Source organism: Xenorhabdus eapokensis, assembly GCF_001908105.1.
Map to the genome: position 1 here is coordinate 1 of NZ_MKGQ01000014.1, position 54,578 is coordinate 54,578.

Consider the following 54,578-nt stretch of genomic DNA (forward strand, 5'->3'; position numbering starts at 1 on the left):
GGGGAGGAGCAAAAGCGATCAGGAGGCAAAAAAGATGTTCAGTTGATGAGCTATTTACGGAGCATATTGAATATGTCAAATTATGATGATTCTGCTATACATTAGTGATTGCTGAAGAATATAGTCACTTTGTTGGCTCTAATCGCCGTCTTGATTTACTTGGTATCGATAAGTCTGCCAATCTCGTCGTTATCGAGCTTAAACGGGATGACGATGGTGGTCATATGGAACTTCAGGCGATCCGGTACGCTGCTATGGTTTCGAATCTAACGTGGGAACAGGCTGTTAGTGCTTACAGGGAATTTTTGAGTCAAACAGGGCAAGATGTTGATGCTGAAAGTTCGCTGTTGGATTTTCTGGCATGGGACTCTCCACAGCATAGTGATTTTGCTAAAGAAACGCGTATCGTTTTAGCTGCTTCTAGCTTTTCTAAAGAGATTACAACATCAGTTTTGTGGATGAATGATATAGGCATGGATATAACTTGTGTTCGTCTTCAGCCTTTTCGAGTAAATGAAAAACTTTTATTAAATATTGAGCAAATTGTTCCTCTTCCCGAAGCGATGGATTACCAGATAGAGGTACGTCATAAAAAGCGTGAAAAGAGAGTTGCTAGCAATGAAAAAGATCACTCATCACTTAATCTGTATGTTAATGGGATACCTTACCAGCAAGGATTCCGTAAGTCAGACATTGGTTTTTATACAGTTAAGGCACTTGAGGAGCATCAATTAATTGATGAGTCTGGTTTTAGCTATCTTCGAAATAATAAAACTTGTTCGTTTCAGTTACTGAAAAAATATGAAGAAATTAAAGGCACTGAAGATAAATACAAAAAGTATCGTACTCAGTTAGAGCCTGAGTTTGATTATCAAGGTGAGGGGTATTACATCGCTCGAAATTGGAGTCTTTCTAATACAAGTCGATTTATTAATGAAATTCAGGAGAAATTCTCGTCACTACGCTATGAGTGGGGCTAATTCAAATATTCATTTTTGGTTGAGTTTGAAGCGATCCTTTTCGCTCTGTATAATCGCCCGCCTTGGATAATTTGGGGGAGTTGGTGCTCCCCTTTAATATCTCCTAATGGCTGAATAAAAGCCGAAATAAACCAGAATATAAAGCGGCGATATCGGCGCTATCTTTTTGATTTTTAAACGAGGTTTGTGATATGCACCTATCATCCCGCTTCTCCGTCGCCCCCATGTTGGACTGGACGAACTTATTAATAAAATCAATATATTATGTTGTTGTGGTGTACTATTGGTGTACCGCTTTATTTTTTGTTCGATTTTTGCGCGATACATAATCCATCGCATCTTTGGACTCTTTTCTTTTCGTGTCTATTAGGGTGGCCAAATCACTCACATGCACCATCCGTGGTGACTTTTGACTATCATTACATCGAAATGTCGGAAGTGGCAGCAGCCCCAACGACGCTTTTTGTTCGGCGGTGGCGGGTTTCATACCTAAATACCTCTCTGCAATGTCTGAGAGTGGAATTGTGGCAGTTTCAAACTCTGCCATTAATAAGAATACAGTATTCATCGCTTCATCGCCTCTAATAAAATGTCTTGTGTTTCCCGTTTTGAGTTTCGCCGTTCCATTACCAGTTCATCGACCGTACCTACGGCAATAATGTGATGGATAAAAACGGGGCGGTTGTACCCTGCCTGAGCCTGTCGCGTAGGGCCTATTCGTTCAATAATTTGCTGGTACTGTTCCAGATCCCACCAGTGAGAGAAAAACACCAGGATATTTCCGCCATCCTGTAGGTTCAGGCCGTGGCCTGCGCTGGCTGGATGAGCGAACATAACGGGTATTTTCCCCGCGTTCCAGTCGCGTAGGGTCTGTGGATCTGAATCAAGATGCTGGCCTTTTGGAAACGCTTTCAATAACCTTTCTAAATCATGCTTCCAGTGATAAGCCACCAGCACAGGCATTCCTCCTGACTCGTTAATGATGCTGTCCAGTGCCTGTAGTTTGGTGTCATGTAGTTCCTGCCAACCGCCGTTCTCGTCGGTATAGATAGCACCGCTGGCGATTTGCAGGCATTTAACGGTTTTGGCCGCAGCGTTCAGTGCCTCAACCCCAGTGCTACCTAATTCCATGAACATTTCTTTTTCCATCGCGCGGTATTGCTGGCGAACCTTGGACGGCAAATCGACACGAATAACGTTGTGGACAGGCTCCTGAATATCAAACCAGTCCGCCGCGTTTAGCGCGATGGTCACGTCATTTAACGCCGCTTGCATTTGCTCCTGAGCAAACGGCCACGGTTCCAGTTTCACCCATTGCTGCCCTGGAAAACGAATATTATTGAACCAACGCGAGGTGAACGCACTGTACGTTCGGCCTAGTCGCTCGCCCTGATCGATAAACCACGATTGCCCCCATAAATCGACCAGACCATTTGGGGACGGTGTACCAGTTAAGTTAACCCAACGACGTACATGTTTATGAGCAACCTTTGCCAGTGCGGCGGCTCTTTTGCCACCTTTCCGTAGCCGGAACGATTTTAGCCGTGTGCTCTCATCGGCGATGACGGTAGCGAACGGCCATTTATCACCTAACGTTTCCACCAGCCAGACGAGGTTATCGTAGTTGGTGGTAAAAACACTGGCATTGGTATTTTTGAGTGCGGCCATGCGTTCTTTTACACTGCCAACAATGGGCTGAACGTCGATATTGTGGAAATGATTCCATTTGTCCGCCTCGTCCGGCCATGTGGAGCGAGCCACTCGCAATGGCGCCAATACCAATGTTGGTTGGGTTTCCATACCCACCATGTATAAATCCTCCAGTGCGGTTAATGTTGCTACCGTTTTGCCCATACCCATACCCGCCCACACGTTGCAACGGGGTATATCCAGCTCGTGATTAATAATGAGATCTTGGTAGGGGCGGGGTGTGAATGGTTTCATACTTTGCCCTTACTTTGCACGAGCATTAATATTACCAGAGTTCGTTTCTTTGAGTGTTATTACCATTCCGTCCGTCTGAACGAAATAGAGGGTATTTATCTCTCTGTCATTCTTTTTTATAAAACCCTTAACTACATCCAGAATAACACTAACATTGACATCATTAGGGGTATCAATTGTTATTTTCATTTCGTTTCTCGTATTTTGTAAATGGAATTTTGAGTTATTATGTACCGACAGTCCTTATAAGTTTTAGCATTGCGAACCTGAGATGTTATTATCTCATCGCCATCGTTAAAACGTTTCTTACTATCATTAAATATTTTCCCAAATGCTAGTGCCCGCTCACCATTATCAATAAAATCAGTTATTTCTAATTCAGCGGTATAAGCTATTTCTCGTGGTGAGATTTTATTAATATATGCAGCGCATGATTCTTCATTAAATTCATTGTTCATTTTGATTTCCTCTAATTAATTTTTATCCGTCGTAACAACCACACGGCATATCATGATCAATATCGTCTATACCGTAACCATTAGGATTTAGTAAGAATTCGCCCCAGTTCCAGCGCCTGCCTAACCCTTTAATCTGTTTCAGGTCAGCCATTCGCTCCATTTCTAGGGCACGTTCTATGAGGTCGGGGTGGTCTTGTTGGAGGCGTAACAGTTCTGGCTTTTTGGTATAAGGACAGCACCAGCAAGAGCTTTTACCGGGACGTGGAAGACCTGCCCGTTGAATGGCTTCTATACATGCATCCCGATCCCACCCCCAATCATACAGTGGGTATTCATATTGAAACTTTTTAGACAGAACGGCATCGTTAGCTAAAGTGCGACGGGCATTCAGTACTCGCGTTTCTTCATCGAAATCATAACCGACAAGCATAGTGATCTTTTCACCCCGCGCCCATGCTGCTTTACAAAGCGGATGGTTATTCCATTCTTTTTCTTGCGGTTCGATTTTAAATTTCTGGCTGCAATTTTTAAAACCATATGCAACTGACGGTAACATATTCCGCTCGCGATAATAGGTGTATAAATCTTTCTCATGATATACCCATTCGGCCTTTGTTCTGCCAGCGCGAAATACTTTCTTGCAAACGGTTATTTGTGGTCCGCCATTTGCAATTAACCAATTATTTATTACAGAGAGGTACGAATAGGTATAGGGTTTTTCACAACCTGTATCAGCGAATGTAATTAAATCGGGAATTATACCTATTTCTAACAATCCAACTAATAATGCAACTGAATTCGTACCCCCCCCCATATGACATAGCGATCATGTATTACCCTCATTGCTATCAAACCACATTAAAAATAATAGACAGCACGCTGCGTGAGACAAATGCGATAATCCGCTCTCGGAATCTATTTTCTCGCCTGATCGATACTCCAATAAATGTCTCATGGCTGCATCAAAATATCGTGTTTCAGCGTTAGGAACATTTTTCCAATTATTGGATGCATATTTTTGTGCGCCGAATTCGAGAACATTAATTATTTCTATTAACGGTGATAATGGTATTAAACTGAACCTAGGTTTATTACCGTCGAATTTAACACCCGTCATAAAATACCCTCCAAATTTTTACTATCCAAAACCACGACCTCGTGCCCTAACGCCCTGAGCCGTTCGTGTTCCCGTAATTGCTCAGGGCGGGGCTTTTCGTCAGGGGCTTTGCACTCGACAAAAACGACCCGCCCGCTCGGTAATACAACAATACGGTCGGGTACACCACGGCGACCAGGGGAAATAAATTTATAGGCGATGCCACCTGTTTTTTTTACTTCATTAACTAAATACTTTTCTATTACATCCTCTCGTATTTTCATTTAATTTATCCCTGTGGTACTGCTTTAAACAAAAATCAGAACGATTTTCCGACCACTCAATATTTAACGCATTGCGAGAATGGCGGCCGGCTTTATTCCACGCTTTTGACGCCCGTAAATAATCACCCTCGCGTTCAATTTGCGCAGCCTCGCGTGCAGTACGAAAATATAACGGGCTGTCTCTATATTTAAATGACATAGGGTGAGCCTTATTTATTCCTTTCTATATCTATATGCTTCAAATCCGCCTGCACTTAGGGGTAAATCCGGTGCCCAATCGGGATTTGTTGCGAGTAACGAACTGAGATGTTCATGAGAATAATCGGGGGTGTCCGGTGCCTCAGTCAAAACCTCGTCATGCACGGTCAGCACAATGTCATAACCCGCATAGCTAATGCGTGGCATGTTACCCGCCAGTATGTCTCGTGCGGCTGCCTGCGTGGCGTTTTCTACCAGCTTTCCGCCGTAGGTCTTGAGTCGTTGCCATTTGCGGCTGTACGGATTCGTACCCATATAACTAATCTGCCCATCATCGAGGCGAGGTGAGGGATAGCACACCGCACGTCCAGATGGCAGAACAACACGGAGCCATGCGCCATCGCGTCTGACCCGCAATTTACGGCACGGAATTGTTACGTTGGGTGAGCTGATAGCGCGCTTGACTGCCTCTTCCAGTTCATACCAGAACGGCACGGTAGCAATGTGGGCATTACGCCACATGCGCTTGAGTGAGTCGCAGGTAATAAACACTCGTTCGCTCAATCCGTAGGTCTGTTTTTGTTCGACCGACTGTTTATACCAGCTCATCGCTGCCCGTTGGACTGACACAGGAATGTTGGGTAATGCAGCGGTTGCCAGTTCGTCCAGGTCGAGTGCATAGGTCAAGGCGAATGTAACAAACGCCGCGCCCCCGCCGCCATACCCTAAACCAAGTTCCATCACCTTACCTATCTGACGCTGGTCTTTTGTGACGTCATCGGGTTCAATGTTGAATGCACGGGCATAGGCCAGTTTGTAGAGGTCTGAGCCAGTGCCGTTGTCATATTCGCTGAACGCCCGCAATTTCCAGTCCTCACCCGCCAGCCATGCCAACATGCGCCCTTCAATATTGGACAGGTCACTGACAACCAGTTTTTTACCGTTCGGCGCGATGATAACGCCACGCAGTGCCGAACTGGTCAGTTCCATGATGTTATCAAACAGCAGATCCGCGCAATCCGCTTTCAGTGCCTCGATACCCGTATCTATAGTGCGTTGGTCTAATGTAGCTCTTGGTAAATTTTGCGGTTGGAATAGGCGTCCTGCCCAACGTCCGGTACGGGATGCACCACAAAATTGTAATGTTCCGCGTAGACGCCCATCGGTGCTAATGCCATTCATCAACGCCTTGTATTTACTGGTGCTGGTAGCGCTGGCTTGTAATCGGATGGTGAGCAATTCTCGTAATGCGATGGGTAAATCAGGGTCAGCAATTCGGCGCTCCAATGTGCTTTTTTGCATATCCGGTAGGTCGATCCCAAACGCAGTGGTGATATGTTTTAACATGGCATCCCGCTGAGTTGCGGCCTGTACATCACCATCGGTCAGTTTTTGTGTGCGTTTTGCCAGTCGCTTTTGTTCCTGCTCAACGGCTGCAACGGCAGATTTTGCCAGCTCAATATCCATGTACACACCACGATCATTGATTTGTTGGTCACGGTGCCAGAGTGCCAGCTCATCACCCTGATAGTTCCATCTGGGCAGGCGCTTATGCACCTCGCGCATGGCGACGATATCTAATGCCGCGTACGCTACAAATCGCCGCCATTCTGCGGGGTGGGTTTTGCGGGTGGCACGGCGAATGGTGACATTTTTCGGGCGAGGCTTACAAAACAATTGGATCAGTGCCTTGCCCTCCTTATCTTTCGCTTTATCTGACGGAATACCTAGCACTTCACATAGTGCACCTAACGCACCTGGTAAACCGTGTGCCAGTGCCTGAACCATCGTGTCTCGCCAGCGGGAAATATCCAGATGTAAATCTGGCATATAATGGTGTAAAACAGTACGGTCAAAATGTGAATTGTGCGCGAACAGATTGACCGACGGGGTGAGCAGGGCAGTACGTAATTCAGCAGGCATGAATTCACCGCTGGTGACATCCCATACCTGAACCGGATTATCATTAATAGCCCACGCAAACAGCATAATTTCCGCGTGTTCGGCGTAGGCGTGAGTGCCATTTTTGATTGGTATCTCACTATAGGTTTCGAGGTCGAGCCAGAGTCTATCCATTATCCGCCTCGGTCGGTAACCCTATTAGTTCGTTTAATGCCTCACGGCGAACGGCGGGAACTGGAGGTGCTTTTATTATATCTTTAGGCAATAATTCGGCTGCTTCCGGCCATTCGGCTAATAACCTTTTTACAGAGCGAACCTTTAATAATGCGGCTTCTACATTATTAGTAATATCGTCCCGCTGGTTATTTAATTCTTCATGACGTTTTTCCAGTTCATAGAATTCATTAACCAACGGATTATCGGCTAATAATGTGGTCGTTTTGGGCGTTATTTTATATATGTATTCCCGTCTGTCATAATACCGTTCGCGTGCTCCGTTGAAATATGCAACAACACGACTACCTGCTAAGTTAATTTCCATATAGCAGTATTCACGTACCGGAAAATCATCTAATCGCATAGACTCAGGTATTTTATTAGCCAGTGTTTTTATTTCTGAAATAATATCGTTTATCCCTGAATCCATATTTGCGCAGCCGATGGCTTCTATTCTTACTTTTTCAGCCCAATCCGCACGGTCTTTATAAAGTTGCTCTTCTTTTTCGAAGATACCTGCTTTTGTCAGTGCCTTTTTAACAATTTCACTTTTTATATCTTTGGTTAGTGTTTTCTGTGTCATGGTTTTTTTACCTTAAGAAAAGCCCCGCATAATAACGGGGCAATATTTATTAGCCGTCGTTTTCGCTTAGGTCTTCGAAATCTTCGGGCGTGGCTATTTGCCAAATTTTTCGACGCTTTTCTTGCTGGCGAAGATATTCTGCCCAACTCATGGTCAATTCCTCGTTAACTAAAAACGTCCGCTTCGGCATCAGCCCCTTCGCTGATATCGTCAAAATCATCCACAGAGGCAACACCGCCGCCCGCGAATGCGTCACCGTCTCTCAGGAACTGGACGCCAGACAGTGAAGCGGATATGCCTTTGCCGTTGTTTTCGTAGGCGAAAATACTAATAGTTGCATTCACATAACAACCGGAATAGGGGCGTCCATCCTGCGCAGTGAGTGGCGTTCTGTCGCGATCAATTACCAGTGGTCTTGCTTTGTTACTGGCGGAAATATACATATTGCCCGCGTAGCCGTCATAATCGGGTTTATCATCACCATCACGGAAATTAAATCGCATGTTATTTCCGCGAATACTTTTAATAATACCCTCAGCTTTAGCGCCCCATTTATCAGTAGCCACTTTTAAAATTGCGGCTTCAATTTGTTTAATTAAATCAGTTCGCTCTTTTGGAATAAGGAAAGTGGAGCGAAATTTATAATCGCCTTGGCCGTTGACTTGGGTCGCTTCATATAAATCAGGAAATGCCAAACGTACATTTGGTAATTTAATTTTCATTGTTTATTTCTCTTTATTGATTAGATGTGTAATTAAACGAACATATCATCCGATACGTCGTCAAAATCGTTGATAGGGTTAATGTCTAATGCTGGACGCGGGTCTGATTCCGGTACGACGGTAGGTTTACCGTCAGCCCGAACAATAAGTGGTTCCAGTTTTGCCCATCGGCGAGGACTGTCTTTCTTGAGCAGTTTTTCGGCTTGGGTAGGGCTGATCAGTTTTTGGGAATACATTTGGTCTTGCTTGAGCCGGAATGTTTTTAACATTTCCTCAGCGTTTGCCTCAGCACTCCACGTTCGGTTACCCTGTTTACCTGCGACCAGTTTAAACCCAGGGATAGAGTGACCCGCATTCAGCTCATCGTTGACGCGAGCGCGGATGGATTTACACCAGCTTTCAACAAAATCCACCTGTGCGTATTTGACAGCTAGTGTTAGGTTGCTGTAACTAGGTATTTGCTCAATGGCGTTTTCTATCTGCGGCTCTAATGGTTGCGTCAGATCGACAAAATCATCGATGACCGTTTTTAGCACATATTCTGATAATGCGGAACAATTGGCTTTGGCCTTGCAGAAACGGCACTGCTTTTCACCTGGGGCAAAACTGTCAGCGGGTAGTGTTTCTACCCCATCGCATTGTGCTATGTTGAACGTGATAATGACCGATGCGGCGGCCTCTCTGGCGTATTCCCCGAATTTTCGCAACTGATCAACACTGACCGTCCATTCCGACACATGGTGTAATCGGGGTTGGTGAATAAATAACCGCACCGTGTCGAAATCATACAGCATATCGAACTGGTCGAGAGCACCGAGGGCGTATAACGTCAACTGCTCATTCCGCTCAGCATCAACCCGTACACCTCTGCCATATTTCAGGTCGTGGATTTGTAGCTCATTGCCGTTGATGATTATCGCGTCAGCAGTGCCGAATGAATTTTCAACACCGATCACCTCGGAAAAATCGACGCGTTGTTCAATTAATAACTCATTACCCTGAGCCAGTCCCCACACCGTTTCAACGTATTCGCCTACTGCCTCCACCATTTCCTCGTCAACCGTGGGTGTGTCAGGTTTCAGCAGAACGTTTTGCCCTAAATATTCGGCGGTAGTTTGCCCTATAGTGCACGGTTTACCCGCCAGCGTCGGGTCTTGACGGTTGCGTAATACAGTTTCAGCGAGGGCATGGGCTGCGGTGCCCTCCAGTGCGAACGGTGATTCAGTGTTCGGTAATCCCGCCTCCATCGCCAGGCTGCCATGACAGCGCAACCAGCGATGAGCCGATGAGGGTGAGAGTTTTGCGTGTACCTCTGGCATGGTTATTCCTCCACCCACGCGGCCTCAGCCAATTTCAATACCTCTGGTAGTTTTTCTTGGGGGATATCGCCTAATTTTTTGGCACCAAATTTATGTACGATACCTGTTGCCTCGTTACGATAGCCGCCTTTCGCTAGCCGTAGTAACGCTTGTTGAGTCTGGTCATAAAGCGCTGCATAAAACTCTGGTTCTGGCTCTGGCTCTGGCTCTGGCTCAGTGGTCTGTTTACCCTCGTTCAACAGTGCCACCGCGAATTCACGACGTTCAGTAATGCCAGGGATATCATCCCAATTCGCTACCATTTCCAGACACAGATCTAAAATAACGGCGTTCGTCAGGGGTTTTAGTTCTGGTAACCCCTGTAACGCACAATCCAATGCATCTACCTGTCCGTTACGTTCAGCTTCACCAATACCATCAATAACGGCTCTGGCCTGAGCCAGTTTATCGGCGGTCAGGTTGTAGGCGTCATTTTTGAACAACACGGCAATGGCGACCACGGTTTCCAAATCCAGCGTTTCGATATCAACCGGAGTGGTATCTACAGCTTTTTTAACACTGGATTTTTTCGGTTTGGCGGGTTGTTCGACGGTTGCCACAATAGACTGATCGTCGTTTGCGGCAGGGATGTTTGGTTTAAAGATTGCCAATGCCGAAACAAATTGCGCCATTAGCTCGTTATGTTGCACCAATAGTTCAGCTTGGTAGGTATTCAGGGTATTTTGTTGTTCAATAAGTGAGTTTTGCTGCTCCAACAGTGCGGTTTTCCGCTCTAACAGCTCATTATTTTTATCTAAAGATGTTTCTAAGCTCATTTTTTCCAGCCCTTTTATTATGAGTACAGAGTAATTGGGAATTTGCTAGCAGGATTGCGTTGTAATTCTTCGAGTTTCCGTTGCCAGCGCAGGCGGCGAACGGCATTGTTTATTGGGTATTTACCAACAGGCATTATTTTTGGTTTCATAACGTTTTTTACATATCAAAAAGCACACCCACTAAAATGGGCAGGTGGGTGTGTTGGCACAACGGCCATTGCGTCGTGGATGTTATTACGCACGTAAAAATCCCTCGCTAATGAAAACGATTAGTGATTTCTGAGGTTGGGTTATTTTTGGGTCAGACTAATGAGCGCCTTAGCGTGCAGCTCGGCGGATTCTTTGTCTAAATGTATTTGCCCTGTTTTTAACATCATCAAATCAAATTCATCACCAAACCATACACAACCACCACATAAAGTCCCACGAGTAGTTATGGGAACAAAATATTCAGTTCCGCGTGAGGGCGTATACCTCACTGGCTCAGGAACTTCGATATCCCCGATTTTGATAGCGCGGGGTTTTAGTCTGTATTTTCTGGCTACATTAAAATAAAATTCACCCGCGAAAGAACTCCATCCGTCGGCGTTGTCATTTAACACTTCAAAATATTCCCACGGTTTATCAGTCACCTGAGCTAATTTAGCGTATTCCATGATTAAATCGGCGTGAATGTGTTTAGGCATTATTTATCCTCCAGTGGCATCTTTGCCGCTGATAACCGGTGCAAGTTTGGCTGTCTTGCTGCTTTACCGGCACGTCTTCTTCCTCATTAACCCTCACCAGCGCGTGTGCAGTTCGACCTGCTTCTGGCTCCCTTATAGAGATTCGGGGCTGCTTCATAACAGCAGCTTCAAGTTAAACTTCGGTCTATCCGCTTTGCTAAAGCATGATTATTTTCCTCCTCTTAGTTGATTTTTGCGCTCGCACACACCCTACTGCCAGTGTTGCCCGTTCGCGCCCCTTTCTGGGGCTAATCTTCCCACCGACCGGATCGCGCTTGATGGTACATCGCATTTCATGCGTAGGGGTCTAAACAGTAGGTAGTGTGCTGTTCCGACTTTCCAAATTGTTAAAGAGCGGGTTGTTAATTCTATTTTTGCGAAAATGCATTTAAATATCCTTATTGCATTTATAGTCGGAAGTGCATCTTCTTGTCAATGCTAAAACGCATTAATTTATCAAAAATAAAAGCCGCTTTTTTGCGGCCTGATGTATTTTATTGATTTATATGTTTTTATTTTATTATGAGATTGGGTTTTGCTAACCCAGCTACATAATGTAGTGTTTTAATTGTGTTTTTTGGGAAACGTATAGGGGCGTGATCTTCATTGAGAGGGAGTAAATGATACTGCTCTTCTCGTTCGAACAGAAATGTTTTAACAGTAGCGCTACCATCCGTAGATATGATTAATACTTCATCCCCTGGTGATATTTTTTGATTAGGTTCAATGACCACATATTCCCCATCTTTTATACGTGGCATTAGTGATGTACCTTTACATTTTACGGCATATACATCTTTATCATATGACGGCCAACGTAAATAACTATTGTCTTCTTCATTTGTGGAAGTTTCGAGATGCTCTTCAGTATCATTAATAACTATGTCTCTGCGGACAGGAATATTAGTGAAATTGTGAGGGTAGTATTCATCACCTATTTCTACGATGGTTGTTGGTTTTAATGCCTGCAAATCACATTCAATTAAATCAATTGGAGATACCCCAAAAAAATCAGCAATATTCTTTAGAACTGTGTACTTAGGGTCTCTAACTTCCCCGGTGATCATTCTATGTAGGGTTGATTGCTGCATTTTTACCCGTTTAGACAATTCAGTTACGCTGCCAATATCATGCTTGAGCATCAAGTATTTGATGTTTTTGTTTAGTGTATCTGCTTCTAGCGCCATTCTGTTTAGCCTCTAAATATTTTGTAATTCAAACAGGCAATCCTTTATTGCATATTCTATCTTTATTATTCATGCAATAGAGGATTGAATGATTTTGCGTTTTTGCTTAATCTAATGCTATCTCATCATAAAGGAATCGTGTCATGTCTAAACTTTCATTACAAGAAATGCTTCAGAAACTGGTTAATTCAGGATACACGCAAGCACAGTTATCTGAACTCACAGGTGTTAGTCAGTCATCGCTTAGTCGAATTTTAACGGGGGTTAGTACTGATCCCCGTATGTCAACCGCATCCGCTATCAGCAATTTATATGTGTCGCATATAACTAACTATAAGGCATAGCGATATGTCAGACCAAAAACAAAAGATTCATTACTCTGTTGGCTACGGGGCTAAAGACAACCGTCCGGTAGCTGAGGTCGCGGAAAGTTTTGTGGAATACCAGAAAGCTATCTGGGCTTTACGTAAGACTGTTGGTATTAAACCCTCTGATCCTATTTCAACAGTACGTAAGAAAAAGGCGCTGTTGAATTATATCTGGGGGGCGATGCTTGATTCGCTGAAAGGGCGTAACGCATTGAATGCGGGGCAACGTAGAGTCCTATGGTTAGATATGGATGGTTGTACTTTATCAGCTTGGAATAATATAGCTACTGTCCTGAAATTGTACCAATCTTTTGCATATACCACTGCCAGTCATGAACACCCGACTGCCAATAACGAACAACGTTGGCGGATTGGCTTTCTATTATCGCGAGATGTATCTGCTACGGAGTATCAACTCTTAGGGCCTCAGATAGAACGCGAGATAATGGATTGCTATGAATTATTAGATGATAAACCGGTTAAGTGGGATCGCTCTGTGTATGAGCCGTCACATATGGTGTTTGCACCTGATGAAAACGCTATAAGTAGAAATTTTAACGGTACGGTAGTAGATGTTGATTTAATGCTGGCACCGAATACGCCAGCTTCACTTGACTCAGAAGCATTTGAACCAAGTGAGCTGGTTGAAGCAGACAACTGCGAAGATCTTGACCGAGTAGTAGAGCTACATAAAGTTAACCAACATACCTTTGAGCATCTGCGAAGTGCTCTATGGTCTGTGAACATACTACCACAGGCTGAAAGCTATAGCTCATGGGTTGCTATGGGTAATCGTCTGTCTTTTTTTAAAGACAGTGAATTTGAAGATGAAGCAAAGCAACTTTGGCATGATTGGTCCGCAACATCTGATAAATATGATTATGAAGTTACCGAAAAAAAATGGCAGGAACATCTGACCGCAGATAGAACCGGATATGCTGCCATATTTAAACAGGCTCAAGATCGTGGATGGGTGAATCCTGGCGTTATTGTAGATGATGTGGAACTACCGATATCACAGCCTCATATGGGCGGATATGGCAAACCGGGGCGTTTTATTGTTGAAGGCCTTATACCGGAAGGCGTGACTGCTGTATATGGTCAGTCTTCCGCTTTCAAATCGTATTTGGCACTTTCTATTGCTCTAAGAATTGCCGAAATGATGCACCGATGGGCAGGGCGTAATTTAAAAGGCGGTGCAGTTCTATATATCGCGGCGGAAGGTGGTAGTTCTATTTATCCCCGTGTAGGTGCATGGTCAGATCGTTTTAATGGCGGTAGGCCAGTCAAGAACTTCTATATATTACCTCGTGCTGTTGATTTGGCCGATCCTAAAATGGTCAATGCATTATTAAACGAGATTAAGCGCATTATCAACGCTTCCGGGCATCCTGTCAGAATGGTTGTTATTGATACCTTATCCCAGTCTATGACTTCCGGTGATGAAAACAGTGCCGGAGACATGGCACGTTTTATGGCGGGAGCTACCAGAGTATCAACAGGATCAGGGGCGGCTGTTGTAGTGGTTCATCACAGCGGAAAAGATGGCAGTAAAGGGATGCGTGGTTCCTCTGCCGCGTTTGCCAATGTGGACGCAGTTATTCGGGTGGACCGTATAGAGAATTCAGTCAATCTGGTAAATGAAAAGCAACGTACCGGGCCTACCCAACCAACTGCAAGCTACAACGTTCCAATAGTTGATCTACCCGATTATGTCATCGCCGAAAATGAGGCCTTTGATAACGAATATACGAGTACAGAGGGTGAAATTTATGCCCCCGTTCGTCTTACAACAGAGCGGGTATTTGAAGATATTCCGATGGCTGAAATTATTAGCGCTTTTGATGATGAAAGTGCCAGTAAGGGCTTAACAGGTAATAACGCAATTATCGTAAGTCTTGTTGAAAATGCTGGTGGACGTATTGCGCGGGCAGAACTCAGAAAACAGTGGATTGATGGCGAGGGAAAAGAGTCCAGTTTCCGTACCACCTTAAAACGATCAATTGAAGGTGGGTATCTTTGCAAGGACGAGAAAGAGGAAATATTTCTTCCACCAATCACAATTGAAAGTTCAAAAGATTAAATATTAATCAAAAATGGCGTGACAAATAGCGTGACAACGAAAAATTACGAATTTGTATTGTTAGCGTGACAAGTAGCGTGACAGTTGAAACAGTAGTTAAATAATTAAAGTATTATCAATACGTTAAGGCGTGACAAATAACGTGACAAAAAATTCAAGCCCTAATCCGACAGCGTGACGTGACAACCCCCTCTATAGAGGGGTGTCACGTGTCACGCTAGAAGGGGTGTCACGGTAAAAATGACTCCGGTTTAGAAAATAAATTTGGAGAGGGTGAAATGTTAACTGCACTACAAAACGATAAGATCATAATTGCAAGAGATGCCCAAAAACCTGGAGAGTTTATTTGCCCGGAATGTAGGCAACTTGTCATCTTGAAAAAGGGGAAAAAGGTTATTCATCATTTTGCGCATAAATCACCAGTAACCTGTGCCTATGGTGAAGGCGAAACTCTTGCTCACCAAGAGGCTAAGCTGGAACTTTTTGATGTACTGATGGCTGATGACACTGTTACTGAGGTTGAGCTGGAAAAATCTTTTGGAACAGTGAGAGCTGATGTGTACGCGAGAATTGACGGTAGACGGGTTGTATTTGAAGTCCAAAGATCTTCGATAGATATTGATACGCTAGCTAAGAGAACGACAGAATATAGCCAAAGAGGAATTAGCATTTGCTGGCTATTACTCCCGCGAGATGATGTTTATGGAAGTCGGATAACACCTAAAAATTGGGAAAAATGGATTCATGCATCCAATTTGGGGGAAGTATATTTTTGGCTCGGCGATGGGTATGTCCTCCCTGTTAAGTTTAGTACTTTCTATCTTGATGTGCCTTTGACAGATTTTGGCGGTGGATATAGTAAACGATCTAAGCTGTACAGAACCCCTGTAAGATCACCTAAGCTCCATATAGTTAGAGATTTTGCGCATGAAGGAGCCAGTCCGTGGGGGGCGGGTGCGTATATTTTGCCGTATCGCAGATTGTGGAAAAGGATTTAACCACGTTATTAAGCACACCGGCGCTTACGCGCGACGGCTTCCAGTAAAAAATTTTTGGATACACGAAACTACAGGACAAAATTCTATGCGCGATATTCAACAAGTTTTAGTTCGATGGGGTGGATGGTCGTCAAATCTAACCAACGTTGGCTGGTCGCCAATTGCTGCTGGTTTTAGCGGCCTGCTGCCAGCGAACGGGGATAATCGGCTGACATGCAGCGACGAGGACGGGCTAATCGTTGATTTGTGCGTGGCACGACTCCAGGCGATAGGCCAGAGCGAGGAGCTGGAATACCTGCAACAACATTACATACGCGGGCGTTCTAAACGGGAAATAGCCCGCGACGCGTATGTATCAGAGAGCCTGGTACGGCACCGAATGCAGGTCGCAGAGAGTTTTATCGCTGGTTGTCTAGATATGCTGGGAATTCAATTAGATATGGATGTATCGGTTAAAAAGCAATCAATCAGACGCTAAATATTAGTGCGCTGCGCAAAACATGTGTTATTGTGATAGAAATGGTTTTTTATATCCTGAGAAAAGGCGCTCAATTTAGAGCGCCTTTCTTTTTGGCTGAAAATTGGAAACATGGAAAAACAACGCTTAGACATCGTGATTTGACTGAACCCCAATAGTGGCGATTTGTTAATAAAATGTTATATCTAGAATCAGCCTATTATGAGTAAGAAGATTGCTGCTTTTGAGGCGTAGACAGCCATTTTTGGTTGAGTTGAAAATCGCATGTTCGCGTAACAACCATTATGTTAAATAGGCGCTGTTTTTAACAAATTATCTGTGCTATTCGTTGACCGCTCACAATTGTTAAAATCCCGCTACACAGGGGTAATTACGACGGATAAATGGGGTGAGCGGTCAGCTAATGGCATATTTGGTCGCCAACTACCGAGAAAACGTTGGGTGCGTTGCGGATTTACCTATTCCAGCCGACCGCAAACGCTCATATTGGCAGGATCACAATTTAACATCTGAAATCATGCAGGCATGACCTGCTATCAGTACGCACTGCGTATCTACCGCCCTCAATTCTGAGGGCAACTTATTCACTACAACTCACAGGGGTAACCTATTTCACCCCACGGACGCCCATTGTTCAGATGGGGTGGAAATATGCGTATGGATAAATATACCAGCCCCTCTGCCTACGGATGGGGCGCTTTTACTGCAATGCTGGGTGCTCTATCGCTGAATGATTGGGCAATTATCGTAGGTATTATCTGCACGGTAGGCACCTTTGCCGTGAACTGGTACTACAAACACAGGGAGTTCAACAGACGTGAAAAAGACGAGTAAGCTAACAGCTGCGGTCATTGGCCTGTTACTTTCTGGTGCGGGTGCCACAGCTATTCTCTCTCAGTTTCTGGACGAAAAAGAGGGTAATTGGTTATCGGCGTATCGGGATGCAGGCGGCATCTGGACGATTTGCCGTGGTATCACTCGGATAGATGGCGTTCCCGTTCGTCAGGGTATGAGACTAACTACTCAACAGTGTGACGAATTAAATCAGCTTGAATCACAACGTGCTATTGACTGGGTAAAACGCCATGTCAAAGTTCCGCTGACTGAACCTCAGATCGCAGGCATTGCCAGTTTTTGCCCGTATAACATTGGTTCCGGTAAATGTGTCTCTTCGACGTTCTACCGGAAGTTAAATGCGGGAGACAAACGCGGGGCTTGTGCTGAAATCCAGCGCTGGATATTTGACGGTGGTAAAGATTGCAGGCAGACCAAAGGCCAAGCGAACGGTTGTTACGGTCAGGTAGAGCGGCGTGCTCAGGAATCTGAGTTAACATGTTGGGGGCTGGATGATGAGTAATTATTGTCAATTGGTGCGATGCAATAACTGTCATCGAATACACCCATGGGCACCGTTTGGTGCTGGATTTGAAAATCGTCGCCCTCATAGTCGTTTTTGTGAACGTTGTGGCGAATTTGCAGGTTATTACGATTCAGTGGAAACGTGGATCTCCACTGCCAAATGGTGGAACCCTGTGACATGGGGCGGTGGGCATTGGGTGAAGAAAGAATGAAACTCACACTCACTCATTATACGATCATTGTTCTGATTATCACGACAGCGGTATCTACATTCGAGGCGTTTTATTACCTGTCCGCATACTCGGAGCAGAAAGCAACCAATAATCGCCAGACAATCGAGATTCAGCAACTGACCGACCGAATTAACTACCAGAACACTCACATCAACATGCTGCATGAACTAGATACCCGTCACACTCAGGAACTCGCCCATGCCAAGACTGAAATTGACACTCTTCGGGCTGATGTTGCCGCTGGTCGTCGCAAGCTGCGCATCCAAGCCGCCTGCCCCTCCGTGTCTAAAACCGTTACCTCCGGCAGCGTGGTCAATGCAACCACCGTCGAACTCAGTAGAGAAACTGGACAAGCTGTTCTCGATATCCGAGAAGGCATCATCAACGACAGGGCAAAACTGAGATATTTGCAGGAATATGTTAGGGCTGAATGCCAACGAACCTCTGAGTAATCAGGGGTTTTTTATTATCAGAAACAGGAAAAGAAACAATGTTCACAGTTAAACAGATTATTGAAAACGCTACATCATTGTATGAAACCAAAGAGATTACTATTGCTCGTATTGGTTCGCCTCAGTGGAAACAGGCATTTGAATTAACAAAAGAACTCGGTATTGAAACACCCGATGTCATTGAGTTTATCCCACCCTCCTATTCAGATGAAGAAATGACACAGGTTGTGGAAGAAGAGCACTCACTCAGTGTAACCCGCGAAGGCGTGAGCATTGATGATTGTATCGCAATTGTCTGTTCAAACATTCCCAGCCCGACATTCCCAGAAATTCCAGAATTGGGCGGAGGTGGATACCAATTCCTCTACAAAGGCGATCAGCTTTATATCACTAATGAAAGCGGTGCTACGGTAGAAGTGGTTAAATAAGATGGCAATTACCACCTCAGAACAAATGATACTGGGGTGGCAGGAGTAGGTTAGGGCGCAGTGTCTCGCACCGTAATTTTTAATCAGGTGTAACTCCACCAAATTAAACCCCAAGCCATCACATCCCGTGGTGGTTTTTTCTTTTTAAGGAACCAAGAAAATGGCCAGAAAAATGACCGCAAAACAAAAAATGTTTTGCCGTGAGTATCTGGTCGATTTAAACGTAACTCAGGCAGCAATTAGAGCGGGATATAGCCCCAAACGCGCCAGTGAAATAGGGTATCAGCAGATGCAAAAACCCTATATTATTCAGCATATTGATGAGCTGAAACAGGCGCGCAACAAACAGTTGGGCATTGATGCTAACTACGTCCTGCGACGCCTCGTTGAAATCGACCAGATGGATGTGGCTGACATATTGGACGAGGATCTCAGTATCAAACCATTATCTCACTGGCCGGAATCATGGCGCCGTTATCTCAGCGGACTCAACCTAGCTGAGATTTTCGAGGGTCGGGGGGACGAGCGAGATGTGGTTGGTATCCTCAAAAAAATCAAATGGCCGGACAAAGTCAAAAACCTCGAACTGTTGGGTAAACACGTCTCTGTTCAGGCATTCCGCGAGAATGTGAAAAACGAACTGACGGGGGCAAATGATGGCCCAATCGAGGTGGCTAAACTGACACCCGAACAGGCAGAGGCTGCCTATAAAAAAATGATGGGGTGATTATGCCGGTTCCGTTTCCGTTTGATTTTCGTAACCCCGATTATAACGCGGTATTCGAGTGGCGGATGGAACGATTACAGCGTATTCGCCAGAATCCAACATTACTACCCGCGATGCGGACATTTTACCGCGATAATCCAGGGCAATTTATTATCGATTGGGGCATGACGGTAGACCCACGTAACGTTGAGCGTGGTTTACCAGCCCGTATCCCGTTTATTCTGTTCCCTCGGCAGGAGGAGTGGATCGATTGGTTCATGGAGTGCTGGCGAACTCAGGAGCCAGGCATCACCGAAAAAACCCGTGATATGGGCATTAGCTGGCTGACCATTGCCACGGCTAGCTCGATTTGTCTGTTCAATCGGGGTGTTGCCGCGGGGTTTGGTTCTCGCAAAGAGGAGTACGTGGATAAACTCGGCTCGCCCAAATCACTATTTGATAAGGCGCGGAATTTTATCAATTTGTTACCCGCCGAATTCCGCGGTACGTGGGATATTCGCAAACACGCACCTCACATGCGTATTTTGTTCCCTGATACTGACTCGGTCATGACGGGCGAGGCGGGCGATGGTATCGGGCGTGGTGATCGCGCTTCGTTTTATTTTGTGGATGAGGCGGCTTTCCTTGAACGTCCTGAGCTGGTGGATGCGTCATTATCGGCCACAACTAACTGTCGGCAGGACGTTTCAACACCAAACGGTATGGCGAACTCATTCGCTCAACGGCGTCACAGTGGCAATATTCAGGTATTTACATTCCACTGGCGCGATGACCCGCGCAAAGATGATGCATGGTATGCAAAACAGGTAGAAAAACTTGATCCTGTGACACTGGCGCAGGAGGTTGATATCAACTATCAGGCGTCTGTTGAGGGCATTTTGATCCCGTCCGAGTGGGTGCAATCTGCGATTGATGCACATGTCAAACTCGGTATTCAACCAACGGGTATTCGCATGGGGGCGATGGACGTAGCCGACGAGGGCAAGGATAAAAACGCCTTTGCTTGGCGGCATGGATTCCTGATGCAGGGCATCAAAGAATGGTCAGGCAAAGGCTCTGACATATTCGGCTCAGTTGAAACGGTCTTTGGTTGGTGTGAGCAGAATATACTAGGTTCGTTTCGATTTGACTCTGACGGGCTGGGCGCAGGTGTACGGGGTGATGCCCGTATTATCAACGAACAACGCAAAACATTGAGATTGAATCCCATAACAGCAACACCTTTTCGCGGTAGTGGTGCCATGTTTGACCCTGAAGGTGAAGCGGTGCCAGGGGACGCATTCAGCGAACCAAGACTAAATAAGGACTTTTTCGCCAATGCCAAAGCTCAGGGCTGGTGGGCGTTACGAACGCGGTTCCAGAAAACCCACAGGGCAGTGAGCGAGGGGCGTTTTTATGATCCCGATGAACTGATATCCATTTCTAGTGAAATACCGCTAAAAGACAAACTAATCATGGAATTATCGCAGCCTACCTATTCGGTAAACGGAGTCGGGAAAATTGTTGTGGATAAAAAACCAGACGGGACAAAATCCCCCAATCTGGCTGACTCGGTCATGATCTTGTACGCCCCGATGGATATCTCAATGGAAATATGGGAATTATTAGGACGAGGTAGCTAATGGCGAAAAATCGCAAATTACAGCCCACAGCGGATAGTTACGAGAATATGCTCGCCCGTGTTGGGATGCACACCCCGAACCAGCACGCCGCATCTACCTATCGTCCAAACTGGACGAGTCGTAACCGGATGCTGATCGAAAACGCGTACCGTTCGTCCTGGATTATCGGGGCGGCGGTGGACTCAGTAGCCGATGATATGACGCGCAAGGGCATTCGGATCACATCTGAAATAGACCCCAAAGCGCGTGGCGTGCTGGAGTCTTTGTTCGACGAGCTGGAACTGTGGGAAAACTTGAACAACATCATAAAATGGTCACGGCTCTATGGCGGGGCAGTAGGATTAATTTTGATTGAAGGACAAGCCCCTTTCACTCCGCTACGTCCTGAAACTATCGGTAAAGGTAAGTTCAAAGGGGTATTACCCCTAGACCGCTGGCAAGTTGAGCCTGATTTGAACCGTCGTATCAAGGACATAGGGAAAGACCTAGGCAAGCCAGAGTTTTACCAGATCACTAACACAGGGCGAGGTATCCCCGCATGGAAGCTCCATCACAGTCGCCTGATTAGGTTCGATGGGGTAACCCTGCCATATCAACAGGCGCAGACTGAAAACGAATGGGGCATGTCGGTTGTTGAACGCATTTACGACAGGCTCACGGCATTCGATAGCGCCACAACAGGCGCGGCGCAGTTGGTCTATAAGGCGCATCTCAGAACCTACAGTATAGACAAATTGCGAGAAATCATTGCGATGGGCGGTGCGAGATTGGATGCATTGCTCAAACACATGGACATGATCCGCCAGTTCCAGAGCAACGAGGGTATGACACTGATGGATAAAACCGATGTGTTTGAAACCCATCAATATTCGTTCAGTGGTCTGGATAATGTGCTGGCGCAGTTTGCCGAACAGATATCAGGCGCGGTGGGTATTCCACTGGTACGTTTGTTTGGTCAGTCACCGCAGGGTTTTTCTACCGGAGATGCTGATCTAGCTAATTATTACGACAATATCGGCACCCAACAGGAGCGGCGGTTACGTCAACCTATCCGCCGTCTATTGGACGTAATGCATCGTTCTGAATTCGGACAGTCATTGCCAGAGGATTTTACATTTGAGTTTAACCCGCTGTGGCAAATGTCAGACCTCGACCGCTCCACAATTGCAGTGAATACTGTCAACGCACTGAATGGCGCGCTCGATGGGGGCATGATGAACCTGAAATCCGCCATGAACGATCTGCGCGAAATGGCGGATGTTACGGGTATTGGGGGTTCAATATCAGATGAGGATATCAATGATGCAGAAACCGAGCCGCCGCCGAGACTCGACATTAACAACATTGAGCCGATCACGTCAGGCAGAAACTCAGTATCGAACCAGTCTACGGGCGATAGCGCAGGCGGTAGGCGACATCGTCGCGGGCGCTTACGATGGTTCTAATGACTCTGTCACGGAAATAATGGACGCACTGGACAGTTACAGCGAGTTAATTACACCGTGGGCGCAACGGGTGGCACAACGTTTTGCGTTGGATGTAAATCGCCATAACGAAAACGAGTGGCGCCAGCGTAGTCAGCTAATTAGCCTCGAACTCCGCCATTTAGTGAACAACACCCCCGTTGGTCACGTGATGCGTTCAATTGTTGATGAGCAAATTAAATACATCAAATCACTACCTATCGAGGCAGCGGATCGGGTGTATGACATTCACAACAGGGCAATAGAGGCGGTTGTTACTGGCGGTCGGCATGAACCGTTTGCACAGGAAATAGCTAAAACTGGCGAGGTGGCGTTATCCAGAGCCAAACTCATTGCCAGAACAGAAATTGGCAGCGCACAGACAGCGCTTACGCAGTCACGGGCACAATCCATAGGTTCTACAGGTTATATCTGGCGCACGGCTGATGGTGATGCCCGTGACTCTCATCACAAAATGGAGGGGCAATTCGTTGAATGGGCTAAACCTCCGACACTGGACGGACTGACAGGACACGCAGGCACACTGCCTAATTGTCGTTGTTACTGCGAAGTTGTGATACCGGAATGTTAATATGAAATATTTCTTTACTACCCGTCTGGGTAACACCCGTTACCAACTGGCGGACGGTTCCCTGTTGTGTAAAGACGTCCCGATTGCCAGAACGGGCACACAGCTTTATGCAGATTTTGATTTGCCTGATTTAGAACCAGATAACGACGGCGAGATTGTAGTGGATCGCTCGCCGGCAGAGGTTTTCAGCGAGTCGACAATAGCGTCGTTTGAGGGGATGACGGTCACGATACAACATCCGGAGGACGACAACGGCAACATCATGTTTGTCGACCCCGATAACTGGCGAGATTTGGCCTACGGTCATGTTCAAAATGTCAGGCGAGGTACGGGGGAGCAGTCTGACCTAATGTTAGCAGATCTGGTTATCAAAGACCCCGCGGCAATGGCTGCGATAGATTCGGGATTTGATGAGGTCTCATGTGGCTACAACGCTGAATATCGTCAAACCGTCAAGGGAGAAGCCGAACAGTATCAAATCACAGGTAATCATGTGGCGCTGGTGCAAGAAGGCCGCGCCGGTTCACGTTGTTCAATTGGAGATAGTATGTCTACTACAGTACAAAAATGGTATCAGCGCATAAAACGAGCGCATAAAACCAAAGATTCGGCTGCAATGGAAGAAGCATTAAACAGTGCACCTGAATCTGTCACTGGCGATGAAGGCACGGGCGAAGTGCCCAAGGCGCCCAAGGCGATTAACATCAATATCAGCCCTCAACACCCTTTACCGAACACAGATCCGGAAATGAACGGTGGCACGGCGGATACTGATATCCCATCATGGGCGCAGGCGATCCTTTCGCGTCTGGATGCGCTGGAGGGAAAAACAGGCGATAACGGTACGGAACCTGAGAAAGATAAACCGACAAGGGACGATGGTGAAGAAAAAGATGAGAAAGAGGAAAAAATCACGGGTGATTCAGCCTATAAAGCTGAGCTAATTATACCTGGGGTTGATTTGTCTCAACCATCAAAATTAACCGCGTTTAAACGTCGGGTACTGGTCAGCGCAGATCAGGCGATGGTACGTAACGTTGTGGGTGATGCTGAAATCAAAAAACTGCCTAAACACATTGTGGATATTGCATTTAATGCCGTAGCTGAGCTGGCAAAAAACCGCAATGTCCAGATAACGGGCGACAGTAACATCCGTCAAAAATCATCTGGCAACACTATTGCCGACCTGAATAAACAAAATGCCGAATTTTGGGCAAATCGGAGTAAATAATACTATGACAGCATATTTAACGCGTATGCCGCTGGGTATCGCGGGGGCTATCTCACGCCTACAGGACATGACCGTTGAACCTGTTTTTTTGAGATCAACCAACCTGTTTCCCGCTTATGGTCTGGCTGGAAAATACGACGGCGAGTATTTCGTACCGTTGGCGGAGGGGGATACCGCAGACAAAATCCAGGGGATTTATGTTCGTGTCTACCCCACAACTAGTATGCCAGACAGAGAACACATTATCGGCACAGGTAACAATTACACTGGCGATAACCTGAAACGCGGCTACATGATCGTGAAACTCGACGGCGACGCCTCCAGCATCAAAAAAGGTGCGTTGGTTTACGTGCGAGTCGGAAAACCTACCAAAAACAGCCCATTGGGTAGCTTCCTGAATGTAGCGATAGATGGTGAGTCTATTGTGTTGCCCAACGCACAGTTTACCGGAGCGGGCGACGCTGACGGTAATGTCGAAATTTCTTATAAAATTTGAGGGAAATTATGCCATTTACATTTGACCAACGCACTATTGATACCAGCGGTACGTTCCTGATAGGCGAACTGGAACGACTGGATCAAACCATTAACTTACCGCTGGTGCAATATACTTATAGCCGCGATATCCAGTTACGTGAGGATGTGACCATCGCCGACGAGATGGCAACCTGGACAAATACCCAATTTGCCGCCGCAGGATCTATTAACCCGAACGGTAAAAATTGGGTGAGTGGCAACTCTACCGCATTGGCAGGCGTCAACGTCAATATCGAACGCGACGGACATCCATTGACATTGTGGGGAATGGAATTGGGATGGACGATTATTGAACTGAACGCAGCACAACAGGTTGGACGGCCTATCGATTCTCAGAAACATGACGGTATGCTCCTGAAATGGAACATGGATACCGACGAACAGGTTTACATCGGTGATGCGAGTCTGGGTTTACAGGGGCTGCTCAACCAGAAACGCGCCAATCTCAGCAACGCACGTAAACCGTGGGCGCAGTCTACACCAGACGAAATCCGCGAGAGTATCAACCAAATACTGAGCGATGCGTGGGCGCACTCTGCTTATACGATGGTGCCGACTGATTTGTTAATTCCGCCTGAGCAGTACGCATTACTCTCATCAATTATTGTATCCACGGCGGGTAACCAGTCGCTGTTAACATATCTGCAAACCAACACCATTGCCTACCATCAAAACGGTACGCCATTGAATATCCGTGCGGTGAAATGGGCGAAAGGGGCGGGTACGGCGGGTAAAGACCGCGCAATTGCCTACACCAATGACAAAAAATTCATTCGATTCCCTATGGTGCCATTGCAGAGCATCCCGATCCAGTATCGCGGGCTGTACCAGATGGTAACCTATTACGGAAAATTGGGTGCGGTTGAATTGGTTTACCGTGAAACCCTGAACTATATGGATGGTATTTAATGATGAAAATTCAGGTACATACGCCATTTCGATTCACTCATGATAATGGAGAGTCTGAAACATTTAGTGTAGGTCTCTATGATGTCGGTAAATCCGTAGCCCAACATTGGTTCGTACAGGCTCATGCTGAAATTATCGACGCAATTAACAATACGGCACCCATTGACCATGAGTCCGTATATGTCGAACTCCAGGGGATTATTGCTGAACGTGATACCCAAATCGCTGAGTTGCAACAGCAATTGGAGGAGCGAGACAACCAAATTGCAGGGCTGATTTTGCAAGACCCAAAACCAAATCAGACCCATAACGGGGGTAAAAATGGGGGCAACAAAAAATAAGTCCCTGCCCACTGTAAAACACTTCCGTACCGACTTCCCTCAGTTCGCTGACACCGTCAAATTCCCCGATGCCCAAATCCAGTTTCGATTACATCTGGCTGATAAACAGTTAGACGAAAATCGATTCGGGGATATGTTCGGCTATGTGGTGGAATTGATGGTGGCTCATTATCTGGCACTGTGGGCGGCGGACAGTCGGTCAATAGCAGCGGGTGGAACAGGCGGAGCCAATAGCGGCGTAGTTTCGTCCAAATCGGTAGATAAGATTTCAGTGAGTTACGACACAGGCGCAACCCTGAATCCTGACGCCGGATTCTGGAACAACACACGCTATGGCGCTGAGTTCTACGAACTGTTGATGATGTTCGGCGCAGGAGGTATCCAGCTATGAAAAGCGGCCTGAAAATCAGGGTTGATAAAGCGAATTCTATTCTGGAAGCGCTGAAAATCCTTGGTAATCGGGATGTTCTGGTGGGAGTTCCCGCTGAAAAGGGTAGTCGGGACGATGTGCCGTTCGGCAACGCTGGTATTGGTTACATCAACGAATTCGGTTCACCTGCGCAGAATATCCCCCCTCGTCCTCATCTTCGCCCTGGTGTGCGTTCGGTAGAGGATAAAACTATTGAGCAGTTAAAAATCGCAGCGGAAGCGGTACTGGACGGGAAGCGGGATAAGGCAGAAAAAGCGCTAAACAAAGCAGGGATGCTGGCGGTTCAGGGCGTGCAGCGTTACATGACGACGCATGATTTTGAGCCGCTGGCAGATCCGACTGTTGCCGCTCGTGCCAGACGTGGGCGTAAAGGGGCAAAATCAGAGTTGGAAAATAGACGAGCGGGGAATGCACCGGATAATTCCAATGCTCGACCCTTGATAGACACAGGTTCATACCGTCGTTCTATCACCTATGTGGTTCGGGATAAATCGGAGAAATAACATGCCATTATTGGATGTCACTGATGTGCTATTCGACCCTGATTTTTGCGATACCTCACTGACCTATCGTCGTCGACAGGTTGGCGTAGATGCAGACGGATTCCCCAAAACAATTGACATCGTCAGTCAATTTGCGGGTGTCGTGACGGTTGACCGGTCGGTAGAGGCGCAAATCCGTATGTCGGGGCAAACTGTCACGGGCAATATTCTGATTATTACGACTGAGCGGTTGATTGCGGGTGAAACAGGTCACGCAGGTGATATCGTCACCTATCAAAACCGTGAATACCTCGTCAAATCCGTAGATCCCTATACCGCATACGGTGCGGGATTTGCTCAGGCGCACTGTGAATTATTGCCATTTGACGGGGGTTCACCATGAACACCTCAGAACAGGCAGGCTGGTTAACGCCGGATAACGAACCCGTCTACGATGAGGAATTAGATCGGCGGCTCAGTCAATGGTTACGGGGTATTTCAGGGCTGCCAAATGGTATGGTTCGCCCGCGCTGGACACCTGTTCCGATTGCACAGCCGCCAGCCAACGCTGACTGGTGCGGTTTCGGTATTGTTGAGCTACCCGCTGACGATAATCCAGCATACGCCAGTCAAACCGATGAACACGGGGAACTCTGGCGACATGAGGAATTCGAGTGCTCAGCCTCATTCTATGGTCCCCGTAGTCAGTGGTATGCCTCGCGTTTTCGCGATGGCGTTTCGCTGAGTCAGAACAACGCTGAGTTAAATCAATTAGGTCTGTCCGTAGTTAAACATTCCCGCATCACATCGTTCCCTGAACTCATTAATAACCAATGGGTACGCCGCTACGACATTACCGTCACATTGCGGCGCAAATCGGTTCGTCGGTACGGCGTTAAATCACTACTCGACGCGCCTGTAAAATTCTTTGGAGATTAGCCCATGCAGGGTTTACCTATTTCTAGCATTGTTAATGTCAAAATAAACACGGCGCCCCGTGCAGCTTCGGCCAGAAATTTTGGCTCGTTGCTGATTGTAGGCACCAGTGACGTAATCAACACGCATGAACGGTTGCGTTATTACACTGATATTGAGGGTGTTGGCGCCGATTTTGGCATGGATACCCCTGAGTATCAGGCTGCTGCGCTGTACTATTCACAGTCACCTCAGCCCGTTGATCTGTATATTGGACGCTGGGCGAAAGATCCAGTCACTGCGTCAATACGTGGTGCCGTCCTGACCAAACCCGAACAGACTATGGGTCGATTTACCACGGTTACCGATGGCTCGTTCAAACTGACCATTGACGGTAAATCAACCGCCGTTACGGGGATCAATTTTGGCAACGAGACCAATCTCAATGGTGTCGCTGAACGTGTATCTGAAAAGTTGAAAAATAATGCCTCCGTGCGCTGGGACAGCACGTCATCACGTTTCGTAGTTACATTGCAAACAAACGGGAAACTAGGCTACATCACCCGCGCAGACAGTGGCAACTATATTGGCGATATTTTGAAACTGGACGATATATCCGGCGCTACGGTTATCGACTCCACCGAGCCTGAAACTATTGCCGAGGCAGTAGCGGCGCTGGGCGATGCATCGAGCGCGTGGTATGGACTGGTTATCGCTGATAATTCGCTGTCTGGCAGCGATGTCCTCAGTGTGGCACGCTACATTGAATCGGCGTCAATTTCTCGCATTTACGGACATACAGTCACCAAAACCGATGTACTCGACTCTGATGTAGATACCAATATAGGTTCACAGCTCAAAGGCGCGTTTCTTAACCGCACGCTGTGGCAGTACTCAGCACAACCCTATGCTGTGGCATCACTATTTGGTCGCATGTTCACGGTGAATTTTCAGGGCAACCGCACCACTATCACCCTGAAATTTAAACAGGAACCCGCTATCAGTGCTGAGTTATTGACCGCAACACAGGCCAATGCGCTGAGATCGAAAAACGGTAACGTCTTTGTCCGTTACAACAACGATACCGCCATTATCCAAGAGGGCGTGATGGCAAATGGCACGTTCATTGACGAACGCCACGGGCTGGATTGGCTACAAAACTATGTCCAGACCAATCTGTACAACCTGATGTACACCAGCACAACCAAAATCCCCCAGACCGATGAGGGCGTGACCCAGCTATTAGCCAACGTCGAGCAGTCACTGGCGCAAGGTGTTACCAACGGGTTGATTGCATCAGGTATTTGGGGTGGGGATTCATTCGGGGCATTGAACAGGGGCGATATGCTGACTAAGGGCTATTACACCTATGCTCAGCCCATTGCTGAACAGGTTCAGGCGGAGCGCGAAAAACGCAAAGCACCTGTCATTCAATGCGCTATCAAACTCGCAGGTGCGGTGCATTTTGCTGATGTCATCATTAACGTAAACAGGTAATCACATGGCTACATTCTCATTTCTGGATGTGTCCGCCACGATAACGGGCATTGGCGGTATGGTCGATTTGGCTAATGGCGCAGCGACCTCTGAGGAGGGTATCGTTATTGCAATGGCCGAGGCGAAAAACACCATGACCGTTGGGGCTGACGGTGAGGTCATGCATTCTCTGGCAGCGACGAAATCCGGGACAATTACAGTCACATTGCTGAAAACCTCACCCGCCAACGCTAAGCTCATGCTGATGTACAACGCTCAGCAATTTTCTTCGGCGACATGGGGAAACAATATCATTCTGATCCGTAATAAAGCATCGGGTGATACCCACACGGCACGCTCGGTTGCGTTCCAGAAAATACCGGACATTACTAACGCTAAATTAGGAAATACAGTCAGTTGGGTTTTTGACTGTGGCAAAATCGATACTATTCTGGGGACATTCTGATGGAATTCGAAATCAACGGTAAAAAATACCGTAGTGGTAAATTGAACGCATTTCAGCAACAAGATCTGGCAGTGGCACTACTTCCTGTTGTTCCGGCGCTTAAACCTATTTTTGACCAGTTAAAACCCACGGTCAGCGGTACGCCAACATTAGGTGATATGGCAGATTTTATCGCTCCTCTGGCGGAGGCGGTACGTTCAATAGGTAAAGAGGCGCGTTATGAGATTAATGATATCTGCCTGTCTGTGGTCAGCCGCGAATCGAGCGGAGCTTGGAGTGGTATTTACAGCGGTCAGCAATTGATGTTTGACGATATCAACGGGCTGGATTTGCTGAAAATTGTTGGGCATGTGATCAAAGATTCCCTCAGTAATTTTTTTCCCGCACTGCCAGAGAGCGGCGAGTAATCCCTGGTCAACCCAGCCTAGATTTAGAAACTCTTCCTAATGGGCGCTTTTACCTAATGCGTCCTGTTCGTAACGGTATGTGTAAATACGAGTCATTAAAGAATGGTGATATCGATCTGGCCGATATCGCCCTGATGAATGACGCATTGGACGTAGATGCCGAAAACGAGGCACTGGTAGCACGGTGGAAAGATGAGCAACACTAACGCAGAAGTGATTAAAGATTTTTTGATATCGCTAGGTTTTGATATCAAAGATTCTGATTCGAAGAAGTTCAGTGCGGTACTGTCAGGCGTCACTGCCAATGTTTTGAAATTAGGTGCAACCGTGGAGAGCGCGGCGGCCTCCGTAATTGGATTTACTGCATTAGTAGCCAATGGACTAGACAAACTCTACTGGCAGGCACAACGCACAGGCGGAGCCGCAGAGCAGATCAAATCGCTGGGCTATGCGGTCAGTCAGGCAGGGGGCAGTGTTGAGGGGCTGAACTCCTCGCTGGAGGGCGTCGCCAAGTTTCTACGAAATAATCCGGGTGGCGAGGGCTTCTTGCGTAACATGGGCATTCAGACCCGTGATGCCAACGGCAATCTGCGCGATACCGCGTCATTAGTCGCGTTGATAGGAGAACGGTTGTCGGCGCTGCCAACATATCGGGCAAATCAGTACGCCAGCATTCTGGGTATAGATGAAAACACCATCATGGCGATGCGCCGTGGCGTGGGCGAATATGTGTCTGACTACCAGATGATCATAAAAGCGCTTGGCTATGACCCTGAAATAGCGGCCAAACACGCCAATGCGTTTATGACCGAGTTTTCGCGATTCGGGTTGGTTATACGATCAGCGAAAGAGAAGACCGGCGGCGAACTTGCCCGAATATTGACGCCGAGTGTGGAGAAGTTCACCAAGTTGATATTAAAACATTGGCCGACTATTGAAAAGGTCATTATGTCTGTGGTGAACGCCATTCTGAAAATGTCCGAGATAATCGGCCAGATGGTCTATAGAGGTGCTCAGGGTATCCAAGATCTGATTGGCTGGTGGGACAGGCTAGACGGTGAAAGTAAGACACTCATTAAAACCTTTGGTTTAGTCGCGGCGGCATGGTGGGCGCTGAACAAAGGGTTTCTGACCTCACCTATCGGTATCATCACAACATTGCTAGCTGCGTTGTTCCTGCTGTATGACGATTACCAAGGGTGGAAAGAAGGTAAAAATAGTTTTATCGACTGGAGTAAATGGGAAGGGACATTAAAGCAATTCGGGGAAGGTATTAAGCAAATCAAAGATTGGATATTGCAAATTAAAGATGCTGTTGGTGGTTGGGAAAATGTCTTCTGGGGATTTGCATTGTTTCTTGGTGGAAAGTGGTTAACCAGCGTTCTAGGGACATTGGGTAAGCTATCCACACAGTTAGGTAAAGGTAATTTAGTTAAAATATTACGCGCTGCGGGCTGGCTGGCGTATGCAGATTATTTATATTCTGATTGGGATAACATAAAAGCCGGCGCTGAATCGTCATGGAACTCTAACGTTAAAGATGTAAAACGCATCCTAGGTGATGCAGGTCAGGCACTAGGGATAGAAAATACATGGGGTAATCAGCATCAAGGCTATCATTTTACAGAAACCACGATAGATATACCAACAGGAGATGCCTATCTTGATCAATTAAGACTTAAAGTTCAGCGTAAAGAAATGACGCTAGAGGATGCTAATAAAGCTCTCGACGAGAAATTTGCTCCAAATAAAAAAGTTGAAAAATCACAGGAAAGACTAACACGAGGTGAACGTAATAATAACCCATTGAATATAGAATTTGCCAAACAAAGGGGCGCAATAGTAGAAGATCACCCTGAACGTCGGTTCGCTAAATTTAATACCGCTTATGATGGGCTGGAGCGCACCGCTTGGCAGTTACGGCGCTACTTCAATGGTTTGACGGATAACGTTAAACGTCAATCCGTCGATTTAATTGTGCGAAAATGGGCACCACCCGGTAAAAAAGATAATAATCACACCGAGGAGTACATTCAAAGAGTTGCTCAAAGGTTGGGGGTAGGCAGGCATGATCGATTGGATTTAAATAACCATAACGTTATGTATGCGCTGATGAATGCCATGAGTAAAGAGGAGATAGGAAAGCCACTGCCTTACGATAGCAGATTGATTATGGCGGCAATCTCAGGTGCTCCAGACCCAACAAAATCACTGGCTAAAAACAATTTTAATTTTGACCCGAAAATGTTCGACAACGCAATGGCAAATGCCAACAACATGATGAGTCATACCGGATATACACCAGAACGGTTGCAGCTATTAGCTAATAATCAGCCAAATCAAACCACAGTCTCACCGGTCTATAATATTACGGTTAATGGTGTTGAATCCCCGCACGAAGCCGCCGCGCTCACGGGTGAAACGGTACAACGCAACACGGCAATACTAGTGCGTAATCTACAAACTAAGGTAGGCTAACCAATGGATATTTTATCAACGTTATTCTTTCAGAATACGCGAAAGATAGGAATGCTAGTGCCGAGCGTGGTGATATCGGAAAAGCACCAAGACACCGCGGAGATTACCGAGCACCCTGTACAGCGTGGTGCGGCTATCAGTGACCATGCGTATGACAGGCCGTCAGAGGTCACGATGGAAATTGGCTTTGCTGGTGGCGGTTCATTGATTGATGGTTTTGATACACCTACTAAGATCTTTGATTTTGATACCGAAGAAATATTGGGTAAAAGCCCTAAAGAGGTTTACGAACAACTGCTTAAACTCAAAGCCTCTAAAGAGCCTTTCGACGTCATCACGGGCAAACGTCGATACAGAAACATGCTGATACGGGCAATTGAGGTAAAGACAGATAAAACCTCTGAGAACGTGCTTATGGTCACGTTGACATTACGCGAAGTGATTATTGTAGAACTTGCAACGGTCGAGGGTGTGAAAGTTCAACGGGTGGCAATGACGGCACCGTTAGAGCTACAACCAACGGTTGATAGGGGAAGAGTCACCCCCGTAGTTTCCCAAAATAACGACACATTGCTAAACCGAGGGATAAACGCGATTAAGGAGAGGTTGAAATGAACATAGTTGAGATCCCGTTACGCGCAAAAAATCAACGGTTCGATATCCAATTAGGCGGTGTTAATTACCGTATGCAATTACAGTGTCGGGATTGTGCTGGCTGGATATTAGATATCATGCACCCGAACGGCGAGCCAATTGTATTGGGGATACCACTAGTTTCTGGTGTAGATCTTTTAGAACCGCACCGGTATTTAGGGTTTAAGGGTTCGCTGGTTTTTGTTTGCGATACCCCACAAAATAAGACAAACGGAGAGGAGTTAGGTAGCCGCAACAGGCTATACTTTATCAAAAGTGTAAATTAACCTGAGGAAGTATTAATGGAAGGCTTTATAGGTTTACTTCTGGCAATTGCTGCAATCTTTGTCTATTTCTTTCCAACCTATGTAGCCTCTAGAAAGATGCATAGTAAAATCTATCTCATTGCTTTTATAAATCTCATCGCAGGATGGACATTTATTGGATGGTTAGGATGTTTAGCTTGGGCGATGAGCGAAAAGAATGAAGTAGAGCAAGTGACGGTTAATATAGGCGAGGATTTAAAAAGTTGCCCATACTGCGATGAACTTATTAGGGAAAAAGCAGTTTTCTGTAAGCATTGCCGTAAAGACTTATAAAGCGATTAAAAGGAAATAAGATGCGTTTAATTCAGTTAGTACCTATAGCACTGTGCATAATGATTCCGTTTTCGGCTCACAGCAAAAGTATTGACGATTTTTTTGATAAAAACACGGCATTAAGAAATGATGTGTTTACGAAAGAGGCTGTCTACGACCAAGCGATGGTATTCGCGCTGGCAGACATAAATAGGACTGAGCCAACCGCATTGCCCACAAATACACTCTTAAAGAAATTTATGGATAAAAACGGGTATAACTACGCCTTACTTGGTATGAGGGTGTTAAAATCTGTTTGCAAGGATAATGATGTTATGGAAATTAATAACCTTACGGAAAGGGAGTGCAAAATCATTTTCTCATACAAAGAAAAGTAACAGGAGAAGCCCCATCAAGGGGCTTATTTATCTAGGTATTACTGCTTCCATATAAGCTCGATTAAAGCTACAAGTGCAATTATCTTCGATAAGTTTTATAATATCTATATCCACGGGGAGTTTTTTCCCCTCCATTTTAAGGCACCAATCGCAATCATCACTATCCCCTGCACAGCGATATATAGCGGTCTTAGCATCAATGGATTTCTTAATTTTTTGTAATTCTTTTGCGTTATGAAGCTTTGATCTAGCTGAATGATATAAGTCATTAAGTACGATTTTAGGATTGAAACTATATTCCTGTAAACCTAAATCAGTAAGGGAAGATATTAATTCTTTAGTTGTATATTTCACTCTGGTATTAATTTTTAACTTTATTTTTTCTTCTTTTGTTAACTCTGTTCCGTTTTTTAGAATGTCAATCTTCCTAGTGATGTGATTATAAATTAACTCACGGTGCTCAGTTTTGATATATGTTGACCTATAAACCTCTCTTCTTAAGAATTCATTGAAATCTATAGGGTAGCCGTGAATATCTTTTTCTTTTATACCGAGTACCTTGAAAATAAATTTAAACATGATCAGTCCTGAGTGAGCCAATTAGAGAAGCCCCATTACGGGGATTTTTTATCCACTGTAATAAATTTTTCATACATTTCAAGTAGTTGTTCTAAGGCTTCGTTATTCCTATCAATAATGCTTTTAAACTCTGCTTCTCTGTCTACAGGTAGCGCCTGTTTTTCAGGGTCTAACCAAGTTTCAAGCGCTGCAATAATCTCAGAGTTCATTGAACGCCCATTTTGTTTTGCGCTTTCAGCGATAGCTTCTCGCATACCGTCGGGTAGCCTGAGCATGAATTTATCTTGAGCTGCTACGAGCTTTTTTGACATTTTTGCCACCTAAAAATTTATTTCTAAATAAATGGTAATAGCATATTGACAGCATGTAAATATGAGTCATAATGCTATCATGTCATTGTGACATCATGGAAAGAGGAAAATAAGATGAAAGACAGCTTATACACTGAAAGAGCAACAGAAGTTTTTAGTTTACGTTTACCTAAGAGGGTAAAAGCGCACGTTGAATCGAAAGCGAGGGAAGAGGGTCTATCCATTAACGCGGCAATTATTCAACGTCTGGTATGGAGTATTAACGATGAGAAAAGAAGAAATGAGCACTACAAGCAGGAGAGCGATCATGAAACAGTTGAACAATAAAAGCAAAACCCCAACGGCGGCAACCATCGGGGCTTCTAAAACAACGTTAACAAACCAACAAGGAAATAACGCTATGAATATTCTAGCACCTACAACACAAGCTGTCACTATGACTATGTCAAGCCGTGAGATCGCCGACTTAGTAGAATCACGTCACGATAAAGTGAAGCAATCTATTCAGCGGTTAGCAAAACGTGGTGTTATCCAACTCCCCCCAATGGGGGAAGTTAATAATAATCAATCAGATAGTCCAAACTCTCGTAGCAAGGCTTACATGTTCTCAGGTGAAAAAGGCAAGCGCGATAGCATCGTTGTAGTTGCTCAATTGTCGCCTGAATTTACGGCTCGTTTGGTTGACCGTTGGCAGGAGCTGGAAAACCAACTGACAAAACCCCAAGCGCCTCAACCTGCTGTTAGTAACCTCGTGCTTGAGGTTGATGCAGCAGGGCGGTTTAACATGACTACGGTACACAGGGTGAGTGGTTTTGACAGCAGCACTAAACGGCCTCATGACTGGTTACGCCTGTTGGCCACGAAAATCAGACTAAAGGAACTCAGTAAAACGATTGATACGGGGCATAAATTGGTTGAAGTTGTACGGAGTGGGGTACTCCGCGGGACGTTCGCCCATGAACTTCTGGTTATTGAGTATGCAGGGTGGTTCGGTTCTGCCTTACAATCACAAGTTAAGCAAGCCATTTCTGATCACTATTCACGAAACAGAACGGTTGAGATTAACCAGACAGAGTATAACATCGCAGTTTCATTCAATCGCAGTTTGCCCAAAGGTATCTATCGGCAAAACAGTAAAAGCAACCCGTATCGTGCAGTAGTCCATAATGGTTCTGAGAAAATTTCTGTTGGTTGTTACCCCTCCGTTGAAGAAGCCGTTAATGCGCAGAACCGATATTTCGAAACAGGAGAAATCAAACAGGTATTTCAACGAGCACCGAAAGTGCCTTTACCATCCATTTTAAACGCCGACGGCCAATATTTGGTTACGGTTAATAATGGTAAGGTTTCGAAATATGAAGCTGTAGGTGAGAAAACATTAGTTGACGCGGAAGCATATTGGAGACTTCGCAAAGATATAAACTATACGGAGCAAGCTCTTGCCGAACTAAAAAACCGTATGAGATTTGTTCACGACGGGAACAGTGTTGCAAATATAGACTATCCGATACATGAAGCCATTTCACGCTAAATGTTACAAGCCTCGCAAATGCGGGGCTTTTTTCTTATTGGCAGAGATTGGAGTGGTGATCAAATACTGATCTATTCAACAGGATTAACCAATTTAGCAGTGATTGCTAGGGTTAACAACAGGTATTTACCTGTATTTAGTGTGTAATTGGTTGAATATTCGAAGCATATCGCAAATTGCGGCGGATTGCCTTTACAAAACGTTACAATTACGTAATAAATAGTACCGCTCTAAAACGGCGAAGCCCCAACTGTCGTGGGGACAGTCGGGGCTTCTAATGAAACAGTCTAATACCTAAAGTGAGGAACATAGACATGCTGATTATAGCAGTTAACGAAACCAGTAACGCAACACCAAATACCCCATTTTATGACGATACGCAAACTATCCCCCGTACTGACGGGCAGTATGTGATGACCATCACGAACGGTAGGGTATTGAGTTGCGAGTCTGTAGGTGAGAAAACGTTGGTCGATGCGGAGGCGTACTGGAGACTGCGCAAAGATCTACACGCCGTAGAGAAAATCATTGTTGAGCTGCGTAACCGGATGCGGTTCATTCATGACGAGCACAGTATAGCTGGGCATGATTACCCGGTACATGAAGTGTTAACACGTTAAATGGATTTGGTGATTTTATAATCAGCGGGTGCTAAGATTGTGACAACGAATCGGCAAATAATAGGAGGAGGAGGTATGTCTACTGGTAGCTTAAGCAAAACAGAGCTGGAAGCCCTCCTACGGGCGAACAAAGCTGAGGTTGATGTTGTTGCTGCCACTATGAAGCAAGAAATGGCGGAGTGGAGATCGCAACAAACCACACAGTTTGCAAATCTTAATACTTCGTTGGCAAAAATTGACGGAAAGTTAGATGCGGTTGAAGGTAAAATCGATGGTTTAAAAACGAGCCTTGCAACAACGCAATGGGCGACGGCGATAGGATTATCCCTAGTTACTATTATTATGTCTGCCGTTATGTTGACGTCTAGTTGGATAATATCGGGTAAAAATAATTCACCGTCACAACCAACTGTAGTCCACAGTCAGCCAGTGGAATCTGCTAACAAATAGTGTAAGCCATTGATATTCTCAGAATCCTCCATTGGAGGAAGCTGAATAACATAAACCTCGCCGATGCGAGGTTTTTTCTTTTATACGGAGTCACTATGTCAAAACAATGGTTACGTGAATGCAAATTGATTGTGGCGGATGAAAAAGGGAACGGCATAGATTTATCTGAGCTAAAAATCAAATTCAGCATTACCAGACCATCATTTGCATATCCCGCTACAGGCATCTTCAAAATTTATAACCTGAACGACGAGACACGCAATAAGATCCGCCAGCATGAGTACAAAATTGTAAAATTCTCAGCGGGATATCGGGGCAACTCAGGCCAGATTTTTTCCGGTCAAATCCAATACACCTACACGGGGCGGGGCAGTCCGACTGATACCTACGTCGTGATACAGGCAGGTGACGGTGACCAAGCGTACAACGATGCAGTAGTCAACACCACGATATCGGCTGGGTACACACAGGCAGATGTAGACCGAATGTTGATGCGGGACATTGAGAAATACGGCATTTTCGCTGGCTTACGCCCTGAATTTAAACAGACTATTGCACCACGCGGTAAGGTTTTCTTCGGTATGCACCGAAACGAATTATCCACGTTGGCTAAACAGAACGGCGCTGAATGGCGTTACGAGGACGGCCAGTGCCACATCATCCCGAAACGTACCTATCTCACCGAAGCGATTGTATTGACCTATCAAACAGGGCTGATTGGTACGCCGGAGCAGACAATAGGCGGTGGTATCAACGTGAAGTGCCTAATCAACCCAAAAATCAGACCAGGAACATTAATCCGATTAGATAATGATTCTATCAATATGGCGGGGAAATCTACTGGTGCTATCGCATCGGGCAACGATGTTAACGAAATGCCCGCACCCATTGACGCAGACGGCGACTACATTGTTATCAACGTCAGTTATTTCGGTGATACGCGAGAGACTATGTACTACATGGAAATGATTTGTGTAGCGAAATCTGACCAAACATTACTCAATCAATCCGCGCTACAGGCGGACGTGAGGCAACAATGATCACAAATTTTGAACGCATTAACCAGCCCGAAACGCCGTTCCTGTTAATACAGGAGGCTATTAGCTCAGGGTTGTACGTCTCAATACCGTGCATTATTCAGTCATTCAACGCCGACGCGGTGACAGTGACCGCACAACCCTCAATACGCTGGTCAGTCACGAACAGCGACGGGACAACGGAGTCGGTCGCATTACCATTGCTGGTGGACGTACCCGTAATTTTCCCTCGCGGCGGCGGGGTTACACTGACATTCCCTATTAAATTGGGTGACGAGTGTTTGGTTGTTTTCGCTGACCGTTGCATTGATTACTGGTGGCAGAACGGCGGCGTACAGGAACCTGTTGATCCCCGTCAGCACAATCTGTCTGACGGATTCGCCATCGTTGGCCCTCAGTCGCAGGCTCGGAAAATTGGCAATATCAGCACCAGCACAGCACAACTGCGCACCGATGACGGCGCAGCGTACATTGAACTGTCACCTAGTAACCATAACATCACGGTAAAAACCCCTGGCAAATTGACCGCAACGGCTAACAGCGGCACAGAGATCAATTCACCTGAGATTGTGCTCAATGGCAACGTGACGATTAACGGCAATCTGTCACAGGGCATGGGCGCGAATGGTGGTGCGGCCACAATGAATGGCCCTGTTACTGTGAAAAATGATGTCACCGCGGGGGGTATTAGTTTGATGAAACATCAACATGGTGGAGTTAAAACAGGCGGAGGGATAACAGGAGGACCACAATAATGCGATACCGACGAGAGGATAGCAACGGTGATTATAGTTTCGGGCAGGGTGATAACACATTCCTGGTCAATTCACCAGAGACGGTGGCGCAGGCTGTAAAAACACGGCTCAATTTATGGCGTGGGGATTGGTTTTTAGATATGGCAGAAGGAACACCCTACCGCGAGACAGTATTAGAGAAAAACTATACTAGTGCAATGGCGATTCGCGAGCGTATTCTCGGCACTGAGGGTGTGATTGAGATTGTTTCACTCGATGCTACTCGTAATCCCGTTACCCGAAAAATTACCCTCACTGCCACTATCAACACCCGTTACGGCAGAACCACAGTAACCAGCGAAAGATAAATTATGCTCAATCTAAACTCATTAGGGCTTGCGGCCAAAATCACCGCGAGCGGCATTACTGCGCCTGATTACCCGACCATATTAGAGCGGCTCACGGGGTATTTTCGCCAGATTTATGGCGAGGATGCCTACCTCGAATCGGATAGTAAAGATGGTCAGATGATTGCTATTTATGCTCGCGCGTACCACGATGCGAACAACGCGGTTATTGCTGCGTTTAACTCCTACAGCCCGTCAACGGCTACGGGGGCTGCATTATCCAACAACATTGCAATTAACGGCATGTCACGCCACGGCACTACCAAATCCACATGCGACGTGGAGATCATCGGCCAGGTCGGTACTGTCATTAAAAACGGCACAGTGCGGGATATTCAGGGCTATTCATGGAACCTGCCTGATAACGTCGTTATTGGCACCCACGGCAACGTAACCGTTACTGCGACCTGCCAGACATCAGGGGCAATTACCGCTGCGGTAGGTGATATTGTTGAAATAGGTACGCCAACACGCGGTTGGCAGAGTGTGAAAAACCACTCAGTCGCTACCCCTGGGCGAGCTGTAGAAACCGATGCCGATGTACGGATACGCCAACGCAAATCCGTTGCTCTGCCATCGCGAACGGTACTGGACGGTATGCTGGGTGCCATTAGTTTGATACATGGCGTGTCACGGCTGAGGGGATTTGAAAATGATATGGGGGAAACTAACGAGCATGGAATATCGGCACATTCCATTGCAGTAATCGTTGATGGTGGTGATGCAACGGAAATCGCCAAAACCATTGCATTGAAAAAAACGCCTGGCGGCGGAACCCACGGCGATACGGTCATCAAAATTACCGATTGTTACGATATTATACGCCCTATACGATTCTCTCGTCCGGTAGATGTGGAAACGTTTATTGAAATCCATCTAACCCCATTTGAGGGGTACACCACATCGGTTGGTAACAAAATCCAAACCGCAATAGCGGAATACATTAATGATCTACGTATTGGGGATAGTGTCTATCTCACCAAAATTTTCTCGCCGGCTAACCTGCCTGGAGATGACGAGGGAAAAAGCTACGACATTACGGAAATTAAAATCGGACGCTCGTTTGAATCGGCGGTAACTGGCAATTTACACATCAAATTCAACGAGGCAGCGACCTGTAAACCGGACAACATAAAACTGGTGCTGACATGAGCGACTATCTAAAACTCATCACCTCTCAGCACCGTGAATCACCTAAATTCGTCGCCCATATCGATCTCATCACCCGCATATTTTCAGACATCACCCAAACCGCTCTACAACTCAACGAGGTCTACGCATTGGACAACGCAGTAGGCGAACAGCTTGACGCAACGGGGGAATGGATAGGGTTATCGCGATACGTGCGTACACCAATTGTTGGCGTGTATTTCTCGCTCGATACCGAGGGATTGGGTTTTGACCACGGTAGTTGGAAACGGCGATATGACAGTGATAGCGGGTTTACTGAACTGGACGACGAAACGTATCGCACGTTGCTGAGGGTGAAAATAGAGGCCAATCATTGGGATGGTTCGAGTGAAATGCTGGAACGGATCTACCGGCGAATACTACCCGATGGGGACTCGCGGATATTTTTCGTGGATAACCACGATATGTCGATGGACGTATTTCTAACCGGAGGTGCAATACCAGAGGTTATTAAATCGGTGATACGTCAGGGTTATCTGAACATTAAACCAGAGGCAGTGCGGGTTAATAATTACATCAATTCAGCGTCTGGCGGATTGTTTGGTTTTGATATTAATAATGAATATGTCGCTGGTTTTGATATGGGCGGCTGGGCTGTGAAATTGTGAGGAACATATGGCAAAAAATGATTTTTTACCGTTCGGACTCGCGGACGGGGCAAATGTATTATCAAATGAGGAATACAATAAATTAGCCGCACGGACTAACGGGTTTAGCTCCGGTGTGGCTAAATCTCAGGAGTTGAATAAAGTTTGGCGGCAGGCATCCGTGATAGCGAGTGTGGTCGCTCAGTTTATTGCTGAGACGACGGGTAATGATGTTTTGGATGATGGCAATTTGGCAACGCTACAAAACGGGCTGCTTAATGCATTACGGGCAACAGTTAGCTCGACTGTTCCCTCTGCGTCAGTGACTACTGCGGGTATCACCAGACTGAGCAATGATACTGATAGTAACGCAGATAACGTGGCGGCAACATCTAGAGCAGTAAAGATGGTTGCTGATTCAAGGCTGGAAAAATCACGGAACGGCGCAGATATCCCCAACAAATCAGAGTTTGTGAAAAACCTCGGTTTAGCGGATGCGGTGAAACGGGCGGAAAATGCGAAATTTGTGGTTGAACGCGGGCGAAACGCGTTGGGTACGTGGGTGATATGGTCAGATGGTGCGATTGAATTATTTGGTCTGGGTTCACCGATAGCAGGATTAGCTGCGGTTCGTTTTCCCATAGAACTACCCAGTACTTCGTATTATATCAGCATAGCTGAACGTATCGCCTATGACACAACTGAGAATGTTGCTCATATATCAATGGTTATTGATAGAACGTTAACCCGTTCTGGTTTTAATGCGCGCTGTCAGGTATCGAATGGTGGTGCATCAGGCAGTAGTTTTTCATGGAGAATCTATTATGCGCCGTTTTAATCCCAAAACGCTGACTGAGGTTTTACCCGCAATTCACGATACAGAGGGATCAATTGAACTACCTGATGATTGTTGGTTTTTCCGCGAACGAGAAATACCACAGGGGAAACTGTTATCAGTTAATGAGGCAGGGGAACCCATTTTGATTGATGTGCCAACTGAATAACAATCAGGGGCACTATGCCCCTGTACTCATTTCGGCTGCTCCGGCCACTGGATATCGGGTGCGGTAGAGCAATCTACCCGATTGAGCAATACCCGATATTTACGCCATTTGGTTAATGCGGATTTTTCGGCATCAGTTGCCATATCTAAATCGACGGCGTCCTGCAACGGGGCAATTTTTCCACTGGCGTGAGACATTAGATAGCGTTTCTGCGATTCTGCCCGCTGTTGCAATTGCTCAGGCGTAGGCGGCGGTGGGTCTACCAATATTGGGAAACCGTCAACATCGGCGGTAATACGTTTCCCGTTCGCTTGCCCATCAAGTAATTGATTGTGTAAATCATTACTGATAGGTTTAAGGTCAGCCGGGTAATTCTCCGGGTCATCATAAGGCCGATAAACAAACCCCGGTGCTGACGCACTGTAAAAATAATCATAATTCCTGTCGTAATCAGGCCATGCATTTTGACGTATTTCTTTGTTATTCATCGTGTCTATCTCCCAATTGCCCACCATGCCACCGAATGTCTACTGATATCCCCATTTTCGGTTTTTGATGCCGCATAGAACTGAAAACGATTCATCGGGTAACCAAATGCATTGTCTATACGACTTCCCTGACTATCCGTGTTAGTTACCAGCATCGCAAAGCATTCATCCGGAAACGCACGCGGGAAATCAAAATTTCCACCGCTGACACCAAGTGCGCCATATTGAAAAATGATGCCGCTTGAGCCATCCTGCCACCACCCTTTATTACCCACCATAAATTCAGCGGTATTCTTTTTACCAAAGTGCCGATCAATCCAAATGCTCAGGAAATTATCATCCCACTGTTTCCCGCGAATATCGCCCCACGGTGTCAGGGCAGCACTGCCCGCAGCAAACCCATTGACAGAATTAACTGTGCCAATAAATTCAATTTTGCCATTCACTGTTCCACCGATGCGTTTATCCAGTGCATTTTCCGCCCGTTCCACCGTTCCCGCTAAACCGAGGTTTTATGGAAATAGTTGATTGCGTTTTTCGTGCAATAAAAATGAGTGGCTAGCCGCTTTATAGGTTGAAAATCAACAAATTTGTAGCTCAATTAATGCGCAAATTGAGAATTTGGAGGGATGTAGGGTCGAATGGGTGAAATATACGCAGATGCCGGTAATGTGACTGCTATTTAGAGTGATGTAGCGTTATCCTGTGTGTTAAAAAGGGCGGATTTCCGCCCTTTGGAATTACTCTTCTTTCTGCTGCATCAGTTTGTTGAATTTTTCATGTAGTGTTTGTGGGTATAGTTCCGTATACACCTGCCATAATACATTCAATGAACGGTGGCCTGTTACCTGCGCGACCTCTTCAATTGAAAAGCCGGCCTCGAATAGGCGACTAGCCCCTTCTCTGCGTAGGTCGTGATAACGCAGATCTTGGATGCCTAATGAATTTCTAACTCGCTGGAATCCAGCGGTAACACTTTTTGGATTGTAGGGGAAAATTAGTTCACTTTTCCTAGGTTGTCTTTGAACAATTTCCCATGCCTCTCCAAGCAAAGGAACAAGCATATGATTACCTGCTTTCTTTCTGGGGTCTTTTCTGTCCCTTACAAGAACAGCCTTCTGTTTTTCGTCTATATCATCCCATCTGATTTTGCAAACCTCACCAATGCGCATACAACTCAATATGGAAAAATCCAATATGTCTAAATATGGGATATGAGCAGCTCTATGATTAGCACGTTTGCGCAGCCCGTCTACTAACCTATCCAGTTCATCATTAACGGGACGCCTGTTCCGGCGGTTAGACTTCCCAATCAATCCCATTTTCAACAATATTGGCCTAGATCCATAGGCAGGATTTGCAGTGTAGTTTATGCCGTAGACTGGTTTGGCGGATGTTAATACGGATGTGAGATAACTGACATCGTGGTTAATAGTGGCGGGGGACGCACCGCTTTCTCGTCTGTAACGGCAATGATCAATGATGTGATTTTCTGATAGATCAGATAAATATATATTTGCAATATCGCAATCCATTAACATGTTTAAAACGTATTTTTTAGTTCGCCCCGCCTTCCCTCCTAAATTAGGATCATGGATATACCTATACAACAGGTCTCGTACAGTTATACCTGCAACATCACCATTCGATGGAACCCCCGTCTCTTCCAATTCGGCAGCGCGTTTAGTTCCCCAACTTTTAGCTTGAGCCATTTTGCCAAACGTTTTTGTTTCGCGATGAACATGTTTCCCGCTTTCTTTTATTCCCACCGTGCAGCGGTATCTGATAGTACCATCGGCGCGAGGGCGTTTCACTATGTTATAGTAGGCCATCATTTACCTCTCAGTCACCAGTACACCATTAGGTGTGGTGTACTGGATGGTGTACCGATTATCAAAAAATAGCCTAAAATGTACCGAAATGCACGAAAATAAAGAAATTGAAAAGCACATACGAACCAAAGAAATGAAAGAAATATTAGGCCAACATTGGAGTGGCCGCTTCTCCGTCGCCCCCATGTTGGACTGGACTGACCGTCATTGTCGTTACTTCCACCGCTTATTAAGCAAAGAGGCACTGCTTTACACGGAAATGGTCACGACAGGCGCGATTATTCATGGCAAAGGGGATTATCTGGCCTATAACGAGCAAGAGCATCCATTGGCACTGCAATTGGGGGGGAGTGATCCTCAAGCATTGGCGCAATGTGCCAAGATCGCGCAGGAAAGAGGTTACGATGAGATCAACCTGAATGTGGGTTGTCCTTCTGATCGTGTGCAGAATGGTCGTTTTGGTGCTTGTCTGATGGGAGAAGCAGCACTGGTAGCTGATTGTGTTAAGGCAATGCAGGATGTAGTGGATATCCCTGTTACGGTTAAAACCCGCATCGGAATTGATGAACAGGATAGCTACGCGTTTCTGTGTGATTTCATTGATACTGTTGTGAAAAACAGCGATTGCGATAATTTTATTATCCATGCGCGTAAAGCGTGGCTGTCTGGTTTAAGCCCGAAAGAGAACCGCGAAATTCCGCCCTTGGATTACCCGCGCGTCTATCAATTGAAACGAGATTTTCCACAACTGACGCTATCAATTAATGGCGGTATTAAATCGTTGGAAGAAGCCAAACAGCACTTGCAGTATATGGATGGTGTGATGATTGGGCGGGAAGCCTACCAAAATCCGTCCATTCTGGCACATGTGGATCGTGAATTGTTTGATCAAACAGTTCCAGTGACCAATACGGTTGATGTGGTTAAAGCGCTTTATCCTTATATTGAACAAGAATTATCAAAAGGCACTTATTTAGGGCATATCACTCGCCATATTTTAGGGATTTTCCAGGGTATTCCTGGGGCACGTCAGTGGCGCCGTCATTTAAGTGAAAACGCCCATAAGCAGGGCGCTGATATTATGATTGTTGAGAAAGCGTTGGAAATGGTAACAGAGCGGATGTAATCCGCTCAGGTGTTTTGTCTGAAATTATGGGATTAATAAGCTGGAACCGTGGGTTGCACGGCTTTCCAGTGTCTGGTGGGCTTTTACCGCTTCGCTCAGTGGAAATTTCTGGTTTTCTGGGACATCCACATTGATTTTGCCGCTGGAGATTAAACCAAACAGTGTCTTGCTGGCTTCAGCCAACTCTTCGCGGGTGGTGATATAGCCATTAAGAGAAGGGCGGGTGAGAAACAGTGAACCTTTCTGATTGAGGATACCCAAATTTATTCCAGTTACCGGCCCTGAGGCGTTACCAAAACTGACCATCAAACCTTGTCGTTTCAGGCAATCCAGTGAATCCAGCCATGTCTCTTTGCCAACAGAATCGTATACGACACCAACTTTTTCCCCGCCAGTCATAGCCAGAACGCGTTCTACAATATTCTTGCGACGATAGTTGATGGTTTGCCATGCCCCGGCTGCTTGGGCGAGCGTCGCTTTTTCATCTGAACCTACTGTTCCAATCAACTTTGCACCCAGTGCTTTTGCCCACTGGCAAGCAATCAAGCCAACACCACCAGCAGCAGCATGAAACAGAATTGTTTCTCCTGCCTGGAGCTTATGGGTCAAATTGAATAGATAGTAGACAGTCAAACCTTTTAAGAATGATGCAGCAGCTTGCTCGAACGAGATCTCATCTGGCAACAGCGCTAATTTACTTTCAGAAACGTTGTGTATTTCACTGTAAGCACCTAAGGTTGACTGGGCGTAAACCACACGATCACCGACTTTAATTGCTGTCACATCGGAGCCAACTTGAGTGACAATACCCGCGGCTTCGGTTCCCAAGCCACAGGGCAGGCTGGCTGGTGGATATAAGCCACTGCGTATATAGGTATCGATATAATTAATACCGATGGCTTTGTTTTCGACTTGTACTTCATCGGGAGCAAGGTCAGCAGGGGTAAATTCACAATATCGGAGTACTTCTGGGCCGCCAATGGCGGATAATTCGATGTGTTTTGCCATGGTAACTCTCTCATTATGTTAGAAATATTGGGTACAGCTTCGCACATTTGCAATGAAATAGCTGCAAATAGCGTTAATGTATCTGAAATCATTACAAACTATATATAATTACTCAAGGCTGTTTTCATGGCGTATACTGATGTCCTATTTCGTTTTTTATTTAGTGGATTGATGCGGTATACATGGCTGGAAAAAAACCAACTAACAACAGTATGGCTGAACCAAAAGATCGCCAAGTGGAAGGGCTGAAACTTCCACCACACTCTTTGGAAGCAGAACAATCCGTGTTAGGCGGTTTGATGCTGGATAATGAACGTTGGGATAATGTATCCGAACGGGTTACCAGCAATGACTTTTTCAGCCGACCACACCGACGTATTTTTGCTGAAATGCAGCGTTTGCTCGAAACGGGCAAACCTATCGACCTGATTACATTATCGGAATCTCTTGAACAGAATGGCGAACTCGATAATGTTGGAGGGTTCGCTTATCTTGCCGAATTATCGAAAAATACCCCAAGTGCGGCGAATATCAATGCGTATGCTGATATTGTCCGTGAACGTGCGGTAGTACGCGATATGATCGCGGTAGCCAATGAAATTGCCGATGCGGGATACGATCCACAAGGGCGAACCAGCGAAGAGCTGTTGGATTTGGCTGAATCACGCGTATTCCAGATTGCAGAAAATCGGGCAAGTAAGGATGAAGGCCCAAAAGGTATTGAACAGATCCTGGAAGAAACCGTTGAACGAATTGAGCAACTCTATCAGCGCCCACATGATGGTGTGACCGGAGTTTCTACCGGTTATCAAGATCTGGATAAGAAGACCGCCGGTTTACAAAAATCAGATTTAGTTATCGTGGCGGCGCGTCCTTCAATGGGTAAAACAACCTTTGCGATGAACCTGTGCGAAAACGCGGCTATGATGCAGGATAAACCGGTTCTGATTTTCAGCCTTGAGATGCCCGGCAATCAGATTATGATGCGTATGCTGGCGTCCCTGTCCCGCGTAGACCAAACACGTATTCGTACCGGTCAGCTTGATGATGAGGATTGGGCGCGAATTTCCAGCACGATGGGAATTTTGCTGGAAAAACGCAATATGTATATCGATGACTCATCCGGTTTGACGCCAACAGAAGTACGTTCCCGTGCGCGACGAGTTTTCCGCGAACATGGCGGGCTCAGTATGATCATGATCGACTACCTGCAATTGATGCGAGTACCTTCTTTATCTGACAACCGAACACTAGAAATTGCGGAAATATCCCGCTCACTGAAAGCATTGGCAAAAGAGCTTCAGGTGCCGGTTGTTGCGCTCTCCCAGCTTAACCGTAGTTTGGAACAGCGAGCCGATAAGCGTCCGGTTAACTCCGATCTGCGTGAATCTGGCTCTATCGAACAGGATGCTGACTTGATCATGTTTATCTATCGTGACGAGGTTTATCACGATAACAGTGAACTGAAAGGCGTGGCAGAAATCATCATTGGTAAACAGCGTAACGGCCCTATTGGCACAGTAAGGCTAACGTTTAATGGTCAATGGTCACGATTCGATAATTATGCTGGGCCAAGTTACAGTGACGAATAAATTCAAGTGCCTATCGTTCATGTTCAAATAACTTCAATAACCAACAGAGAAGATAGGCTGTTATTTATCAAACCTGACTGAAAAATTATAAAAAGGGGATGGAATGAAAGCGGCAACTGCTGTTATCGACCGCCGCGCTCTGCGACACAATTTGCAACAGGTGAGAGTACAAGCTCCTGACAGTAAAATAATTGCAGTTGTGAAAGCAAACGCCTATGGACATGGTTTATTAGAAACTGCACACACAATGGAAGATGCTGATTGCTTCGGTGTTGCTCGCATTGGAGAAGCACTTGCCCTGCGCAGTGGCGGGATCGTCAAGCCAATCTTGCTATTAGAAGGTTTTTTTGAAGCGGCTGATCTACCCATTTTAGTCGTCAATCATATTGAAACTGTGGTGCATAGCATTGAGCAGCTTGAAGCATTGGAACAGGCAGATTTATCCCATCCGATTAAAGTGTGGATGAAAATCGATACAGGCATGCATCGTCTGGGCGTCAGGATCGATGAAGCAGACGCATTTTATCAACGTCTGAGCCGTTGTCGTAACGTTGAGCAACCCGTTAATATCATCAGCCACTTTAGCCGTGCAGATGAGCCTACAGTTGAAACGACCCAACAACAAATTGAGTGCTTTATGGCATTTATTGCGGATAAAGCTGGCGAGAAATCCATCTCTGCATCAGGAGGGATTTTATTATGGCCAAAAGCACATTTAGACTGGGTTCGTCCCGGTATCATAATGTATGGTGCCTCGCCGATGGCAGATAAAACTGCGGCTGACTTTAACTTACTTCCTGCCATGACACTCAAATCGAGCTTAATCGCTGTACGTAAGCACAAAGCGGGCGAAGCTGTGGGATATGGTGGTACGTGGAGCAGTGAACGTGACACATGTCTTGGTGTTGTAGCAATGGGATATGGTGATGGTTATCCCCGCAGTGCACCTGTCGGTACACCCGTATTTATCAATGGTCGGGAAGTGCCACTTGTTGGCCGTGTATCTATGGATATGATTACTGTGGAGCTGGGGCCAACATGCCAGGATAAAGTTGGCGATGAAGTGATCCTTTGGGGAAATGCTCTAGCAGTTGAAAAAATTGCGGAACATTCGGGGATCAGTGCTTATGAGCTGATTACGAAACTGACTTCACGTGTTGCAATGGAATATCTGGACGAATAATCAGGGTAAGTTATATTGTCTTTTATCTCACTCGTAGCAGGAATATAACGTCATGTTTCAAAATGTTGATGCATACGCGGGCGATCCTATCCTGTCGTTAATGGAAGAATTTAAAAACGATCCCCGTGCAGAAAAAATTAATTTGAGTATCGGGCTGTATTACGATGAACAGGGTATAACCCCAAAATTGCAGGCTGTTGCAACTGCTGAAGAACAAATGAAGGCTTTGCCACAATCTGCTTCCCTTTATCTACCCATGGAAGGATTGCTTGCCTATCGCACAGCCGTTCAGGAATTGCTGTTTGGCAAAGATCACCCACTGTTAAATCAGCAACGTATTGCCACCATTCAAACATTGGGTGGTTCTGGCGCATTAAAAGTAGGGGCTGATTTTTTACACCGTTATTTCCCTGATTCTGAAGTATGGTGCAGCGATCCGACGTGGGAAAACCATGCCGCTATTTTTGCCGGAGCAGGCATCAAGGTGAATTATTACCCTTATTTTGATGATAAAACCAAAGGGGTAAAATTTGACGAAATGCTGGCAACATTCAAGCAATTGCCGCCAAAAAGTATTATTTTGATGCACCCTTGCTGCCATAATCCAACAGGTTCAGATCTGACCAATGAGCAATGGGATAAAGTGGTTCAGGTTGCCAAAGAGCGGGAATTACTGCCTTTCCTTGATATCGCTTATCAGGGATTTGCCGATGGTATGGAAGAAGATGCTTACGCAATCCGTGCAATGGCAAATGCGGGGCTGCCTTGTTTGGTCAGTAACTCATTTTCGAAAATTTTCTCGCTGTATGGTGAGCGTGTTGGTGGTTTATCGGTTATCTGTGATGATACAAAAGCAACTGAGCGTGTCTTAGGGCAATTGAAAGCGGCGGTGCGCCGTATTTACTCCAGTCCTCCAAATTTTGGGGCGCAGATTGTTGCCAGGGTATTGAGTAACCCTGAATTAAAAAACCAATGGCTGGATGAAGTTGAACGGATGCGCTTGCGTATTCTGGAAATGCGGACAGTATTGGTCAATGCCCTACAAAAGGCACTGCCAGAGAAAAACTTTGACCATTTACTGAAACAGCGTGGAATGTTCAGTTATACCGGATTTAGTCAGGCACAAGTTGATAGATTACGTGAAGAATTTGGCGTCTATCTGGTCGGCTCTGGCCGCGTTTGCATGGCTGGCGTGAATCATCACAACGTGCAACGCATTGCAGAGGCATTTGCTGCGGTGAGTTAGTGATTTTTATTGTCAGCACGCAAAGAAAATTAGAAAAACAATTGATAATTACAATTGTTAACTATTCCAAGCCGTTCAATGAGCGGCTTTATAGAATATAAGGCATATCATAATGAAAGAGTATGATTTTGCATTGGTTGCAATCTATCCAGAAAAAAATTGACCCAGAGCTTTTATGTCAAGTAGCCAATTTTCTTTATGACGTGGGAGCGGATGGTTGTACTGTTTTATCCCGCAATAATGCATTTATTATTGAATTTGATAGAGAAGCTGACTCATATAAAAAGGCTATCTTGTCAGCCATCAAACAGGTGCAGTCTATAGGTTTAGTCGTGAAAAGCATTGATGCTGGTCAATATGTTGGTTTATCTGATGCGGCTGAATTTGCTCATTTGACTCGTTCTGCCATGTCAAAATTTAATAAGGGAGTTGAAGTAAGTAACTCTGGAATATTGATGAACTTCGCTTATCGAGAGTGAAGTTTGTTAATGAACAATATCTTTTTAGTGATTTGTTAGTGAAAAAAACTGCTTGAAAACATTCAGTTGAAAAAACAGAAGGCTGCTGGAAGATATGCGGCCTTCTGTTTTAATAGTTTCAATATAAGTAAAAGATTACTTTTGCAATAATTGATAGAACGTTGGGTTATCATCACATTGTCCGCTACCACACTCTAATAGGGTGGAAACCAGATTAGCTGCAATTAAAAATGCGAACAATCCCATGGCAATTTTACCCAATGTTGGTGGGGTGTATCTTGCCGAATCAACATTGCCTGCTTTTAGGGGCATGATAGCTGCGATGGCAATAATAGTCAGGATAGATAGGATAGCAGCCCAGGTATAAAAATGCAGGCCGAAGAAAGTTGAACCATATCCCATATCTCCCGGCATGATATGGAGAGAAACCTGACGCATGGCAATGAAACCAGTCACAATACAGCCAAGCAGTGAAAGGCTATAATGAGCATTTTTTATGCCGAAGTAAATATTAAACAAAAAGCCAAACCCAATCATGATAATACCTGCTCGCTGCAATAAACATAATGGGCAGGGAAGTTCAAAACGTGCTAATTGATAATAAAACGCGACTATCAAAACCACACTAATACCGAACAATCCCAGAATATTTAAGGCCATAGCAAGGTTAATATTACGTGGTGCTGACATTATATTATTCATTACGGCCTCCGATTAGAAAGAAAGGTTCAAGGCATCAGTTGCATGATATTTAAACCAAAATACCGTGATGATGAGTAAAGCGAACCAAAGAGTATACGTCAGCTTTTTCTTGCCGGTAATGACAGTGACGATGATCACTAGCGCAATTAAGAATGGTAAAAACATATACATGTTTAATCTCCATGATAAGTTTAAAGCATATTTTATACCATTATGGCATCAATGCTTGGGCTATGTGAGTATTAATAATATTAGATCAACAATATAATACTAATTCATGAAAAGTGGTTTAACTTGAATTGACGGCAAGAAAAGACTTAATGCCAGTAGTAAATTGAATTTAATTAATAATTGGTTAGAAAACTCCCCACGGTGTGAGGAGAGTAATAGATAATTCAGTTTTAAAATTAATAAATTAATCTTGTTCAAGCATCGGCTTCAAAAAACGAGCCGTGTGAGATTTTTCACATTGAATCACTTCTTCTGGTGTTCCTGATACTAATATTTCACCACCACCATTACCACCCTCAGGGCCAAGATCGACAATCCAGTCAGCGGTTTTAATGACATCTAAATTATGTTCGATGACGACAATAGTATTTCCTTGATCCCGCAATTGATGCAAAACAGACAGTAGTTGCTGAATGTCGGCAAAATGCAGACCGGTTGTTGGCTCATCAAGGATATACAGTGTCTGGCCTGTACCCCGTTTAGATAATTCCCGTGCCAGTTTTACCCGTTGTGCTTCCCCGCCGGAAAGTGTCGTTGCAGATTGCCCCAGACGAATATAGGAAAGACCGACATCTATCAAAGTTTGCAATTTACGGGAAAGAGCAGGAATAGCATCAAAAAACTCACGCGCCTCTTCGATGGTCATATTCAGCGCTTCATTAATATTCTTGCCCTTATATTTGATTTCCAGCGTTTCGCGATTGTAACGCTTGCCCTTACATTGATCGCAAGGCACATAAACATCAGGCAAGAAGTGCATCTCAACTTTAATGACCCCATCGCCCTGACAGGCTTCGCAACGTCCGCCTTTAACATTGAAACTGAAACGACCTGGTGTATAACCACGGGCACGGGATTCAGGAACGCCAGAGAATAATTCTCTGATCGGCGTGAACACACCAGTATAAGTGGCAGGGTTTGAACGCGGAGTTCTGCCGATCGGGCTTTGGTCAATGTCGATGACTTTGTCAAAATGCTCAAGACCCTGGATATCAATATAAGGGGCGGGGTTAATATTTGTTGCTCCATTTAACTGACGCTGTGCAATAGGAAACAACGTATCGTTGATTAATGTTGATTTGCCGGAACCAGAAACCCCTGTGATACAAGTAAATAGGCCAACAGGTAGTTTTAATGTCACTTTTTTCAGGTTATTGCCTTTTGCACCAATCAATTTCAGCATCTTATCTGGATTAACAGGCACGCGTTGTTCTGGAATAGCAATTTTACGTTCACCACTCAAATATTTTCCGGTGAGCGATTTTGGGCTTTCCATGATAGCGGTAATCGTTCCTTCGGCAATAATCTCGCCACCATGTACGCCCGCGCCTGGTCCGATATCAATGATATGGTCAGCCGCACGGATGGCATCTTCGTCATGTTCAACAACGATAACCGTGTTGCCCAAATTGCGCAGGTGCAGCAAGGTTTCCAGCAAACGTTCATTATCCCTTTGATGCAGGCCAATAGAAGGTTCATCCAGCACATACATCACACCGACAAGACCGGCACCAATCTGGCTTGCCAAACGGATACGCTGGGCTTCCCCACCTGAAAGCGTTTCTGCTGAACGGGAGAGCGTCAGATAATTCAATCCAACATTAACCAAGAATTTCAGGCGATCATGGATCTCTTTTAGGACTTTTTCGGCAATTTGGGCACGTTGTCCACTCAGTTTGATATTTTGGAAAAACGCCATCGCATGACCGATGCTGAAATCCGAAATT

The 54,578-nt window shown here is 45.6% G+C and carries 72 protein-coding genes (1 of these 72 running past the window's edge); 47 read left to right on the top strand and 25 right to left on the bottom strand.

All coding sequences use genetic code 11. The annotated features are described in order from the left end of the window. Positions 1-104 precede the first annotated feature (104 nt). A complete protein-coding gene (locus Xedl_RS11015; RefSeq protein ID WP_208605048.1) occupies positions 105-980 on the top strand; it encodes a PDDEXK family nuclease in 876 nt (291 codons plus the stop codon). Between the two features lie 280 nt (positions 981-1,260). On the opposite strand, the gene Xedl_RS11020 is transcribed toward Xedl_RS11015, so the two are convergent. The 16 genes from Xedl_RS11020 to Xedl_RS11090 form a co-directional block, all read right to left on the bottom strand. Then, positions 1,261-1,548 (bottom strand): pyocin activator PrtN family protein, encoded by a 288-nt coding sequence (locus Xedl_RS11020; protein ID WP_074023744.1) that lies wholly within the window; start codon positions 1,546-1,548, stop codon positions 1,261-1,263. Then, complete coding sequence (locus Xedl_RS11025; RefSeq protein WP_074023745.1) at positions 1,545-2,924, bottom strand: SNF2-related protein; 1,380 nt, start codon at positions 2,922-2,924, stop codon at positions 1,545-1,547. Before Xedl_RS11025 ends, Xedl_RS11020 begins: the two co-directional genes overlap by 4 nt. A 9-nt stretch (positions 2,925-2,933) precedes the next feature. Then, positions 2,934-3,113, bottom strand: coding sequence for a hypothetical protein (locus Xedl_RS31630; RefSeq protein ID WP_074023746.1), 180 nt, complete (start codon positions 3,111-3,113; stop codon positions 2,934-2,936). Continuing rightward, on the bottom strand, positions 3,110-3,382 hold the full coding sequence (locus Xedl_RS11035; RefSeq protein ID WP_074023747.1) for a hypothetical protein: 273 nt from the start codon (positions 3,380-3,382) through the stop codon (positions 3,110-3,112). The genes Xedl_RS31630 and Xedl_RS11035 overlap by 4 nt, the downstream gene beginning before the upstream one ends. Before the next feature lie 22 nt (positions 3,383-3,404). Then, positions 3,405-3,938, bottom strand: a complete 534-nt coding sequence (locus Xedl_RS11040) for a hypothetical protein (RefSeq protein WP_244149700.1) — start codon at positions 3,936-3,938, stop codon at positions 3,405-3,407. A gap of 270 nt (positions 3,939-4,208) precedes the next feature. Beyond that, entirely contained in the window at positions 4,209-4,499 is a 291-nt protein-coding gene (locus Xedl_RS39320; protein ID WP_074023749.1) for a dATP/dGTP diphosphohydrolase domain-containing protein, read from the bottom strand. After that, a complete protein-coding gene (locus tag Xedl_RS11050) occupies positions 4,496-4,762 on the bottom strand; it encodes a PDDEXK family nuclease (protein WP_074023750.1) in 267 nt (88 codons plus the stop codon). Before Xedl_RS11050 ends, Xedl_RS39320 begins: the two co-directional genes overlap by 4 nt. Further along, entirely contained in the window at positions 4,722-4,961 is a 240-nt protein-coding gene (locus Xedl_RS11055; protein ID WP_074023751.1) for an ANR family transcriptional regulator, read from the bottom strand. Before Xedl_RS11055 ends, Xedl_RS11050 begins: the two co-directional genes overlap by 41 nt. Positions 4,962-4,975: 14 nt before the next feature. After that, on the bottom strand, positions 4,976-7,036 hold the full coding sequence (locus Xedl_RS11060) for a DNA polymerase (RefSeq protein ID WP_083600310.1): 2,061 nt from the start codon (positions 7,034-7,036) through the stop codon (positions 4,976-4,978). Then, positions 7,029-7,661: an Nmad5 family putative nucleotide modification protein gene (locus Xedl_RS11065; RefSeq protein WP_074023753.1), complete on the bottom strand. Its 633-nt coding sequence runs from the start codon at positions 7,659-7,661 to the stop codon at positions 7,029-7,031. The genes Xedl_RS11060 and Xedl_RS11065 overlap by 8 nt, the downstream gene beginning before the upstream one ends. 164 nt (positions 7,662-7,825) lie before the next feature. Continuing rightward, a complete protein-coding gene (locus tag Xedl_RS11070) occupies positions 7,826-8,383 on the bottom strand; it encodes a DUF2815 family protein (protein WP_074023754.1) in 558 nt (185 codons plus the stop codon). Positions 8,384-8,415: 32 nt separating this feature from the next. Then, positions 8,416-9,702 carry a DUF2800 domain-containing protein gene (locus Xedl_RS11075; RefSeq protein WP_074023755.1) on the bottom strand — a complete coding sequence of 429 codons (1,287 nt, stop codon included), beginning with the start codon at positions 9,700-9,702 and terminating at the stop codon, positions 8,416-8,418. 2 nt (positions 9,703-9,704) lie between these two features. Next, the gene (locus Xedl_RS11080; RefSeq protein WP_074023756.1) at positions 9,705-10,517 is read right to left on the bottom strand and encodes a hypothetical protein; all 813 of its coding nucleotides are present in this window, start codon (positions 10,515-10,517) and stop codon (positions 9,705-9,707) included. Between the two features lie 17 nt (positions 10,518-10,534). After that, a complete protein-coding gene (locus tag Xedl_RS35660) occupies positions 10,535-10,666 on the bottom strand; it encodes a hypothetical protein (RefSeq protein ID WP_279625357.1) in 132 nt (43 codons plus the stop codon). Positions 10,667-10,807: 141 nt separating this feature from the next. Next, positions 10,808-11,203, bottom strand: coding sequence for a hypothetical protein (locus tag Xedl_RS11085; protein ID WP_074023757.1), 396 nt, complete (start codon positions 11,201-11,203; stop codon positions 10,808-10,810). A 551-nt stretch (positions 11,204-11,754) separates the two neighbouring features. Then, on the bottom strand, positions 11,755-12,429 hold the full coding sequence (locus Xedl_RS11090) for a S24 family peptidase (protein WP_074023758.1): 675 nt from the start codon (positions 12,427-12,429) through the stop codon (positions 11,755-11,757). Between the two features lie 167 nt (positions 12,430-12,596). Between Xedl_RS11090 and Xedl_RS11095 the strand changes: the two genes are divergently transcribed. From Xedl_RS11095 to Xedl_RS11235, 30 genes are all read left to right on the top strand, one after another. Further along, positions 12,597-12,773, top strand: a complete 177-nt coding sequence (locus Xedl_RS11095; RefSeq protein ID WP_244149703.1) for a helix-turn-helix domain-containing protein — start codon at positions 12,597-12,599, stop codon at positions 12,771-12,773. Positions 12,774-12,777: 4 nt separating this feature from the next. Beyond that, positions 12,778-14,880, top strand: coding sequence for an AAA family ATPase (locus Xedl_RS11100; RefSeq protein WP_074023760.1), 2,103 nt, complete (start codon positions 12,778-12,780; stop codon positions 14,878-14,880). A gap of 278 nt (positions 14,881-15,158) precedes the next feature. Beyond that, entirely contained in the window at positions 15,159-15,878 is a 720-nt protein-coding gene (locus Xedl_RS11105; protein ID WP_074023761.1) for a competence protein CoiA, read from the top strand. Positions 15,879-15,963: 85 nt separating this feature from the next. Next, a complete protein-coding gene (locus Xedl_RS11110; protein WP_074023762.1) occupies positions 15,964-16,356 on the top strand; it encodes an antiterminator Q family protein in 393 nt (130 codons plus the stop codon). A 651-nt stretch (positions 16,357-17,007) separates the two neighbouring features. After that, entirely contained in the window at positions 17,008-17,190 is a 183-nt protein-coding gene (locus Xedl_RS11115; RefSeq protein WP_074023763.1) for a phage holin family protein, read from the top strand. Further along, on the top strand, positions 17,174-17,713 hold the full coding sequence (locus tag Xedl_RS11120) for a lysozyme (RefSeq protein WP_074023764.1): 540 nt from the start codon (positions 17,174-17,176) through the stop codon (positions 17,711-17,713). Before Xedl_RS11115 ends, Xedl_RS11120 begins: the two co-directional genes overlap by 17 nt. Next, entirely contained in the window at positions 17,703-17,927 is a 225-nt protein-coding gene (locus Xedl_RS11125; RefSeq protein ID WP_143187421.1) for a hypothetical protein, read from the top strand. Before Xedl_RS11120 ends, Xedl_RS11125 begins: the two co-directional genes overlap by 11 nt. Next, positions 17,894-18,400, top strand: a complete 507-nt coding sequence (locus Xedl_RS23685) for a lysis protein (RefSeq protein WP_244149701.1) — start codon at positions 17,894-17,896, stop codon at positions 18,398-18,400. Before Xedl_RS11125 ends, Xedl_RS23685 begins: the two co-directional genes overlap by 34 nt. A 38-nt stretch (positions 18,401-18,438) precedes the next feature. Further along, positions 18,439-18,828: a hypothetical protein gene (locus tag Xedl_RS11135; protein WP_074023767.1), complete on the top strand. Its 390-nt coding sequence runs from the start codon at positions 18,439-18,441 to the stop codon at positions 18,826-18,828. A gap of 160 nt (positions 18,829-18,988) precedes the next feature. Beyond that, on the top strand, positions 18,989-19,555 hold the full coding sequence (locus Xedl_RS11140) for a terminase small subunit (RefSeq protein WP_074023768.1): 567 nt from the start codon (positions 18,989-18,991) through the stop codon (positions 19,553-19,555). A gap of 2 nt (positions 19,556-19,557) precedes the next feature. Then, positions 19,558-21,177 carry a TerL protein gene (locus Xedl_RS11145; RefSeq protein ID WP_074023769.1) on the top strand — a complete coding sequence of 540 codons (1,620 nt, stop codon included), beginning with the start codon at positions 19,558-19,560 and terminating at the stop codon, positions 21,175-21,177. Beyond that, complete coding sequence (locus Xedl_RS11150) at positions 21,177-22,622, top strand: DUF1073 domain-containing protein (protein WP_074023770.1); 1,446 nt, start codon at positions 21,177-21,179, stop codon at positions 22,620-22,622. Before Xedl_RS11145 ends, Xedl_RS11150 begins: the two co-directional genes overlap by 1 nt. Before the next feature lie 19 nt (positions 22,623-22,641). Continuing rightward, positions 22,642-23,232: a phage head morphogenesis protein gene (locus tag Xedl_RS11155; protein WP_074023771.1), complete on the top strand. Its 591-nt coding sequence runs from the start codon at positions 22,642-22,644 to the stop codon at positions 23,230-23,232. A 1-nt stretch (position 23,233) separates the two neighbouring features. Then, positions 23,234-24,463 (top strand): DUF2213 domain-containing protein, encoded by a 1,230-nt coding sequence (locus Xedl_RS11160; protein ID WP_074023772.1) that lies wholly within the window; start codon positions 23,234-23,236, stop codon positions 24,461-24,463. Between the two features lie 4 nt (positions 24,464-24,467). Then, positions 24,468-24,959 carry a structural cement protein Gp24 gene (locus Xedl_RS11165; protein ID WP_074023773.1) on the top strand — a complete coding sequence of 164 codons (492 nt, stop codon included), beginning with the start codon at positions 24,468-24,470 and terminating at the stop codon, positions 24,957-24,959. Positions 24,960-24,967: 8 nt separating this feature from the next. Beyond that, on the top strand, positions 24,968-25,909 hold the full coding sequence (locus tag Xedl_RS11170; protein ID WP_074023774.1) for a DUF2184 domain-containing protein: 942 nt from the start codon (positions 24,968-24,970) through the stop codon (positions 25,907-25,909). Then, on the top strand, positions 25,909-26,250 hold the full coding sequence (locus Xedl_RS11175) for an STY1053 family phage-associated protein (RefSeq protein WP_074023775.1): 342 nt from the start codon (positions 25,909-25,911) through the stop codon (positions 26,248-26,250). Before Xedl_RS11170 ends, Xedl_RS11175 begins: the two co-directional genes overlap by 1 nt. After that, positions 26,231-26,641 carry a DUF4054 domain-containing protein gene (locus Xedl_RS11180; protein WP_074023776.1) on the top strand — a complete coding sequence of 137 codons (411 nt, stop codon included), beginning with the start codon at positions 26,231-26,233 and terminating at the stop codon, positions 26,639-26,641. Before Xedl_RS11175 ends, Xedl_RS11180 begins: the two co-directional genes overlap by 20 nt. After that, the gene (locus Xedl_RS11185; RefSeq protein ID WP_074023777.1) at positions 26,638-27,183 is read left to right on the top strand and encodes a hypothetical protein; all 546 of its coding nucleotides are present in this window, start codon (positions 26,638-26,640) and stop codon (positions 27,181-27,183) included. Before Xedl_RS11180 ends, Xedl_RS11185 begins: the two co-directional genes overlap by 4 nt. A 1-nt stretch (position 27,184) precedes the next feature. Next, complete coding sequence (locus Xedl_RS11190; protein WP_074023778.1) at positions 27,185-27,565, top strand: head-tail adaptor; 381 nt, start codon at positions 27,185-27,187, stop codon at positions 27,563-27,565. Next, positions 27,562-28,101, top strand: a complete 540-nt coding sequence (locus Xedl_RS11195) for a phage neck terminator protein (RefSeq protein ID WP_074023779.1) — start codon at positions 27,562-27,564, stop codon at positions 28,099-28,101. Before Xedl_RS11190 ends, Xedl_RS11195 begins: the two co-directional genes overlap by 4 nt. Before the next feature lie 3 nt (positions 28,102-28,104). Further along, positions 28,105-29,574 carry a DUF3383 domain-containing protein gene (locus Xedl_RS11200; protein WP_074023780.1) on the top strand — a complete coding sequence of 490 codons (1,470 nt, stop codon included), beginning with the start codon at positions 28,105-28,107 and terminating at the stop codon, positions 29,572-29,574. A 4-nt stretch (positions 29,575-29,578) separates the two neighbouring features. After that, complete coding sequence (locus Xedl_RS11205) at positions 29,579-30,019, top strand: DUF3277 family protein (RefSeq protein WP_074023781.1); 441 nt, start codon at positions 29,579-29,581, stop codon at positions 30,017-30,019. Continuing rightward, positions 30,019-30,426 (top strand): phage tail assembly chaperone, encoded by a 408-nt coding sequence (locus tag Xedl_RS11210; protein ID WP_074023782.1) that lies wholly within the window; start codon positions 30,019-30,021, stop codon positions 30,424-30,426. Before Xedl_RS11205 ends, Xedl_RS11210 begins: the two co-directional genes overlap by 1 nt. Positions 30,427-30,482: 56 nt before the next feature. Next, entirely contained in the window at positions 30,483-30,632 is a 150-nt protein-coding gene (locus Xedl_RS29785) for a DUF6889 family protein (RefSeq protein WP_167366720.1), read from the top strand. Continuing rightward, positions 30,619-32,904: a hypothetical protein gene (locus Xedl_RS11215; protein WP_074023783.1), complete on the top strand. Its 2,286-nt coding sequence runs from the start codon at positions 30,619-30,621 to the stop codon at positions 32,902-32,904. The genes Xedl_RS29785 and Xedl_RS11215 overlap by 14 nt, the downstream gene beginning before the upstream one ends. Before the next feature lie 3 nt (positions 32,905-32,907). Next, positions 32,908-33,519, top strand: coding sequence for a phage baseplate protein (locus Xedl_RS11220; protein ID WP_074023784.1), 612 nt, complete (start codon positions 32,908-32,910; stop codon positions 33,517-33,519). Continuing rightward, a complete protein-coding gene (locus Xedl_RS11225) occupies positions 33,516-33,824 on the top strand; it encodes a phage baseplate plug family protein (RefSeq protein WP_074023785.1) in 309 nt (102 codons plus the stop codon). The genes Xedl_RS11220 and Xedl_RS11225 overlap by 4 nt, the downstream gene beginning before the upstream one ends. A gap of 15 nt (positions 33,825-33,839) precedes the next feature. Further along, positions 33,840-34,136 (top strand): superinfection immunity protein, encoded by a 297-nt coding sequence (locus tag Xedl_RS11230; protein WP_074023786.1) that lies wholly within the window; start codon positions 33,840-33,842, stop codon positions 34,134-34,136. A gap of 20 nt (positions 34,137-34,156) precedes the next feature. After that, entirely contained in the window at positions 34,157-34,513 is a 357-nt protein-coding gene (locus Xedl_RS11235) for a hypothetical protein (protein WP_074023787.1), read from the top strand. Between the two features lie 27 nt (positions 34,514-34,540). On the opposite strand, the gene Xedl_RS11240 is transcribed toward Xedl_RS11235, so the two are convergent. Continuing rightward, positions 34,541-35,092, bottom strand: a complete 552-nt coding sequence (locus Xedl_RS11240) for a hypothetical protein (protein ID WP_074023788.1) — start codon at positions 35,090-35,092, stop codon at positions 34,541-34,543. Positions 35,093-35,127: 35 nt separating this feature from the next. After that, positions 35,128-35,403 carry an Arc family DNA-binding protein gene (locus Xedl_RS35665; protein WP_074023789.1) on the bottom strand — a complete coding sequence of 92 codons (276 nt, stop codon included), beginning with the start codon at positions 35,401-35,403 and terminating at the stop codon, positions 35,128-35,130. A 114-nt stretch (positions 35,404-35,517) separates the two neighbouring features. Here Xedl_RS35665 and Xedl_RS11250 point away from each other — a divergent pair, with 114 nt between their 5' ends. The 11 genes from Xedl_RS11250 to Xedl_RS11305 all read left to right on the top strand — a co-directional run bounded on the left by Xedl_RS11250 (position 35,518) and on the right by Xedl_RS11305 (position 42,964). Continuing rightward, positions 35,518-35,730, top strand: coding sequence for an Arc family DNA-binding protein (locus Xedl_RS11250; RefSeq protein ID WP_074023790.1), 213 nt, complete (start codon positions 35,518-35,520; stop codon positions 35,728-35,730). Positions 35,731-35,839: 109 nt separating this feature from the next. Beyond that, on the top strand, positions 35,840-36,934 hold the full coding sequence (locus tag Xedl_RS33600) for a KilA-N domain-containing protein (protein ID WP_422645891.1): 1,095 nt from the start codon (positions 35,840-35,842) through the stop codon (positions 36,932-36,934). A gap of 314 nt (positions 36,935-37,248) precedes the next feature. Beyond that, entirely contained in the window at positions 37,249-37,554 is a 306-nt protein-coding gene (locus Xedl_RS11265; RefSeq protein WP_074023791.1) for a hypothetical protein, read from the top strand. A gap of 75 nt (positions 37,555-37,629) precedes the next feature. Continuing rightward, complete coding sequence (locus Xedl_RS11270; protein ID WP_074023792.1) at positions 37,630-38,004, top strand: hypothetical protein; 375 nt, start codon at positions 37,630-37,632, stop codon at positions 38,002-38,004. Between the two features lie 95 nt (positions 38,005-38,099). Beyond that, positions 38,100-39,044, top strand: coding sequence for a phage protein (locus tag Xedl_RS11275; protein WP_074023793.1), 945 nt, complete (start codon positions 38,100-38,102; stop codon positions 39,042-39,044). After that, positions 39,041-39,796 carry a phage baseplate assembly protein V gene (locus tag Xedl_RS11280; RefSeq protein ID WP_074023794.1) on the top strand — a complete coding sequence of 252 codons (756 nt, stop codon included), beginning with the start codon at positions 39,041-39,043 and terminating at the stop codon, positions 39,794-39,796. Before Xedl_RS11275 ends, Xedl_RS11280 begins: the two co-directional genes overlap by 4 nt. After that, entirely contained in the window at positions 39,796-40,143 is a 348-nt protein-coding gene (locus Xedl_RS11285; RefSeq protein ID WP_074023795.1) for a contractile injection system sheath initiator, read from the top strand. Before Xedl_RS11280 ends, Xedl_RS11285 begins: the two co-directional genes overlap by 1 nt. Before the next feature lie 3 nt (positions 40,144-40,146). Next, positions 40,147-41,334 carry a baseplate J/gp47 family protein gene (locus tag Xedl_RS11290; protein ID WP_074023796.1) on the top strand — a complete coding sequence of 396 codons (1,188 nt, stop codon included), beginning with the start codon at positions 40,147-40,149 and terminating at the stop codon, positions 41,332-41,334. Continuing rightward, complete coding sequence (locus tag Xedl_RS11295; RefSeq protein ID WP_074023797.1) at positions 41,331-41,981, top strand: DUF2612 domain-containing protein; 651 nt, start codon at positions 41,331-41,333, stop codon at positions 41,979-41,981. Before Xedl_RS11290 ends, Xedl_RS11295 begins: the two co-directional genes overlap by 4 nt. A 7-nt stretch (positions 41,982-41,988) precedes the next feature. Further along, a complete protein-coding gene (locus tag Xedl_RS11300; protein ID WP_074023798.1) occupies positions 41,989-42,798 on the top strand; it encodes a tail fiber protein in 810 nt (269 codons plus the stop codon). Next, positions 42,785-42,964, top strand: coding sequence for a hypothetical protein (locus Xedl_RS11305; RefSeq protein WP_074023799.1), 180 nt, complete (start codon positions 42,785-42,787; stop codon positions 42,962-42,964). Before Xedl_RS11300 ends, Xedl_RS11305 begins: the two co-directional genes overlap by 14 nt. A 26-nt stretch (positions 42,965-42,990) precedes the next feature. Here Xedl_RS11305 and Xedl_RS11310 read toward each other — a convergent pair whose 3' ends face one another. From Xedl_RS11310 to Xedl_RS11320, 3 genes are all read right to left on the bottom strand, one after another. Continuing rightward, complete coding sequence (locus Xedl_RS11310; protein ID WP_074023800.1) at positions 42,991-43,452, bottom strand: tail fiber assembly protein; 462 nt, start codon at positions 43,450-43,452, stop codon at positions 42,991-42,993. Positions 43,453-43,457: 5 nt separating this feature from the next. Continuing rightward, a complete protein-coding gene (locus tag Xedl_RS11315; RefSeq protein WP_074023801.1) occupies positions 43,458-43,943 on the bottom strand; it encodes a gp53-like domain-containing protein in 486 nt (161 codons plus the stop codon). A gap of 249 nt (positions 43,944-44,192) precedes the next feature. After that, positions 44,193-45,284 carry a tyrosine-type recombinase/integrase gene (locus Xedl_RS11320; protein ID WP_074023836.1) on the bottom strand — a complete coding sequence of 364 codons (1,092 nt, stop codon included), beginning with the start codon at positions 45,282-45,284 and terminating at the stop codon, positions 44,193-44,195. Between the two features lie 88 nt (positions 45,285-45,372). Here Xedl_RS11320 and dusA point away from each other — a divergent pair, with 88 nt between their 5' ends. Continuing rightward, complete coding sequence (gene dusA, locus Xedl_RS11325) at positions 45,373-46,410, top strand: tRNA dihydrouridine(20/20a) synthase DusA (protein WP_074023837.1); 1,038 nt, start codon at positions 45,373-45,375, stop codon at positions 46,408-46,410. Between the two features lie 24 nt (positions 46,411-46,434). On the opposite strand, the gene Xedl_RS11330 is transcribed toward dusA, so the two are convergent. After that, positions 46,435-47,418 carry a quinone oxidoreductase gene (locus Xedl_RS11330; RefSeq protein ID WP_074023802.1) on the bottom strand — a complete coding sequence of 328 codons (984 nt, stop codon included), beginning with the start codon at positions 47,416-47,418 and terminating at the stop codon, positions 46,435-46,437. Between the two features lie 182 nt (positions 47,419-47,600). Between Xedl_RS11330 and dnaB the strand changes: the two genes are divergently transcribed. From dnaB to Xedl_RS11350, 4 genes are all read left to right on the top strand, one after another. Beyond that, positions 47,601-49,010, top strand: coding sequence for a replicative DNA helicase (dnaB, locus tag Xedl_RS11335; RefSeq protein WP_074023803.1), 1,410 nt, complete (start codon positions 47,601-47,603; stop codon positions 49,008-49,010). Positions 49,011-49,113: 103 nt separating this feature from the next. Continuing rightward, positions 49,114-50,193, top strand: coding sequence for an alanine racemase (gene alr / locus Xedl_RS11340; protein WP_074023804.1), 1,080 nt, complete (start codon positions 49,114-49,116; stop codon positions 50,191-50,193). Positions 50,194-50,245: 52 nt separating this feature from the next. Next, positions 50,246-51,439: an amino acid aminotransferase gene (locus tag Xedl_RS11345; protein WP_074023805.1), complete on the top strand. Its 1,194-nt coding sequence runs from the start codon at positions 50,246-50,248 to the stop codon at positions 51,437-51,439. Between the two features lie 122 nt (positions 51,440-51,561). Next, positions 51,562-51,918 carry a hypothetical protein gene (locus Xedl_RS11350; RefSeq protein ID WP_074023806.1) on the top strand — a complete coding sequence of 119 codons (357 nt, stop codon included), beginning with the start codon at positions 51,562-51,564 and terminating at the stop codon, positions 51,916-51,918. A 135-nt stretch (positions 51,919-52,053) separates the two neighbouring features. Here the strand turns inward: Xedl_RS11350 and Xedl_RS11355 are convergent, their stop codons facing one another. The 3 genes from Xedl_RS11355 to uvrA all read right to left on the bottom strand — a co-directional run. Continuing rightward, complete coding sequence (locus Xedl_RS11355; RefSeq protein ID WP_074023807.1) at positions 52,054-52,620, bottom strand: disulfide bond formation protein B; 567 nt, start codon at positions 52,618-52,620, stop codon at positions 52,054-52,056. A gap of 12 nt (positions 52,621-52,632) precedes the next feature. Continuing rightward, positions 52,633-52,791 carry a DUF5993 family protein gene (locus Xedl_RS29790; protein WP_167366721.1) on the bottom strand — a complete coding sequence of 53 codons (159 nt, stop codon included), beginning with the start codon at positions 52,789-52,791 and terminating at the stop codon, positions 52,633-52,635. 244 nt (positions 52,792-53,035) lie between these two features. Beyond that, positions 53,036-54,578: the 3' portion of an excinuclease ABC subunit UvrA gene (gene uvrA / locus Xedl_RS11360; RefSeq protein WP_074023808.1), read on the bottom strand. The gene runs 1,289 nt beyond the window's last position; the window shows 1,543 of its 2,832 coding nt (coding positions 1,290-2,832); its start codon lies off the right edge, out of view; it ends in the stop codon at positions 53,036-53,038.

What these genes read in the sequence shown, in the direction of transcription:
- Xedl_RS11020 (WP_074023744.1), bottom strand. Translation starts at nt 1,548, where the DNA reads ATGAATACTGTATTCTTATTAATGGCAGAGTTTGAAACTGCCACAATT.
- Xedl_RS11025 (WP_074023745.1), bottom strand. Translation starts at nt 2,924, where the DNA reads ATGAAACCATTCACACCCCGCCCCTACCAAGATCTCATTATTAATCAC.
- Xedl_RS31630 (WP_074023746.1), bottom strand. Translation starts at nt 3,113, where the DNA reads ATGAAAATAACAATTGATACCCCTAATGATGTCAATGTTAGTGTTATT.
- Xedl_RS11035 (WP_074023747.1), bottom strand. Translation starts at nt 3,382, where the DNA reads ATGAACAATGAATTTAATGAAGAATCATGCGCTGCATATATTAATAAA.
- Xedl_RS11040 (WP_244149700.1), bottom strand. Translation starts at nt 3,938, where the DNA reads ATGTTACCGTCAGTTGCATATGGTTTTAAAAATTGCAGCCAGAAATTT.
- Xedl_RS39320 (WP_074023749.1), bottom strand. Translation starts at nt 4,499, where the DNA reads ATGACGGGTGTTAAATTCGACGGTAATAAACCTAGGTTCAGTTTAATA.
- Xedl_RS11050 (WP_074023750.1), bottom strand. Translation starts at nt 4,762, where the DNA reads ATGAAAATACGAGAGGATGTAATAGAAAAGTATTTAGTTAATGAAGTA.
- Xedl_RS11055 (WP_074023751.1), bottom strand. Translation starts at nt 4,961, where the DNA reads ATGTCATTTAAATATAGAGACAGCCCGTTATATTTTCGTACTGCACGC.
- Xedl_RS11060 (WP_083600310.1), bottom strand. Translation starts at nt 7,036, where the DNA reads ATGGATAGACTCTGGCTCGACCTCGAAACCTATAGTGAGATACCAATC.
- Xedl_RS11065 (WP_074023753.1), bottom strand. Translation starts at nt 7,661, where the DNA reads ATGACACAGAAAACACTAACCAAAGATATAAAAAGTGAAATTGTTAAA.
- Xedl_RS11070 (WP_074023754.1), bottom strand. Translation starts at nt 8,383, where the DNA reads ATGAAAATTAAATTACCAAATGTACGTTTGGCATTTCCTGATTTATAT.
- Xedl_RS11075 (WP_074023755.1), bottom strand. Translation starts at nt 9,702, where the DNA reads ATGCCAGAGGTACACGCAAAACTCTCACCCTCATCGGCTCATCGCTGG.
- Xedl_RS11080 (WP_074023756.1), bottom strand. Translation starts at nt 10,517, where the DNA reads ATGAGCTTAGAAACATCTTTAGATAAAAATAATGAGCTGTTAGAGCGG.
- Xedl_RS35660 (WP_279625357.1), bottom strand. Translation starts at nt 10,666, where the DNA reads ATGAAACCAAAAATAATGCCTGTTGGTAAATACCCAATAAACAATGCC.
- Xedl_RS11085 (WP_074023757.1), bottom strand. Translation starts at nt 11,203, where the DNA reads ATGCCTAAACACATTCACGCCGATTTAATCATGGAATACGCTAAATTA.
- Xedl_RS11090 (WP_074023758.1), bottom strand. Translation starts at nt 12,429, where the DNA reads ATGGCGCTAGAAGCAGATACACTAAACAAAAACATCAAATACTTGATG.
- Xedl_RS11095 (WP_244149703.1), top strand. Translation starts at nt 12,597, where the DNA reads ATGCTTCAGAAACTGGTTAATTCAGGATACACGCAAGCACAGTTATCT.
- Xedl_RS11100 (WP_074023760.1), top strand. Translation starts at nt 12,778, where the DNA reads ATGTCAGACCAAAAACAAAAGATTCATTACTCTGTTGGCTACGGGGCT.
- Xedl_RS11105 (WP_074023761.1), top strand. Translation starts at nt 15,159, where the DNA reads ATGTTAACTGCACTACAAAACGATAAGATCATAATTGCAAGAGATGCC.
- Xedl_RS11110 (WP_074023762.1), top strand. Translation starts at nt 15,964, where the DNA reads ATGCGCGATATTCAACAAGTTTTAGTTCGATGGGGTGGATGGTCGTCA.
- Xedl_RS11115 (WP_074023763.1), top strand. Translation starts at nt 17,008, where the DNA reads ATGCGTATGGATAAATATACCAGCCCCTCTGCCTACGGATGGGGCGCT.
- Xedl_RS11125 (WP_143187421.1), top strand. Translation starts at nt 17,703, where the DNA reads ATGATGAGTAATTATTGTCAATTGGTGCGATGCAATAACTGTCATCGA.
- Xedl_RS23685 (WP_244149701.1), top strand. Translation starts at nt 17,894, where the DNA reads ATGGGGCGGTGGGCATTGGGTGAAGAAAGAATGAAACTCACACTCACT.
- Xedl_RS11135 (WP_074023767.1), top strand. Translation starts at nt 18,439, where the DNA reads ATGTTCACAGTTAAACAGATTATTGAAAACGCTACATCATTGTATGAA.
- Xedl_RS11140 (WP_074023768.1), top strand. Translation starts at nt 18,989, where the DNA reads ATGGCCAGAAAAATGACCGCAAAACAAAAAATGTTTTGCCGTGAGTAT.
- Xedl_RS11145 (WP_074023769.1), top strand. Translation starts at nt 19,558, where the DNA reads ATGCCGGTTCCGTTTCCGTTTGATTTTCGTAACCCCGATTATAACGCG.
- Xedl_RS11150 (WP_074023770.1), top strand. Translation starts at nt 21,177, where the DNA reads ATGGCGAAAAATCGCAAATTACAGCCCACAGCGGATAGTTACGAGAAT.
- Xedl_RS11155 (WP_074023771.1), top strand. Translation starts at nt 22,642, where the DNA reads ATGGACGCACTGGACAGTTACAGCGAGTTAATTACACCGTGGGCGCAA.
- Xedl_RS11160 (WP_074023772.1), top strand. Translation starts at nt 23,234, where the DNA reads ATGAAATATTTCTTTACTACCCGTCTGGGTAACACCCGTTACCAACTG.
- Xedl_RS11165 (WP_074023773.1), top strand. Translation starts at nt 24,468, where the DNA reads ATGACAGCATATTTAACGCGTATGCCGCTGGGTATCGCGGGGGCTATC.
- Xedl_RS11170 (WP_074023774.1), top strand. Translation starts at nt 24,968, where the DNA reads ATGCCATTTACATTTGACCAACGCACTATTGATACCAGCGGTACGTTC.
- Xedl_RS11175 (WP_074023775.1), top strand. Translation starts at nt 25,909, where the DNA reads ATGATGAAAATTCAGGTACATACGCCATTTCGATTCACTCATGATAAT.
- Xedl_RS11180 (WP_074023776.1), top strand. Translation starts at nt 26,231, where the DNA reads ATGGGGGCAACAAAAAATAAGTCCCTGCCCACTGTAAAACACTTCCGT.
- Xedl_RS11185 (WP_074023777.1), top strand. Translation starts at nt 26,638, where the DNA reads ATGAAAAGCGGCCTGAAAATCAGGGTTGATAAAGCGAATTCTATTCTG.
- Xedl_RS11190 (WP_074023778.1), top strand. Translation starts at nt 27,185, where the DNA reads ATGCCATTATTGGATGTCACTGATGTGCTATTCGACCCTGATTTTTGC.
- Xedl_RS11195 (WP_074023779.1), top strand. Translation starts at nt 27,562, where the DNA reads ATGAACACCTCAGAACAGGCAGGCTGGTTAACGCCGGATAACGAACCC.
- Xedl_RS11200 (WP_074023780.1), top strand. Translation starts at nt 28,105, where the DNA reads ATGCAGGGTTTACCTATTTCTAGCATTGTTAATGTCAAAATAAACACG.
- Xedl_RS11205 (WP_074023781.1), top strand. Translation starts at nt 29,579, where the DNA reads ATGGCTACATTCTCATTTCTGGATGTGTCCGCCACGATAACGGGCATT.
- Xedl_RS11210 (WP_074023782.1), top strand. Translation starts at nt 30,019, where the DNA reads ATGGAATTCGAAATCAACGGTAAAAAATACCGTAGTGGTAAATTGAAC.
- Xedl_RS29785 (WP_167366720.1), top strand. Translation starts at nt 30,483, where the DNA reads ATGCGTCCTGTTCGTAACGGTATGTGTAAATACGAGTCATTAAAGAAT.
- Xedl_RS11215 (WP_074023783.1), top strand. Translation starts at nt 30,619, where the DNA reads ATGAGCAACACTAACGCAGAAGTGATTAAAGATTTTTTGATATCGCTA.
- Xedl_RS11220 (WP_074023784.1), top strand. Translation starts at nt 32,908, where the DNA reads ATGGATATTTTATCAACGTTATTCTTTCAGAATACGCGAAAGATAGGA.
- Xedl_RS11225 (WP_074023785.1), top strand. Translation starts at nt 33,516, where the DNA reads ATGAACATAGTTGAGATCCCGTTACGCGCAAAAAATCAACGGTTCGAT.
- Xedl_RS11230 (WP_074023786.1), top strand. Translation starts at nt 33,840, where the DNA reads ATGGAAGGCTTTATAGGTTTACTTCTGGCAATTGCTGCAATCTTTGTC.
- Xedl_RS11235 (WP_074023787.1), top strand. Translation starts at nt 34,157, where the DNA reads ATGCGTTTAATTCAGTTAGTACCTATAGCACTGTGCATAATGATTCCG.
- Xedl_RS11240 (WP_074023788.1), bottom strand. Translation starts at nt 35,092, where the DNA reads ATGTTTAAATTTATTTTCAAGGTACTCGGTATAAAAGAAAAAGATATT.
- Xedl_RS35665 (WP_074023789.1), bottom strand. Translation starts at nt 35,403, where the DNA reads ATGTCAAAAAAGCTCGTAGCAGCTCAAGATAAATTCATGCTCAGGCTA.
- Xedl_RS11250 (WP_074023790.1), top strand. Translation starts at nt 35,518, where the DNA reads ATGAAAGACAGCTTATACACTGAAAGAGCAACAGAAGTTTTTAGTTTA.
- Xedl_RS33600 (WP_422645891.1), top strand. Translation starts at nt 35,840, where the DNA reads ATGACTATGTCAAGCCGTGAGATCGCCGACTTAGTAGAATCACGTCAC.
- Xedl_RS11265 (WP_074023791.1), top strand. Translation starts at nt 37,249, where the DNA reads ATGCTGATTATAGCAGTTAACGAAACCAGTAACGCAACACCAAATACC.
- Xedl_RS11270 (WP_074023792.1), top strand. Translation starts at nt 37,630, where the DNA reads ATGTCTACTGGTAGCTTAAGCAAAACAGAGCTGGAAGCCCTCCTACGG.
- Xedl_RS11275 (WP_074023793.1), top strand. Translation starts at nt 38,100, where the DNA reads ATGTCAAAACAATGGTTACGTGAATGCAAATTGATTGTGGCGGATGAA.
- Xedl_RS11280 (WP_074023794.1), top strand. Translation starts at nt 39,041, where the DNA reads ATGATCACAAATTTTGAACGCATTAACCAGCCCGAAACGCCGTTCCTG.
- Xedl_RS11285 (WP_074023795.1), top strand. Translation starts at nt 39,796, where the DNA reads ATGCGATACCGACGAGAGGATAGCAACGGTGATTATAGTTTCGGGCAG.
- Xedl_RS11290 (WP_074023796.1), top strand. Translation starts at nt 40,147, where the DNA reads ATGCTCAATCTAAACTCATTAGGGCTTGCGGCCAAAATCACCGCGAGC.
- Xedl_RS11295 (WP_074023797.1), top strand. Translation starts at nt 41,331, where the DNA reads ATGAGCGACTATCTAAAACTCATCACCTCTCAGCACCGTGAATCACCT.
- Xedl_RS11300 (WP_074023798.1), top strand. Translation starts at nt 41,989, where the DNA reads ATGGCAAAAAATGATTTTTTACCGTTCGGACTCGCGGACGGGGCAAAT.
- Xedl_RS11305 (WP_074023799.1), top strand. Translation starts at nt 42,785, where the DNA reads ATGCGCCGTTTTAATCCCAAAACGCTGACTGAGGTTTTACCCGCAATT.
- Xedl_RS11310 (WP_074023800.1), bottom strand. Translation starts at nt 43,452, where the DNA reads ATGAATAACAAAGAAATACGTCAAAATGCATGGCCTGATTACGACAGG.
- Xedl_RS11320 (WP_074023836.1), bottom strand. Translation starts at nt 45,284, where the DNA reads ATGGCCTACTATAACATAGTGAAACGCCCTCGCGCCGATGGTACTATC.
- dusA (WP_074023837.1), top strand. Translation starts at nt 45,373, where the DNA reads ATGCACGAAAATAAAGAAATTGAAAAGCACATACGAACCAAAGAAATG.
- Xedl_RS11330 (WP_074023802.1), bottom strand. Translation starts at nt 47,418, where the DNA reads ATGGCAAAACACATCGAATTATCCGCCATTGGCGGCCCAGAAGTACTC.
- dnaB (WP_074023803.1), top strand. Translation starts at nt 47,601, where the DNA reads ATGGCTGGAAAAAAACCAACTAACAACAGTATGGCTGAACCAAAAGAT.
- alr (WP_074023804.1), top strand. Translation starts at nt 49,114, where the DNA reads ATGAAAGCGGCAACTGCTGTTATCGACCGCCGCGCTCTGCGACACAAT.
- Xedl_RS11345 (WP_074023805.1), top strand. Translation starts at nt 50,246, where the DNA reads ATGTTTCAAAATGTTGATGCATACGCGGGCGATCCTATCCTGTCGTTA.
- Xedl_RS11350 (WP_074023806.1), top strand. Translation starts at nt 51,562, where the DNA reads ATGATTTTGCATTGGTTGCAATCTATCCAGAAAAAAATTGACCCAGAG.
- Xedl_RS11355 (WP_074023807.1), bottom strand. Translation starts at nt 52,620, where the DNA reads ATGAATAATATAATGTCAGCACCACGTAATATTAACCTTGCTATGGCC.
- Xedl_RS29790 (WP_167366721.1), bottom strand. Translation starts at nt 52,791, where the DNA reads ATGTATATGTTTTTACCATTCTTAATTGCGCTAGTGATCATCGTCACT.